The following is a 56588-nucleotide window of genomic DNA, read 5'->3' as shown; positions in this document are numbered from 1 at the left end:
AACCGGGGCTTCCTCTGCTCGGTGGCCGCGCTCGCCTACGCGGCGGACGCCATCGGCGAGACGGAGGAGCGCGACCGCTGCACCCAGTTCCTGCAGGACTCCTCGCTGGAGGGGGCGGTGGCGCTCGGCCTCGCCGAGTAGCGCCAGCCCCGCGAGCATTCCAGAAGCCACGCCAGAAACAAGGATGGTGCCGGGCCCGTGGGCCCGGCACCGCTTCCCCCTGTCGACTGGCTGCGCCGCCATCAAGCGCGCCGTCGGCAGTGCCGCCCACGGTCGTCGTGTTGCTCAGGCACGACCCGTGTCGAAGTGGCGACACGACGAGTATGCCGGACGCACTGGCCTGGATCTGTCTCTTAGTGGACAATGGCAGCAAGTAGCCGGAATCCTCTGGCCAGGACGGCAAAAGCGCAGGTCAAGGGGGAAGTGACGATGCCTTCTTATTTGTCGCCTCTGCACGTCACGGCAGCGGCTGAGCGGCTCTACCGGCGCATCCTGCGCTCCGAGCCGTCTGACCTCGCGACGCATGCCGAGCGCCTCGGCTGGTCCATGTCCGACGCCGACGAGGCGTTGTCGATCCTGCTCGAGCGCACCCTGGTGCGCGAGGACAGCGAGGGCAACCTCGCCGCCGACGACCCGCGGATCGTCATCGGCCGGCTGGTGGACACCAAACGGGCCGAGGCGATCCAGCACCAGGTCGATCTCGAGGCCACCCGGCACGCCATCGCCCAGTTCGTGAGCGACCACCAGCACGGCCAGGGCGCGACCCGGCGCCCCAAGTGGGAGGTCGTGCCGGCCGACCTCGGTGCCGGCATCGTCCAGCAAGGGGTCAGCTCGACCTCGGGGCCGGTCCGGTCGACCGTCGTGTCGGCCGACTGGAGCGCCGAGGGGATCGAGGCGACGCTCGAGCTGGCCCGCGCGACGATCTCCTCCGGACGGCCGCTGCGCACGCTCTACCCGCTGTCCGTGCTCGACGAGGAGGGCGGCCGCGCGTGGATGAAGCGCTTCGAGGAGGTGGGCGAGCAGCAGCGGCTCACCGCCGTCAACGTCTCGGAGTTCCTGGTGCTCGGTGACGAGCTGGTGCTGGCGATGGCCGACTGGGGCGACGTCCGCTCGGACTACGTGCTGATCCGGGACGCCATGCTCGTCGTGACCTTCCGGACCCTGTTCGACCTCGCGTGGGAGTCCGCGCTGCCCGTGCCCGGTGTCGAGCCGGGCCTGGACGAGGACCGCCGGCTGCTGTCGCTGATGGCCGCGGGCTACAAGGACGAGGCGATCGCGCGCTATCTCGGTGTGGCGCTGCGGACGGTGCGCCGCCGGGTGGCCTCACTGATGGACGAGCTCGGGGTGGAGACGAGGTTCCAGCTCGGGATGGCCGCGCAGCGACGCGGGCTGCTCGACGGCGGGGCGTGACCGGCGGGGCTACCGCGTAAACTGCTGGCGTGCGAGGGGCCTCCTCGCGCGAGTCGCACGGCGCGTCGTCGCCGGGGAGGTTGAGTCTCACCATGCCAGCAGTAGTCCTGATCGGTGCGCAGTGGGGCGACGAGGGCAAGGGGAAGGCGACCGACCTGCTCGGTCCGCGCATCGACTACGTGGTCAAGTTCAACGGCGGCAACAACGCCGGCCACACGGTGGTCGTGGGCGGCGAGAAGTACGCCCTGCACCTGCTGCCGTCCGGCATCCTCACCGAGGGCGTCGTGCCCGTCATCGGCAACGGCGTCGTCATCGACCTGTCCGTGCTGATGGAGGAGATCGACGGCCTCGAGGCACGCGGCCTGGACACCTCCCGGCTGCGGATCAGCGCCAACGCCCACGTCATCGCGTCCTACAACACGACGATGGACAAGGTGGGGGAGCGCTTCCTCGGCAAGCGCAAGATCGGCACCACCGGCCGCGGCATCGGTCCGACCTACGCCGACAAGATGAACCGCATCGGCATCCGCGTCCAGGACCTCTTCGACGAGTCGATCCTGCGCCAGAAGGTCGAGGCCGCGCTGGTCTCCAAGAACCAGATGCTCACCAAGCTCTACAACCGCCGCGCGATCGAGGCCGAGGAGGTCGTGCAGGAGCTGCTCTCCTACGTCGACCGGCTGCGACCGATGGTCACGGACACCTCGCTGGAGATCTCCGAGGCGCTGGACGCCGGCAAGGTGGTGCTCTGCGAGGCGGGTCAGGCGACCCTGCTCGACGTCGACCACGGCACCTACCCCTACGTCACGTCCTCCAACGCGACCGCCGGCGGCGCGTGCACGGGTGCGGGCATCCCGCCCACCCGCATCGACCGGGTCATCGCGATCCTCAAGGCGTTCACCACCCGCGTCGGCGAGGGCCCCTTCCCGACCGAGCTGCACGACGAGGTCGGCGATCGGCTGCGCGAGATCGGTCACGAGTTCGGCACCACCACCGGTCGCCCGCGGCGCATCGGCTGGCTGGATGTCGTCATCGGCCGCTACGCCACCCGCATCAACGGGGTGACCGACTTCGTCATCACCAAGCTCGACAACCTCGACACCTTCGCCGAGATCCCCGTCTGCGTCGCCTACGAGATCAACGGCGAGCGCGTCGAGGAGATGCCGATGTCGCAGAGCGACTTCCACCACGCCAAGCCGATCTACGAGGTCCTGCCCGGCTGGCAGGAGGACATCACCGGCTGCCGCACCTTCGACGAGCTCCCCGAGAACGCCCGCCGCTACGTCGAGTTCGTCGAGCAGCAGATCGGCGCGCGCGTCTCGGTCATCGGCGTCGGCCCCGGCCGCGACGAGGTCATCCAGCGCTACGACCTGCTGGAGGGGTAGACCTCCCGGCCGGGTCTGCGGGGCGGGCTCGGTCGCCTGATCGCGCGCCCTCAGACCTCGTCGCGAATTCGCTCGTGGTGGTGAATCACCTCGTCGATGATGAAGCGCAGGAACTTCTCGGAGAACTCCGGGTCCAGGTCGGCGGACTGGGCCAGGGCGCGCAGTCGGGCCACCTGGCGCTCCTCGCGACCCGGGTCGGCGGGCGGCAGCTCGGCCTGCGCCTTGTACTCGCCGACCTTCTGGGTGATCTTGAAGCGTTCGGCGAGCATGAAGACCAGGGCGGCGTCGATGTTGTCGATGCTCTGGCGGTAGCCCGCCAGCACGGGGTCCTCGGTGCGCTTCGGCGCATCGGCGCGCTGCGTCGTCATGGGCCCAGTCTGCCAACCGGGCGCGCCGCTCGGCACGCGCGTCTCACGCGCTCTACGGAAGCCGCGGCGTGACCACGGTCATGCGGTGGGCCGCACGCGTCAGCACGACGTAGAGCGTGCGGATGCCACCCGCGGTGTCGGCCACGATCGCGTCGGGGTCGACCACGACGGTGGCGTCGTACTCGAGGCCCTTGGTCGACAGCGGGTCGATCGCGGTGATGCGCGGGTCGTCGAGCGCGGCGACCGAGCGGGCGAGGTCGGCGTGCGACGCCGGCACGATGACCGTCACGAGCCCGTCGACCTGCTCGCGCAGCTCGCGCGCTGCGTCGAGCACGGACTGCGCCAGCGCGTCGGGTGCGACGGTCAGCTCGACCGGCTCGACGCCCGTCTCGCGCACGGCGTCCGGGATGTCGGCGTCGGGCACCGCGCGCCGGATGACGTCGGCGGCGTAGTCGAAGATCTCGCGCGCGTTGCGGTAGTTGGTCGTCATGTGGAAGTGACGACGCTCCTTGGGGCCGAACGCCTCTGACCGGGCCTGCGCGCTCTCGTCCGGGTCGGCGAGCGAGCTCTGCGCGGCGTCGCCGACGACGGTCCACGAGGCGTAGCGACCGCGCCGACCGAGCGCGCGCCACTGCATGGGGGACAGGTCCTGGGCCTCGTCGACGAGGACGTGGGCGTACTCCGACGGCGGCTCGATCCGCCCCGCCAGCAGCCGCTCGCGGCCGGTGCCCGGGGTGATCCGCGCCGCCGAGGTGGACAGCGTGCGCCGCACGCCGCCGACGTAGACCTCCTGCACGCCGAAGTCCTCCGGCGAGCCCAGCTCGTCGATCTCGTAGAACCCTTGGTCCTCCGACGCCGGCTCCACCACGACGCCGAGACGGGCCGCGAGGTCGTCGATCAGCGCCACGTCGGCGACCGACCAGGTGCCGGTGGCGATCGCCTCGTCATAGCTCGAGGCGAGCAGCTCGCGCTCCTCGGGGCTGAAGGCGCCGTGGCTGTGCCGGTCGAGGAGCGACCGGTCGGTCAGCCAGAGCAGCACCTCGCGCGGGTCGACGGGACGCCACCACTCACGCATGAACGCCTCGACGTCCAGGTGGTCCTCGAAGCGCTCCAGGAACTCCTCGCGCTCCACCCCGGTGCTGTTGCCGCCGCCTCCGCCGACCTGGCTCCAGGCCACCTCGGCCAGCGCCGTCCGGGCTGCGGCGGCAGCGCCGTTGCGCTGGTGGTGGCGCAGGACGCTGCTGCGGATGCGGTCGAGCGTGCGCGCCTCGAGGCGGACGGGGAGACCGGCCACCATTGCGCGAAACTCGCTGGGAGCCCCGGGGATTCGTCCGCGCGCCACGTTGCCGAGGAGTCTGCGGATGCGCAACGAGCCCTTGAGCGCGGCCGTCTCCGGACGGTCGACGCGAGCGGCGGTGACGCCGTCCACGAGGTCGCCGAGGGCCCGCAGCGCGACGGAGTCCTCGCCGAGCGACGGCAGCACCCGCTCGATGTAGGCGGTGTAGGCGGAGGACGGCCCGACGACGAGGATCCCGCCGCTCTCGAAGCGGCGGCGGTTGGAGTAGAGCAGGTAGGCCGCGCGGTGCAGGGCGACGACGGTCTTGCCGGTGCCGGGCCCACCGGTGATCTCGGTGACGCCCCGGGCGGCGGCGCGGATCGCCTCGTCCTGGTGCCGCTGGATGGTGGCGACGATGTCGCGCATCTGGGCACCGCGGCTGCGGGTGAGGGCCGCCATCAGCGCGCCGTCGCCGACCACGACGAGGTCGTCCGGCGCCTCGGGCACCATCAGGTCGTCCTCGACCCCGACGACGGCCGCGTCCCGGCTGCGCAGCACCCGGCGGCGCAGCACCGACTGCGGGTCCAGCGGCGTGGCCTGGTAGAACGGGGCCGCCGCGGGGGCGCGCCAGTCGATGACCAGCGGCTCGTAGTCGTCGTCGCGCACCCCGAGCCGCCCGACGTAGCGCACCTCGCGATCCTGCTCGCCGCCCTGACCGTCCGTGCCGGAGTGGTCCAGGTCGAGCCGGCCGAAGACGAGTCCCTCGTGCTGGCTCTCGAGCGACGCGCGGCGACGAGCAGCGCTGAACATCAACGCATCTCGCTCGAAGAGAGCCGCAGCCTCCTCATCGCGCACGTCACCGACGCGGTCGGTGCGCCCGCGGCCCATGCCCTCGGACTCGAGCAGCCGGTTGCGCTCGGCGGCCTTCACGAGCTCGGCGTAGACCCGGTCGACGTGACGCTGCTCGATCGCCACCTGCTGGGCGACGACGTCATCGCCCGCAGGCGCCTGGGCCTGGGGAGTCTGGTTGGTCTGCGGCTGGTCCACGCGTCGTGTCGAGATCCTGGTCGGCAGCACCGACTCGGGCGAGCCGGAACGCACAAGTCTAGACCTCGCGGCCCGACCTGCGTGGCCCGGTAGGGTGAGCCAGGTGAAGGTCCTCGTCATCGGCACCGGTGCCCGAGAGCACGCCATCGTCACCGCCCTGCTGCGCGACCCGTCCGTCGACGCGGTCGTCGCCGCCCCCGGCAACCCGGGCATCGACCAGGTCGCCCTGTGCCGCCCCTTGCCCGACCCGACCGACGGGGCGGCCGTCGCCGACCTGGCGCAGGAGATCCAGGCCGACCTGGTCGTGATCGGTCCCGAGGTCCCGCTCGTCGCCGGCGTCGCGGACGTGGTGCGCGAGAGCGGGATCCCCGTCTTCGGACCGTCGGCCGCGGCCGCCCAGCTCGAGGGCAGCAAGGCCTTCGCCAAGCAGGTCATGGCCGCCGCCGAGGTGCCGACCGCGATGGCGCACGTGTGCACCACCGAGGAGCAGGTGGCCGAGGCGCTCGACGCGTTCGGCCCCCCGCACGTCGTCAAGGACGACGGGCTCGCCGCCGGCAAGGGGGTCGTGGTCACCGACGACCGTGAGGCCGCGCTGGAGCACGCCCGCGCCTGCCTCACCCGCGGTGGCGACGCGACGGTCGTCGTCGAGGACTACCTCGACGGGCCGGAGGCCTCGCTCTTCTGCCTGTGCGACGGCACCACGGTCGTGCCGCTCGCCCTCGCCCAGGACTTCAAGCGGGTCGGTGAGGGCGACGAGGGCCCGAACACCGGTGGCATGGGCGCCTACTCGCCGCTGGACTGGGCACCCGAGGGGCTCGCCGAGGACGTCGTCGCGCGGGTCGCGCAGCCGACCGTCGACGAGATGGCCGCCCGGGGGACCCCCTTCGTCGGGGTGCTGTACGTCGGGCTCGCGCTCACCTCGCGCGGGCCGAAGGTCGTGGAGTTCAACGTCCGGTTCGGTGACCCCGAGACCCAGGTGGTGCTGGTCCGGCTGGAGACGCCGCTCGGGGCGCTGCTGCTCGCGGCGGCCACCGGTGAGCTCGCCGGCTCCCCGGAGCTGCGCTGGAGCCCGCAGCACGCCGTCACCGTCGTCGTCGCCTCCTCCGGCTACCCCGGCACGCCCCGCACGGGCGACCCCCTCTTCGGGCTGGAGCAGATCTCGGCCGACGGGTCCGGTGCCTCGGTGCTGCACGCCGGCACCGCGCTCGACGAGCAGGGCGCCCTCGTCTCGGCGGGCGGCCGAGTCCTGTCGGTGGTCGCCCTCGGGGACGACCTCGCGTCGGCGCGGCGCACGGTCTACGAGGCCGTAGACCGGGTGGACCTGCCCGGTTCGCACCATCGTCGCGACATCGCCCTGGCCGCCGAGCGCGGCCAGGTGCAGGCAGGAGACCAGCAGTGAGCGCCACCGAGCAGACCGCAGCAGCCGAGCTCCCGGGCTACCAGCACGTCTACAGCGGCAAGGTGCGGGACCTCTACGCACCGCTCGACCCGGCCACGGGTGAGGCCCGCGACGACCAGGTGCTGCTGGTCGCGACGGACCGGATCTCGGCCTACGACTTCGTCCTCGACACCCCGATCCCCGACAAGGGGGCGGTGCTCACCCAGCTGTCGCTGTGGTGGTTCGACCAGCTCGCCGACCTGCTGCCCAACCACGTGGTGTCGACCGACGTCCCCGACGCGGTCCGGGGCCGGGCGGTGCTCTGCGAGCGGCTGCAGATGCTGCCGATCGAGTGCATCGGCCGGGCCTACCTCACCGGCGGCGGCCTGGACGAGTACCGCGAGACCGGAGCCGTGTGCGGCGTGCCGCTGCCCCCCGGTCTCGAGGACGGCTCTCGGCTGCCGCAGGCGATCTTCACCCCCACGACGAAGGCCCCCGTCGGCGAGCACGACCAGCCGATGTCGCCCGCCGAGGTCGATGCCGCCGTGGGCGGTGCCCTCGCCACCCGGCTCTCCGACCTCACCCGACGAATCCTCGCGCGGGGCAACGAGATCGCCGGGGGGCGCGGCATCATCCTCGCCGACACCAAGGTCGAGTTCGGGCTGCGCGGTGACCCCGCTGCCCCCGAGATCGTCCTCGCCGACGAGGTGCTCACGCCCGACTCCTCACGCTTCTGGCCGGCCGCCCGCTGGGAGCCTGGCCACCCGCAGGAGTCCTACGACAAGCAGTTCGTCCGCGACTGGCTCACCTCGCCGGCCTCCGGCTGGGACCGCCGCTCCGGCGAGACGCCGCCGCCGCTGCCCGACGAGGTCGTCGAGCGCACCCGCGGCAAGTACGTCGAGGCCTACGAGACCCTCACCGGTCGGCGCTTCGGCGGCTGAGCGGGTCTCGCTCCTGGGCACGAGCGAGCAGGCGTGCCGCGTGCGGATAAACTCGAGGCACTGTCAGCCGAGCGGCACGCCTGGCCGCTCGCGCCCGAACCAGGAGCCGCGCCGCCATGGGACGCATCGTCGTCAACGTCATGCTCAAGCCTCAGCTGCCCGACCGCGAGGGCGGCGACGCTCTCGCGGCGCTCGGCGAGCTGGGCTACCCCCAGTTCCACGGCGCGCGGGTCGGTCGGCGCTACGTCCTGCTGACGCACGGCGAGGTCACCGAGGAGCAGCTCGCGCAGGCCCGGGAGGCCGCCGAGCGCGCCTTCGCCACCGGCGAGGGCGAGGAGGTCACCGGCGTGTTCGCCGAGGGCAGCACCGTCCGGGTGGGCGACTTCAGCGACGAGGACTGGGAGGCCTACGGCGCCCAGGTCGGCGAGAGCGGTCTGACCGAGGATGCCGTCGCGCACCAGCCGCGGCACCTGAGCCAGCCCCACGACGTGCGGTTGAGCCAGGCCGGCGCGGTCGAGGCCGGCGGGTTCTACGGCGACCAGGACGACGACTGATGCCGAGGACCGACCACGTCCTCACCGTCTTCGACGGTGGCTCGGCCCTCTCGCCCTTTCGTGCCCGCGCGCTGCTCGCTCGCCTGCAGGCCTCCGTGCCCGGCATCACGGGGGTCGTGGCGCGCCACGTCCACTGGGTCTCCAGCGACGCCGAGCTCGACGCCCCCACCCGCGACACCGTAGACCGGCTGCTCACCTACGGTGACGCCTTCGACCCCAGCGCGGCGGGGGAGGGCGAGTCCACCCTGGTCGTCGTCGGGCCGCGCCTCGGCACGGTGTCCCCGTGGGCCTCCAAGGCCACCGACATCGCGCACAGCTGCGGCGTCGACATCCACCGCGTCGAGCGGGTCACCGAGTTCCACCTGCTCGGCGCGCCGCTCGATGGCACGCAGTGGCAGGCCGCCGCGGACGTGCTGCACGACCGGATGACCGAGACGGCGCTGCGTGAGCGGGCCGACGCGGCGCACCTGTTCGACGAGCGCGAGGCCGAGCCGATGGAGCGCGTCGACGTACTGGGCGCGGGTCGCCAGGCCCTGGAGCGGGCCAACCTGACCTTCGGGCTGGCGCTGTCCGACGACGAGATCGACTATCTGGTCGAGGCGTTCACCGGCCTCGGGCGCAACCCGTCCGACGTCGAGCTGATGATGTTCGCCCAGGCCAACTCCGAGCACTGCCGGCACAAGATCTTCAACGCCGACTTCGTCATCGACGGCGAGCCGCAGCCGCAGAGCCTCTTCGGGATGATCCGGCACACCGAGCAGGTCAACGGCCAGGGCACGGTCATTGCCTACAAGGACAACGCCTCCGTCATGGAGGGCGGCCCGCGCTCGCGCTGGCTGCCCGGTCGCGGCGACGGTCCGAGCGCCTACGCCGCGCGCGAGGGTGACGTCCACGTGCTGATGAAGGTCGAGACGCACAACCACCCGACGGCCATCTCACCGTTCCCCGGCGCCGCGACCGGCGCCGGCGGCGAGATCCGCGACGAGGGCGCCACCGGTCGCGGCTCCCAGCCGAAGGCCGGCCTCGCCGGCTTCGTCGTGTCCAACCTGCACCTGCCCGACACCGAAGAGCCTTGGGAGAGTGAAGAGTTCGGCGCGCCGCCGCACATCGCCAGCCCGCTGGACATCATGATCGAGGCGCCGATCGGGTCCGCGGCCTTCAACAACGAGTTCGGCCGTCCCGCGCTCGGCGGCTTCTTCCGGGTCTACGAGCAGACCGTCGACGGCGTGCGGCGGGGCTACCACAAGCCCATCATGAGCGCGGGCGGTCTCGGCACCATCAGCGCCGAGATGACCGACAAGATCGCCTTCCCCGCCGGCACCCTGCTGGTGCAGATCGGCGGCCCGGGCATGCGCATCGGCATGGGCGGCGGCGCGGCCTCGTCCATGGCGGCCGGAGTCAACGCTGCGGACCTCGACTTCGACTCGGTCCAGCGCGGCAACCCCGAGATCGAGCGCCGCGCGCAGGAGGTCATCAACCACTGCTGGTCGCTCGGCGCGGACAACCCCGTCCTGGCGATCCACGACGTGGGCGCGGGCGGGCTCTCGAACGCCTTCCCCGAGCTCGTCGACGACGCCGGGCTGGGCGCGCGCTTCGACCTCTCCGCCGTGCCGCTCGAGGAGAGCGGCCTCGCGCCCAAGGAGGTCTGGTGCAACGAGAGCCAGGAGCGCTACGTCCTCGCCATCGCGCCTGAGTCGCTGGAATCCTTTGCGGCACTGTGTGATCGGGAGCGGTGCCCCTTCGCCGTCGTCGGCGTGGCCCGCGACGACGGCCAGCTCGTCCTCGCCCCAGGGCAGCAGGACGGACCCGAGGACGACCGGCCCATCGACATGCCGATGGAGGTGCTGCTCGGCAAGCCCCCGCGCATGACGCGCGACGTGGAGCGCGTCGAGCGCTCCGGGGACGAGCTCGACCTCACGGGTCTCGACGTGCGCGACGCGGCCTACGCCGTGCTGCGGCACCCGACCGTCGCCAGCAAGCGCTTCCTCGTGACCATCGGCGACCGCACGGTCGGCGGCCTCACGCACCGCGACCAGATGGTCGGGCCCTGGCAGGTCCCGGTCGCCGACGTGGCCGTGACGCTGGCCGACCTCACCGGGTTCTCCGGCGAGGCCATGGCGTCCGGCGAGCGGATGCCGTTGGCGGCGGTCGACGCGCCCGCGTCCGGTCGCATGGCGGTCGGCGAGGCCATCACGAATCTCCTTGCGGCGCCGATCGATCTGCCGCGCGTCAAGCTGTCCTGCAACTGGATGGCCGCCTGCGGCGAGTCCGGGGAGGACGCCGCGCTCTACGACACCGTGCAGGCCGTAGCCCTCGAGCTGTGTCCCGCGCTCGGCGTCGGTGTGCCCGTGGGCAAGGACTCGCTGTCGATGCGCACCCGGTGGACCGACGAGTCCGGGGCCACCAAGCAGGTCACGTCCCCCGTCAGCCTGGTGGTGACCGCGTTCGCCGCGCTGCCCGACGTCCGAGGCACGCTCACGCCGCAGATCGACCCCGCCCGCGAGTCCTCGCTCGTGCTGGTCGACCTCGGTGCCGGGCGGGATCGGCTCGGCGGCTCGATGCTCGCGCAGGTCTCCGGCGCGTTCGGTGCCGAGGTCCCCGACCTCGACGACCCGGCCCGCCTCGTGGGTCTCGTCGACGCCGTCAACGAGCTGCGCTCGGCCGGGCTGGTGTCGGCGCTGCACGACCGCTCGGACGGCGGCCTCTGGGCCACCCTCTGCGAGATGGCCTTCGCCGGAGCCTGCGGCGTCTCGGTCGAGATCCCTTCCGTCGCAGCGCTGTTCGCCGAGGAGCTCGGTGTCGTGCTCGAGGTGGCGACCGCCCGCACGGACGAGGTGCTGGCCGTCCTCGACCGTCACGGCGTCGGCGCGCTGTCCCACGTCGTCGGAGCACCGCAGGCCGAGCGGCGCGTGGTCGTCCGGGTCGCCGGGGAGACCGTCCTCGACGAGCCCGTGCGTGACCTCGCGCAGGCCTGGGACGAGGTGTCCTGGCGCATCAGCGCGCTGCGCGACAACCCCGCCTGCGCCGACGAGGAGCACGCCGCGTTCGGCGCCGACGACGACCCCGGTCTCCAGGTCACCCCGACCTTCGACCCGGTCGAGGACGTGTCGGCCCCCTACCTGCACAAGGGGATTCGACCCAAGGTCGCCATCCTGCGCGAGCAGGGGGTCAACAGTCACGTCGAGACGGCGTTCGCCTTCGACCGGGCCGGCTTCGAGACCTTCGACGTGCACATGACCGACCTGCAGTCGGGCCGGGCGCACCTCAGCGACTTCGTCGGGCTGGTGGCCTGCGGCGGGTTCTCCTATGGTGACACCCTCGGCGCCGGCAACGGCTGGGCCCGCTCGGTGCTGTTCGACCCGCGCCTCACCGAGCAGTTCGGCGCGTTCTTCCACCGCCCGGACACGTTCGGGCTCGGCATCTGCAACGGCTGCCAGATGTTCGCCGCGCTGGCCGAGCTGGTGCCGGGGGCGCAGGCCTGGCCGCGCTTCACCCGCAACCGCTCGGAGCAGTACGAAGCCCGGCTGAGCCTCCTCGAGGTCCTCGACAGCCCCTCGATCTTCCTGTCCGGCATGACCGGCTCGCTGCTGCCGATCGCCGTCGCGCACGGCGAGGGACGCGCCGACTTCTCGACCCAGGGTGACGCGGCACAGGTGGTCCGCGCCGCGCGCTACGTGGACAACGCCGGGGCGCCGACCCAGCGCTACCCGTTCAACCCCAACGGTTCTCCGGACGGGCTCGCCGCCGTGACCACCCCCGACGGCCGGTTCACCGCGATGATGCCGCACCCCGAGCGGGTGCAGCGCAACGTCCAGCTGTCCTGGACCGACGGTCCCGTCGCGGACGAGAGCCCGTGGCTGCGGATGTTCCGCAACGCGAGGGTCTTCGTGGGGTAGCCGTTCTCCGGTCGTTCATCGACTGCTCACGTCGACGCTCCCTGCCGTAGACCGGGACCGGCCTACGTTGGACCGGTCCCGGTCACTGCGTTCGAAGGCCACGTCATGAGCCACCCCCACGAGCACGGCCACACCCACCCTCACTCCCACGAGCACGACGACCACGCGCACTCCCACGGCGCGCACGAGCACCCGCACAGCCACGACCACACCCACGGCGACGAGCCGCTGCGTCCCGCACTGGATCTCGGGGTGCCCGACAGCGAGCTGCCCCCGGCCGAGCTCGGCCGACGCAACTTCCTGCGCGCCGCCGGCGTCCTCGGCGCCGGCGTCGCCGCCACCAGCTTCGTCGGCGCGGGCGGCCTCGCGACGGCCGCCGCCACCGAGGCCTCGGACGCCGGCAGCCGCCGCGGCCACCGAGCCAAGAGCTGGCTCGCCGGCGACCACCACATCCACACCCAGTTCAGCTCCGACGGGCTCTACCGCGTCGCCGACCACGTGCAGCACGCGAACGCCTACGGCCTGGACTGGATGGTCATCACCGACCACGGCTCGGCCCAGCACGTCAAGATCGGTGTCGAGCAGGTCAACCCCGAGATCGTCGCTGCCCGAGGCGATTTCCCCGACATGCTCGTCTTCCAGGGGCTGGAGTGGAACATCCCGGCCGCCGAGCACGGCACGGTCTTCGTGCACCCCGGCTCCGGCGAGGTGTCGGTGCTCAAGGCGTTCGAGGCGGGCTACGACGGTGTCGTCAAGAGCGCCACCGCGAGCAACGCGGCCAACGAGCAGCTGGCCCTGCAGGGTCTGACCTTCCTGCAGTCGGCCGTCGGGTCGCGTCAGGTCAAGGACGCGCTGATGCTCGCCAACCACCCGGCGCGCAAGGGCATCGACTCGCCCCACGAGATCCGCGCCTGGCGCGACGCCGCCCCTGGCATCGCCATCGGCATGGAGGGCGCGCCCGGTCACCAGGCCGCCGGTCTGCCCACCCCGCTCGGACCCGGCTCCGGCCGCGGCTACTACGACAACGCGCCGAGCAGCGACAGCTTCGCCGCGTACCCGCCCGAGAGCTACCGCACCTTCGGCGGGTTCGACTGGATGACGGCCACGGTCGGCGGGCTGTGGGACAGCCTGCTGAGCGAGGGCAAGCCGTGGTGGATCACCGCGAACTCCGACAGCCACTCGATCTACCTCGACACCGCGGTACGCGGCCCGGGTGACGACTTCGCCGCCAACGGCAAGCACGCCGACCCGATCAACGGGCCGGTGCCGGTCACGAGCAACGGTGACTACTGGCCCGGCTACTACAGCCGCACCCACGTGGGTGTCGGCCGCCGCAGCTACGCCGCCGTCATGGAGGGGCTGCGCCAGGGCAGCGTCTGGGTCGACCACGGCCGGCTCGTCGACGAGCTCGACGTCACCGTGCGCAGCGGTGGGGACGGCGCCTCCCTCGGCGGCGCCCTCGTGGTCCGTCGCGGCAGCCGCGCTCGGGTCTCGATCCGGATCAAGCCCGCGCACCTGCCCAACTGGGCGCAGTTCATCCCGCAGCTGAAGAAGGTCGACGCCATCGTCGGATCGGTCACCGGTCCGGCGGCCGACAAGGACACCTTCGCGGCGCCGCAGACCCGGGTCGTGAAGTCCTGGGACGTCACCGGCGCGGTCGGCCGCGACGGCTGGATCGAGCTGTCCCTCGACCTCGGACCCATCGGCGACCAGGGGGTCTACGTCCGACTGCGCGGGAGCGACGGCAAGCGGCTCGCCGCGGGCGTCAAGGGCGCCTCCGTCGACCCCGCGGGCCCCGCGATCGACGAGATCGGCAAGGCCAACCCGTGGGACGACCTCTGGTTCTACACGAACCCGATCTGGGTGCTCCCGCGCCGATGACGACCACGACGGCGCTCGCCACCGAGGTCGCCCTGGTCGCCGGGGTCGACGCTGCTGCGCAGACCCTGGCCCAGGCCGACCTCCAGGCGGGCGCCGTCGCGCAGGCCCTGCTCGCGTCTGGCATGGACCCGGGCGGGCTCGCCGTGCTCACCCACGTGGTGGGCGCTGCCGATCACTACCCGCACGTGGCGCTGTCGGTGCGCACCGAGCGACCGCTCGGCGCCGGCCTGCTCCTGCACATCGCCGAGACCCTGGCGGTGGCGGACCTCAGCCACGCCGAGCAGGCCGAGGAGATCGGGCTGGGCAGCGAGGGCCGCACGCTCGGGCTGCCGGCGCTCGCGCGCGGCGCGCTCGCTGCGGCCGACGAGCTGCTGCACGGGTCCGGGGGCCGCGCGGTGTGCTTCCCCGGTGGTGCGGACCTTCCCGAGGTCCTGACCGTCTGCGAGCTCCTGGACCGTAGCGCGATCGACGAGGTCCGGCTGCTCGGCGGCGCTTCCGAGGACTGGCAGGCCGGACCGGACGCTCGGATCCGCACCCGCGGGCACGTGCGCCCCTGCGTGCGCGCCGGCCGGTTGGTGCTCGACGTGCAGCCCGCCGCGGACGCGCTGGTGCCGTTCGAGAGCCCGAACCCCACGCCCTGCTGCGCCTTCCACTGAAGTCTGCGCTGGGCCACACAGCTCAGCGGATCCGCCACACCCCCGCAAGCGGAGGCCGTGGCGACGGCTGCGCGTCGGTGGTGGTGAACGGCCGCCCACTCGCACCCCAGCGCCTCAGCTCGGCCCCGCTGCGCACCCCGGTGGGGAAGGGGGAGCGGGCTACGGATCGGCGAATCTCCGTCTCCGGCAATGGTGCTCGCGACGCGGCGAGCACGGTGTTGCCGTAGCGCCGTCCCTTGAGCACCTCGTGCGTGGCCACCAGCGCCTGCTCGGGCAGCACCGTCCGGGCGCCCGCCGCGACCCGGGCGACGTAGCGCAGACCTGGCTCGTCGGCGAGGTTGAGCAGGGCCACGCCACCGGGCCGCAGCACGCGCGCCACGTCGGCGAGGAAGCTCTCGGTCCCCAGCTCGGCCGGCACCCGACCGTCGGCATAGGCATCGACGACCACCACGTCGGCGCTCGCCTCCCGCAGCGCCGCGACCCCGGCGAGCCCATCGATCGGGCGCACCCGGATCCGGTGGCGGCGGGGGAGCGGCAGCTCGCGACGCACCAGCTCGGTGAGCGCGGAGTCTGGCTCGAGCACGATCTGCGGCGACCCCGGGCGGGTCGTCTCGAGGTAGCGCGCCAGGGTGAGGCCGGCGCCGCCCACGTGCGTGACGGCGAGCGGGCCGGGCGGGAGCGCGTCGAGCACGCTCGCGAAGTGCTGCACGTACTCGAACGCGAGCACGGTGGGGTCGTCGAGGTCTACGTAGGACTGGGGGTGACCGTCCCGCTCGACGGTCGCGGCGCGATGGCCCCGGGCGTCCTCGGCCCAGACGATGGTCATCGCGTCAGGGCCGCAGCAGGACCTTGATGGCCCGCCGCTCGTCCATCTGCCGGTAGCCCTCGGCCACCTCGTCGAGCGGCAGCACCGAGTCGAAGACCAGGCCCGGCTCGATGCGCCCGTCGAGCACCTGCGGCACCAGGTGCGGCAGGTAGCGCCGGACCGGCGCCATCCCGCCGCGCAGCCCGATGTTCTTGCGGAACATCCGCTCGACCGGCGGCTCTCCGCCGTGCGGGACGCCGACGAAGCCGACGATCGAGCCGGGTCGGGCGATCGCGAACGCCGTCTCCATCGACTGCGCCGTGCCGACGCACTCGAGCACCGCGTCGGCGCCGACCCCGTCGGTGAGGTCGAGCAGCCGCTCGGTCGCCTCGTCGCCGCGCTCGGCCACGATGTCCGTGGCGCCGAAGTGGGTGGCGATCTGCTGACGCGCCTCGTGCCGGGACAGCGCGACGATGCGGGCGGCGCCGAGCTCGCGGGCGGCGAGCACCCCGCACAGGCCGACCGCGCCGTCACCCACCACGGCGACCGTCATCCCGTCGCTGACCCCTGCCGAGACCGCCGCGTGCCACCCGGTGCCCATCACGTCGGAGAGCGTGAGCAGGGACGCGAGGTTGTCGTCGGTCACCTCGCCGCGCACCGGCACGAGGGTGCCGTCGGCGAGCGGGACGCGCACCAGCTCGCCCTGGCAGCCGTCGACGAGGTGCCCGTCACGGTCGTTCGCCCCGAAGTACCCTCCGTGCTCGCACGCGCTCTGCACCCCCGCCCGGCAGTGCGCGCAGGTCGAGTCGCTGTAGGTGAACGGCGAGATCACCGTGGTGCCGGGCAGCATCGTGGAGACGCCCGGCCCGACCGCCTCGACGACACCGATCAGCTCGTGGCCGATGCGCCGCGGCTCGGTCACCGGCGAGGCCCCGCGGTAGGGCCACAGGTCCGACCCGCAGATGCAGGCCGCCGTCACCCGCACGATCGCGTCGGTGGGCGCCATGATCGTGGGCTCGGGGACCTCCTCGAGCCGGATGTCACCCGGGGCGTGCAGGACGGTAGCTCGCATGGGTCCACTCTCTCATCCAGCCGCCGGTGCGCTCGAAGGGCAGGCCGCAAGGCCGCCCCGTCGGGCACCGGCGTGGCGCGCCGCGACGTCGACGTAGGCTGGGCAGATGCCTCCTCGTCGACGGATCCCGGCGGCCGCGGGTGCGGCGGCGCTCGACGCCTGGCTGGCCGGCGTGCTGGCCGAGGAGCCGGTAGACCGCACGGTCACCGCGACCGCGGTGCGCTTCACTCTCGAAGAGCTCGCCACCCGCGACCCGGGACGCAGCGTCGAGGTGCGAGTGCCGCCCTACGGGGCCGTGCAGTGCATCACCGGGCCGGTGCACACCCGTGGCACGCCGCCAAGCACCGTGGAGACCGACGCCGACACCTGGCTGCGCCTCGCGACCGGTGCGATGGCCTGGGCCGACGCCCTGGCCTCGGGGCGGGTGCGCGCGAGCGGCCAGCGCAGCGACCTGGAGCACCGGCTGCCGCTCTTCCAGGGCTCGTGAGCTCTCGTCCCGCGCGGACTACACTGGCGGGCGTGAGTTCCTCCTCGGCCGACCGTCGCCCCGCAGAGCACGCCAGCGAGGTCGCCGACCCCGTGTGGGTCGAGGTCGACGTGCCGCGCAGCCTCAACTGGCCGCGACTGCTGCTCCTCGGGGCGATCCTCGGAGCCTGCGCCGGCCTCGCCGCCACCCTGATCGGCCAGGCCAGCGCGACCTACAGCGAGGGCCGGGCGCTCGCCTACTTCACGGCCTTCGGCATCGCCCTCGGCGTGCTGCTCGCGGGCGTGGTCGGGGTCGTGGTCGACGCCGTCAACCACCGGGGCGCCGGTCGCCGATCCGACTCCGCGCGGACGACCGACCGCTGACCGACCGCTGATCACCCAGCCCTGACCAGCGCTCACCGCGACGGCTCGGGCGGCGAGCACGGCTGTGGGACACTGGACCCGTGGCACGTGGCGATGGGCGACTCAATCACGACCTCCTCCCCGACGACAAGGGTCCCCAGGACGCCTGTGGCGTGTTTGGTGTGTGGGCCCCCGGCGAAGAGGTCGGCAAGCTGGCCTACTACGGGCTCTACGCCTTGCAGCATCGAGGGCAGGAGTCGGCCGGGATCGCGGCGTCCGACGGCACCCGGATGCTCGTCTACAAGGACATGGGCCTGGTCTCGCAGGTCTTCGACGAGACCTCCCTGGCGTCGCTGAAGGGTCACCTGGCCATCGGCCACACGCGCTACTCCACGACCGGGGCGAGCCTGTGGGAGAACGCCCAGCCCACCCTCGGCGGCACCGAGACCTCGACGATCGCGCTGGCGCACAACGGCAACCTGGTCAACACCGAGGAGCTGCGCGCGATCCTCGCCGAGCGGCACGTCGGAGGGTTCGGCGAGGCCGGTGGCGAGCTACGCCGCGGCGCCACCACCGACACCGCGATCGTGACCAGTCTGCTGGGCTCGCGCACCGACGTGTCGCTCGAGCAGGCGGCGCTCGAGGAGCTGCCGCGCATCCAGGGTGCCTACTGCTTCGTGTTCATGGACGAGCGCACGCTCTACGCCGCGCGTGACCCGCAGGGCATCCGCCCGCTCGTCATCGGCCGGCTGGACCGCGGCTGGGTGGTCGCCTCCGAGACGGCCGCGCTCGACATCGTCGGTGCGTCCTACGTGCGGGAGGTAGAACCCGGCGAGCTGGTCGTGGTCGACGAGCGTGGCCTGCGGACCCAGCGGTTCGCGCCGGCGGCGCCCAAGGGCTGCGTGTTCGAGTACGTCTACCTCGCCCGGCCCGACACCACGATCGCCGGCCGGGGGGTCTACGAGGCCCGGGTCGAGATGGGCCGTCGTCTCGCGCTGGAGTCCCCGGTCGACGCCGACATGGTGATGCCGTCGCCGGAGTCGGGCACCCCGGCCGCGATCGGCTACGCCGAGGCGTCCGGCATCCCGTTCGGGCACGGGCTGGTCAAGAACGCCTACGTCGGCCGCACCTTCATCGCGCCGTCGCAGACCATCCGTCAGCTCGGCATCCGGCTCAAGCTGAACCCGCTCAAGGAAGTCATCCGCGGCAAGCGGCTGATCGTCGTCGACGACTCGATCGTGCGCGGCAACACCCAGCGCGCGCTGGTGCGGATGCTGCGCGAGGCCGGGGCCGCCGAGGTGCACGTGCGGATCTCGTCGCCGCCGGTGCGCTGGCCGTGCTTCTACGGCATCGACTTCGCGAGCCGCGCCGAGCTCATCGCCACCGGCATCGACGTCGAGGGCGTCCGCGCGTCGATCGGCGCCGACTCGCTCGAGTACATCAGCGAGGACGCCATGATCGAGGCCACCGAGCAGCCCGCGGACCGGCTGTGCACGGCCTGCTTCTCCGGGGTCTACCCGGTCGGTGTGCCGGAGGACCAGCGCGAGACCCTCAGCGGGCACGTGTCGTTGTCGCCGGAGGCGGCCGACGAGCCGCTGCCCGGGCTCGGTGCGCTGCGCCGCCACGCCCACCCCGGCGTCCACGGGGCGCTGGCCCGCCCCTGATCCCAGGGCCTGCACCCCGTAGACCTCTCCGCACCTGCCAGCACACACCCGCCAGCACGCATCTGCCCCCAACGCACCCGCCAGCACGCACGATCGCCCTCCCCGAAAGGCCTTGTCCCGTGAGCGAACCCATCACCTACGCCGCCGCCGGAGTGGACGTCGAGGCCGGCGACAAGGCGGTCGAGCTGATGAAGGCGTCGGTGCGCGCCGCCCAGCGCCCGGAGGTGCTCGGCGGTCTCGGCGGCTTCGCCGGCCTGTTCGACGCGTCGGCGCTCAAGGGGATGGACCGGCCGGTGCTCGCCACCTCGACCGACGGGGTCGGCACCAAGGTGGCCATCGCTCAGGCGATGGACCGGCACGACACCATCGGGTTCGACCTGGTCGGCATGGTCGTCGACGACATCGTCGTGTGCGGTGCCGAGCCGCTCTTCATGACCGACTACATCGCCACCGGTCGAGTGGTGCCCGAACGGATCGCCGCGATCGTCGCCGGCATCGCGGCCGGCTGTCGGCAGGCGGGGGTGGCCCTCGTGGGCGGCGAGACGGCCGAGCACCCCGGGCTGCTGGCCCCGGACGAGTACGACGTGGCCGGTGCTGCGACCGGAGTCGTGGAGGCGGCCGACATCCTCGGCCCGCAGCGGGTGCGTGAGGGTGACGTGGTGCTGGCGCTCGCCTCGTCCGGCCTGCACTCCAACGGCTACTCGCTCGTGCGCCGCGTGTTCTCGTCGGCCGGGTGGGCGCTGGACCGGGACGTCCCTGAGCTGGCCAGCACGCTGGGGGAGGCGCTGCTCACGCCCACCAGGGTCTACGCCGCCGACCTGCTGCGCCTGCTGCGCTCGCCCGGCGTCGACGTCCACGCGCTCAGCCACGTCACGGGTGGCGGGCTCGCCGCCAACCTCGCGCGAGTGCTCCCGCAGGGGACGCTCGCCACCGTCGACCGCGCGACCTGGACGCCGGATCCCATCTTCGAGCTCGTCGGTCGGCTCGGCCAGGTGCCTCAGCTGGATCTCGAGGGCACGCTCAACCTCGGCGTCGGGTTCGTCGCGGTGCTGCCCGCCGAGAGCGTCGACGAGGCGCTGCGGGTGTGCGGCACGCTCGACCTGCCCGCGTGGGTGCTCGGTCAGGTCGGTCCGCGGTCCGCGGCCCAGGACGGCGTGCCCGTCGTCGAGGGCGCCAAGGGCGTCGACGGCGGTGCGGTGCAGGTCGTCGGGAGCCACCGCTGAGCGGGGGTTCGCCAGAAGACGACCGGTAGAGCCCTACCGGTCGTCTTGCTCAGCTGGTGGTGCCGTGCGCGCTAGCGCCCGACGGACGCCCAGCGGCTGTCGCCGCCGTCATCGTCGTCGTCGCTGTCCGAGTAGCGATCGGCATAGTCGCCGTACTGATCGTCCTCGGCGCTGTCGAAGTGGTGCTCCGACTTCGCGTGCAGTTCTCGCTCAAGCGCGCTGTAGTCCGTGTTGGGAGAGAAGTACTTCAGCTCCCGGGCTACCTTCGTCTGCTTGGCCTTGGCCCGGCCGCGCCCCATGGCGTGACCCCCTCGCGCGTCTGCCGGGGCGGCATCGTCGAGTCGATGCCCCGCCGTCAGACCGTTGCCACAGGTGCGGCAGCGGGCGACCAAGAGCGGAGCAGGGACTTCACGGAGCGACCCCGGGAATCTCGTGTTCTCGTGAGGGACACGCTACATGCTGCGCGCCGAATAGTGGAGTCGAGGACCGGCGGCGGAGGGTCGCGCCGGTCACGTTCTGTCACGATCTGGGGCGCCGGGACGAGCAGATGCTGCGTCGTATGGGGCCAAGTGCGCGAAAGTTGTTGGATCCCGACGATTTGACGCATCACGGCGTTACTCCTCGTAGTACCCTTACCGCGTAAGTCAGAAGAATTACGCCGATAGCGTGGTCATGGGACTCTCGGCGGTGACGGAGAGGCTCGCAGGGGCGAGCGTTCGATCGATCACTGTCCGCGACCATCGCTCCGTCGGCTGCGCAGGGACCACGTCGCGGGCCAGGGGGGCCGGCGCCTACTACTGGAGGAATCATGGTGCAACGAGGTCAGGATCGCGATCCTGAGAAGCTGCTCACGCCGGCCGAGGTGGCAGAGCTCTTCCGGGTCGATCCCAAGACCGTCACGCGGTGGGCGAAGTCCGGCAAGCTGAACTCCATCCGCACGCTCGGCGGCCATCGGCGCTACCGCGAGGCCGAGATCCGGGCCCTGCTAGAGGGCGTAGTCGAGCAGGAGCACGTGACCTTCAGCTGACCGGTCCGCTGAAGCGTCGACGGAAGCCTCGACCGATCGTGACGCGCCTCACGCCGCGTTCGATCCATGTCCAGGCTTGTGGGAGACAATGGTGCCCATGAGTTCGCAGAGGGTGCTCGCCGGCCGCTACCAGCTGACCGACGCCATCGGTCGTGGGGGGATGGGCCAGGTCTGGGCCGGGCTCGACACCGTGCTGCAGCGCCAGGTCGCGGTTAAGACCGTCGACCTGGACTCCACCGCCGACGCCGTCGCGGCGGAGCGCTTCCGCCAGGAGGCCACCGCCACGGCGGCGTTGTCGCACCCGAACATCGTCACCATCTTCGACTCCGGCGTCGACGGCGGCACGGCCTACCTGGTCATGGAGCTGCTGTCGGGCCCGAGCCTCGAGCGGCTCGTCGCCGACGACGGCCCGCTGCCCGTAGACCAGGCGCTCGCCTACGCCGAGCAGGTCGCGTCGGCGCTGGGCGCGGCTCATCGAGCGGGCATCGTGCACCGCGACATCAAGCCCAGCAACCTGATGCTGGACGCCCGCGGCACGCTCAAGGTCGTGGACTTCGGCATCGCCCGGCTCGACCAGGAGAAGTCCGTCGCGCTGACGGCCACCTCGACCGTGATCGGCAGCGCGCCCTACCTGTCGCCCGAGCAGGCCATGGGCCGCCCCGCGACCCCGCAGAGCGATCTCTACAGCCTGGGATGCGTGCTCACGACGCTGCTCACGGGGCGCCCGCCGTTCGAGACCCAGGGGCACCCGCTGGCCATCCTCAACCAGCACGTCAGCAGCCCGCCGCCCACCATCGCCTCGCGCCGCCCCGGGGTGCCCGCCCCGGTGGAGGCGCTGGTCGCCCAGCTGCTCGCCAAGGACCCGGCCGACCGGCCCGCGAGTGCCGTCGACGTGGCCCGGCAGATCCAGGCCATTCGGCGCGGCACCGCCCAGGCGACCACCGTGCTGCCGGCCGCGGGTCCGACCGCGGTCAGCGCCGCGGCGGACGCGACCCGGGTGATGGGGCCGGGGGTCTACGGCGGGGGTGGGCAGCCGCCCGCAACCGGGTCGTCCACGGTCACCGACGCCCAGCCGCCCTACCGCGAGCCCTACCGGGAGCCCGAGCGGCGGCGCAGCCTCGGCTGGCTGTGGGCCGTGCTCCTCGCGCTCCTCGTCGGGCTCGGCGCGTGGTACGCCACGACCCAGCTGACCGGGCGCAACACCACGCCGACCCCAGGACCCACGACTCCCACGCCGACGGTGACCACCCCGACGACGGCCCCGACCACGACGACCACGAGCACGCCGCCGCCGGTGACCACGTCGACGGCGACCGTCACGGCCACGCAGACCGTCACCGCCACCCAGACGCCGACGCCCACGCCGACGACGGAGACGACCGCGCCCACCGACACCGGTGCGACCAACGGCACCAACGCCGCGTGGACCACCGGCGCCAGCGAGGCCGTCACTGGGCTGGCCCAGGCGGTGGAGTCCGCGCAGGCCGACCAGGGGGTCACCCAGAGCCTGCAGGACCGGGTCGTCGCGATCATGGACGGCATCAGCTCGGGCGACCTCGACCAGACCCGCGCGGCCGTCTCGGCGTTCCAGCAGGAGGCCGACACCCAGGGCCAGGAGGGCACCATCAGCGGCGCCACCAAGACCGCTCTCGACCAGAAGGTCAACGACCTCAACCAGTCGCTCGACGCGGCATAGCGTGGCCCGCTCGGGGTCAGACCCGGCCCACCCCCTGCCTCCGGTAGACCTCGTGGCCGACTGTACGCGATGCGCCGGGCTGTGCTGCGTGGCCCTGCCGTTCCCGCGGGGCGCGGACTTCCCCGTGGCCAAGCCGGCCGCGACGCCGTGCCGCAACCTGCTCGCGGACCACCGCTGCCGCATCCACGACCGGCTGCTGGACGAGGGGTGGAAGGGCTGCGTCACGTTCGACTGCTTCGGCGCCGGTCAGCGCGTGGTGCAGCTGACCTTCGGCGGCCGGACCTGGCGCGACGACCCCGAGGTCGCCGACGAGCAGTTCTCCGTCTTCCTCCGCATGCGGGAGCTGCACGAGATCCTGGCCCTGCTGGTCGAGGCCGAGCGGCTCGTGAGCGTGGGGGATGGTGGCGGGGGCGTGGCGGGCGCGGACGCGCTCGCGATCGACGAGGTGCGCTCCCTGACGGCCACGATCGACGCCCTGGCCGGCGGCAGCCCGGGCGAGGTGCTCGCGGTGGACGTGGCCGAGCTGCGGCGCACCGTGGGTCCGCTGCTCGCCGCGGTGGCCGCGCAGGCGCGCCAGTCCGGTCCGACGTCGAGCGAGCTCGCCACTGCCCGGGCGGCGACGGATGAGCACCGCCGCACGGGTCGCAGCACCCCCCGGCGCGCCGCCGCCCCTCCCGCGCTCGAGCCCTACGCCGACCTTGCCGGCCGCGACCTGCGCGGCGTCGACCTGCGGCGGCGCGACCTGCGCGGGGCCCTGCTCATCGGCGCCGACCTGCGGGGCACCAGCCTGGACCGGACCATGCTGTTGGGGGCGGATCTACGCGATGCCGATGTGCGTGGCGCGCAGCTCGCTGAGGCGCTGTTCCTCACCGGCCCGCAGCTGGCTGCCGCGCGCGGTGACGCCGCCACGACGGTGCCCGATCACCTCGCGAGGCCTGGCCACTGGACGGTTCGGCACCAGTAGGCTGCTACGCACGACCGCCGCGTGCACCATCGAGCAAGGACGGAACACCGTGGACCTCAACAACATCATCAACCAGGCCAAGGACTACGCCGGCAAGAACCCCGACCAGGTCCGCGCGGGCCTCGACCGGGTGCGTGAGCAGATCGACCAGCGCACCGGCGGCAAGTACGGCGAACAGATCGATCAGGGTGTCGACCAGATCGAGAAGCAGCTCGGTCTGCCGCAGGACCAGCAGCCGGGCGACCAGGGTGCTCAGCAGCCCCAGCCCGAGGAGCCCACCGAGGGGACCCAGCCCACGCCGCAGCAGCCTGCCGACAGCCAGCTGCCCGGCGAGCCGAATCAGCCTGCGCCGCAACAGAGCCCGCGGCAGACGCCGGAGTCGACTCCGCAGTCGACGCCGCAGCAGCAGAGCCCTCAGCAGCAGGGCTCGGGCAACGCCGCCGGCGCCGACCAGGCGATCGACGACGTCCTGCGCGGCCAGGAGCAGCAGCAGAGCCAGCAGAACCAGTAGTCAGCGGGTGCGCGCCAGCCACTCCTCGCGCGTGATCTCGTAGACCACGTCGCCCTCGTCCGCGCCCGGCATCGGGTGCGCGCGCTCGCGCAGGTCGGTGCGGACGTGGCGCAGCCCGAGCTTGGCCATGACGGCCCGGCTGCCGAGGTTGATGGCCATCGTCTCGGCCCAGACCGACCCGAGCGCCGCGCCGATCTCGGTGTCGAACCCGTGGGCGAGGAGGGCCTCGGCGCCCTCGGTGGCGAGGCCCCGGCCCCAGTGCCTGCGGTGCAGCCGATAGCCGAGCTCCGCCGCGAGCACCGGAGCGACGACGGGCGCGGCCGGCGACAGGTCCCACCAGCCGAGGAAGTCGCCATCGGCGCGGTCGAAGCCCACCCAGTAGCCGAGGCCCACCGCGTCGGCCGCCTGGTCCGCGCAGCGCGGCCCCCAGAACTCTTCGACCTCGGCCCGGGTGCGGGGCCACGGCCGCAGGTAGCGCATCACCTCGCGGTCGGCGTCCAGCGGCACGAGCAGCTCGAGGTGCTCGCTGGTCATCGGGCGCAGCTCGACGCGCTCCGTCGTCAGGACCGGGCGGGCGGTGGCGGTCATGGGTTTCAGCGTAGCGACGGGCGCCAGGGGTCCTCCGGCCGTGGGGTGGGCGGCTGTGTCGGCGGCTGGGCCGGCCGCATGATCAGCCGCACGTCCGGCTGCTCCCCGGGGTCGGCTGCCAGGACGGTGGCGTCGAGCACCTCGGGTCGGAGCGCGTTGCCGATGGCGCCGATCCCGAGATCGGCGACGGCGGAGCGGCCGGCCCCGAGCAGCACCGGAGCGAGGTACGCGACGATCTCGTCCACCAGGCCGGCCCGCAGGAACGCCGCCGCCAGCGTCGGGCCACCCTCGAGGAGCACGTGTCGCCGCCCTGCGTCGAACAGCTCGGCGAGCGCCCTGCCGGGGTCGCGGGTGCGCAGGTGCAGTGCCGGCTTCGCACCCTGCAGCAGCTGTAGCCCTGCCGGCAGCTCGCGCTCACCCATCACCGCCCGCAGCGGCTGGTGCTCGAGTGGTCGGCCGGTGTCGTCGCGCACCGTCAGCGCGGGATCGTCGACCACGGCCGTCTCGGTCCCCACCAGGATCGTGTCGACCCGGCCGCGGAGCCGGTGGGCGTCTCGGCGCGACGCCGCTCCGGAGATCCAGCGGCTCGTGCCGTCAGCGGCGGCGCTGCGACCGTCGAGGCTGGCGGCGAGCTTCCAGGTCACGAACGGCCGCCCGTGTGTCAGCCCGAACAGCCACGCCGCGTTGAGCTCGCGCGCCTGCTGCTCGAGCAGCCCGCCCGAGACCTCGATGCCGGCTGCCTGCAGCGTCGTCCGACCCCCGCTCGCGACCGGGTTCGGGTCCGCCATCGCATAGACCACCCGCTGCACCCCGGCCCGGGTCAGCGCCTGCGTGCACGGGCCGGTACGACCGGTGTGGTCGCACGGCTCGAGGGTCACGACCGCCGTGGCGCCGCGGGCCCGGTCACCTGCTGCGGCCAGGGCGTCGACCTCGGCGTGCGGGGTGCCGGCGCCGCGATGGTAGCCCTCGGCGATCACCGCGCCCGCCCGGTCGACGAGCACACACCCCACCCGCGGGTTCGGCCCGAGCGGCACCCCCGGCGTCCCCGCCAGCGTCAATGCCCGACGCATGCCTTCGGTCTCGACGTCGCTGGTGACGCTGGCGTCGCTGGTGTGGCTCGCGTCGCTGGCGTCGCTCCCGGTCGGCATGCGCCCCAGTATCCGCCGGTCCGCCCCCTCGGGTGGCGGCGCCCGGGGCGAGATGGTGGTTGGTGACGCTGACGGCGTCGACACGGCTCTCCGGCACTGAGATGGCTGGTGTACCAGCCGTTTCGGTGGCCAACTGCCGTGTCGAGCGTGCGGGGGTGGCCAACCGCCGTGTCGGTGGCCAGCTGCCGTGTCGATCCCCAACGCGTGGCTAACCGCCGTCTCGGTTACCGACCGCCGTGTCGAGATCGCGACGCGGCAGACACAGAAAGCCCCAGCTCAGTGACCTGAGCTGGGGCTTGGCTGGTGGCCAGGGGCGGGGTCGAACCGCCGACCTTCCGATTTTCAGTCGGACGCTCGTACCAACTGAGCTACCTGGCCGCCGCGACGATCCACCGAGGGCGGATAGCGCAACGGTCCCCACATGGGGGACCGAGCGACCCCGACCGGGCTCGAACCGGCGACCTCCGCCGTGACAGGGCGGCGCGCTAACCAACTGCGCTACGGGGCCTTGGTGATCTCGACGAGATCCAAGGAACATCGTACTGCGTATCCCCAACGGGATTCGAACCCGTGCTACCGCCGTGAAAGGGCGGGGTCCTAGGCCGCTAGACGATGGGGACCTGCGTGTCAGACAGATCCTTGCGCCGCCGGCCAGCCCAGGGGCTCGGGTCCGTCGAGGACTTGAGAAGCATACGAGACGACAGCGCGATCAGGCAAAACGACGACGGCCCCCGTAGACCGGCCTCAGGACTTGTCGGCGAAGGCCACCACCTGCTCGGCCGGCCAGGTCGTGATGATCCGCTCGGCCGGGACACCGAGGGCGGCCGCCCGCTCGGCGCCGAGCTGCAGGAAGTCCAGCTGGCCGGGGGCGTGGGCGTCGGTGTCGATGGAGAAGTGGCAGCCGACCTCGAGGGCCAGCTCGATCAGCTCGTCGGGCGGGTCCTGGCGCTCGGGGCGGCTGTTGATCTCGACGGCGACCTGGTGGTCGCGGCAGGCCTCGAAGACGCGGCGGTGGTCGAACTGGGACTGCGGCCGGGTGCCGCGCCCGCCGGTCACCAGCCGGCCGGTGCAGTGGCCGAGGATCGTGGTGCGCGGGTTCTGGATCGCGGTGATCATCCGCGCGGTCATCTCGGCGGCGGGTTGGCGCAGCTTGGAGTGGACCGATGCCACCCGCACGTCCAGCTCGCCGAGCAGCTCGTCCTCCTGGTCCAGGCCGCCGTCGAGCAGGATGTCGACCTCGATGCCCCGCAGCAGCCGGAAGTCGTCCGGCAGCACCGCCTCGATCTGGTCCAGCACCCCCAGCTGCTTGCGCAGCCGCTCGGGGCTCAGGCCGTTGGCGACGGTGAGACGGGGCGAGTGGTCGGTGAGCGCGATGTACTCGCGGCCGAGCTCGATCGCCGTCATCACCATCTCGTTGATGGGCGAGCCGCCGTCGGACCAGCTCGAGTGCAGGTGCAGGTCGCCGCGCAGCTGGGCGAGGAGCTCCTGGCCACCGTGGGCGAGGGGCGCGCCCTCGCGCTCCTCGAGGTCGGCGAGGTAGGGCGGCGTCTCGCCGCGCAGCGCCGCCTCGATCACCGACGCCGTCGAGGTGCCCACGCCCGGCAGCGACGTGAGCTTGCCGGAGGACGCCAGGGTGGTCAGCTCGTCGTCGGACAGCGAGCCGATCGCCTCGGCCGCACCACGGAACGCCTTGACCTTGTACGTGCTCGCGCGCGACCGCTCGAGCAGGAAGGCGATGCGGCGCAGCACGTCCGCAGGGGCAGGGGCGGCGGGCATGGGAACCTCCAAGGTGTGGACCGGTGGTGCGTTGTGCCCTAGCGTCGCGTGCAAGACCCGTTCTCGGCAACGCAGCCACTCCCTACCCGGGCTGTGGCGGCGGGCCACCGTGCACGACCTCAGCGAGGAGCTCCCATGGCACTCAGTGCGTTCGACCTGTTCTCGGTCGGCATCGGCCCGTCGAGCTCGCACACGGTCGGCCCGATGCGCGCCGCCCTGCAGTTCGTGACCGGCTTGCGCGACGACGGCCTGCTGGACCGGGTCACGCGGGTCCACGCCGCGCTCTACGGCTCGTTGGGGGCGACCGGCCACGGCCACGGCTCGGACAAGGCGGTGCTGCTCGGGCTGTCCGGCGAGGCACCCGAGATCTGCGACCCCCGGCTCGTCCAGGGCCGCCTCGAGCACATGCGCGAGACCAAGCGGGTCGCGCTGCTCGGGGAGCACGAGATCGACTTCGACGAGGCGACCGACCTGCTGATGCACCGCACCAAGTCGCTGCCCGCTCACCCGAACGGCATGATCTACCAAGCGTTTTCGGGTGACGAGCTGCTCGCCGAGAAGACCTACTACTCGGTCGGCGGCGGGTTCGTCGTCGTCGACCACGGCGAGGGTGACCACCGCCTCGTCGAGGACGACACGGTCGTGGCGCACCCCTTCCGCACGGGCGACGAGCTGCTCGAGCACTGTCGCGAGACGGGCAAGTCGATCGCCCGGATCATGCTCGAGAACGAGCTGTCCTGGCGCTCCGAGGAGCAGGTGCGGGCCGGCCTGCTGCACCTGTGGGAGGTCATGCAGGAGTGCGTCGACAACGGCACCAGCACCGAGGGCGTGCTGCCCGGCGGTCTGCGGGTCCGGCGCCGCGCGCCCGAGCTCGCCGTCAAGCTGAAGCGTGAGGGCGGCACCCAAGGTGGCGACGACCCGCTGCGCGGGCTGGACTGGATCACGCTCTACGCGCTCGCGGTCAACGAGGAGAATGCCGCCGGCGGCCGGGTCGTCACCGCACCGACCAACGGCGCGGCGGGGATCATCCCGGCGGTGCTGCACTACTACATGCGCTGGACGCCGGGGGCGGACGACCAGGACGTCGTGCGCTTCCTGCTCACCGCGGCCGCCATCGGCGTGATCATCAAGGAGACCGCCTCGATCTCCGGTGCCGAGGTGGGCTGCCAGGGCGAGGTCGGGTCGGCCTGCGCGATGGCGGCGGCCGGCATGGCCGCCGTGCTCGGTGGCACGCCGGCCCAGGTCGAGAACGCCGCCGAGATCGGGATGGAGCACAACCTCGGGCTGACCTGCGACCCCGTCGGTGGGCTCGTGCAGATCCCGTGCATCGAGCGCAACGCGGTGGCCGGGGTCAAGGCGATCTCGGCGGCCCGCACTGCCCTGCGGGGCGACGGGGTCCACATCGTGTCGCTCGACAAGGTGGTCAAGACGATGCGCGAGACCGGTCGCGACATGAAGGTGAAGTACAAGGAGACCGCGCGCGGCGGCCTCGCGGTCAACGTCATCGAGTGCTGACCGGCCCCTCACACCCGCCCGGACATTGCTCCGTTAGGGGAGATTTCGGGCAAATCGTGGCCGCGCAGCGGATTGAGTGTTTACAGAGTGTGATCAACTTCCGGCATTGTCGTGAAGCCGAGTTGGACAACCCTCTCACGCGACCTCCCAACCCCTACCGTTGGCTACAGTGGTTGCAGCGGAGCGAGGCCCGGCCGGGTCGCGCCGAACGCCCTGGGGGAGAAGTGGGGCGTCGACCTGGACCGGGGGGGAGGCCTTCGGCGTCGGGACCGCCATCCAGCGCGGAGCCGAGGGGGGTTCGCGCGTCCGGTTCGCCGGCGACTTCACCCGACACTGCACCGTGCGTCGACGACGCGTTCGCACGCACTGACACCAGGGAAAGAGATTCAGACGTGACTGACACTCACCAGCAGGGAGGTGGGGAGTCCGTGGCCGTCGACGTGTCGCAGATCCCCGTGGTCATCCTGTGTGGCGGGCAGGGAACCCGCATCCGCGAGGCCAGCGAGCGCCTGCCCAAGCCGATGATCGCGATCGGTGAGCAGCCGATCGTCTGGCACATCATGAAGACGTACTACGCCCACGGCTTCCGCAAGTTCGTCCTGGCGCTCGGCTACAAGAGCGACGTCATCAAGGCGCACTTCCTGGACCGCAAGCGGCTGTCGTCCGACGTCGTGCTGCGGCCGGGCCAGGAGCCGGAGTTCATCGGCGGCGACCGCAGCGAGGAGGAGTGGGAGATCACCCTCGTCGAGACCGGCCTCGACTCCGGCACCGGCGGCCGCGTGAAGCTCGTCTCGAAGTACCTCGACGCGCCCTACTTCATGCTCACCTACGGCGACGGCATCGGTGACGTCGACATCACCGCACAGGTGAAGTTCGCGGTCGAGCAGGACCGGCTGGCCTGCCTGACCGGCGTCCACCCGGCGAGCCGCTACGGCGAGATGCACGTCGACGACACCGGCACGAAGGTCGTGGAGTTCAACGAGAAGCCGACCCTCGCCACCGGCTGGGTCAGCGGCGGGTTCTTCATGATGAAGCGCGAGTTCATCGACTCCTACCTCGCGGACATCGCCGACGAGGACATGCTCGAGAAGACGCCCCTCCAGCGCGTGGCCCGGGACGGACAGCTGTCCGTCTTCGAGCACGAGGGTTTCTGGATGGGCATGGACACCTTCCGTGACTGGAAGGAGCTCAACGAACTGTGGGCGGCCGGAGAGGCCTCCTGGAAGATCTGGAAGGACTGATTTGTCGTGAAGGTACTCGTCACCGGCACCGAGGGCTACCTCGGCTGTCTCGTCGCCGCCGACCTGCTCCGTGAGGGCCACGAGGTCACTGGCGTGGACACCGGCTTCTACGTCAACGGCAACCTCTACGACGGCCTCGACCGCACCCCGCTGACGCTGCGCAAGGACATCCGCCAGCTCACCCTCGAGGACGTCCAGGGCCACGACGCCATCGTGCACATGGCCGAGCTGTCCAACGACCCGCTGGGCGCGCTCATCCCGACCGTCACCTACGACGTCAACCACAAGGGCTCCGTAGCCCTCGCCGAGCTCGCCAAGAAGGCCGGCGTCGAGCGCTTCGTCTACATGTCGAGCTGCTCGGTCTACGGTGTCGCCGACGGCGTCGTCGACGAGCAGTCGCAGGTCAATCCGCAGACCGCCTACGCCGAGTGCAAGGCCATGGTCGAGCGGGACGTCCTGCCGATGGGCGACGACAGCTTCAGCCCCACCTTCATGCGCAACGCGACCGCCTACGGCGCCTCGCCGCGCATGCGCTTCGACATCGTGCTCAACAACCTGTCCGGCCTGGCCTGGACGACCAAGAAGATCGCGATGACCTCCGACGGCACCCCGTGGCGCCCGCTGGTGCACGCGCTCGACATCTCCAAGTCGATCCGCTGCGCCATCACCGCCCCGCGCGAGGCCGTGCACGGTCAGATCTTCAACGTCGGCAAGACCGAGCACAACTGGCGGGTCCGCGAGATCGCCGAGATCGTCGGCAGCGTCTTCCCGGGCTGCGAGGTCACCTTCGGCACCGACGGTGGCGACAACCGGTCCTACAAGGTCAACTTCGACAAGATCGCGACCCAGCTGCCCGGCTACGCGAGCGAGTGGGACGCCGAGCGCGGTGCCAAGCAGCTGCTCGACGTGTTCTCGGCCATCGACATGGACGACGCGACCTTCACCGGCCGCGGCCACACCCGCCTCAAGCAGCTCGAGCACCTGATGAACACCAAGCAGCTCGACAACCAGATGTTCTGGATCAAGGGCCCGGAGGACTTCCGCTGATGCAGTTCCGCACCTATGACATCGAGGGCCCCGCCCTGATCGACCTCAAGCTCCTGCAGGACGAGCGCGGCTTCTTCGCCCGGACGTTCTGCACCGAGGAGTTCGAGGCGGCTGGTCTCAACCCGGCCGTGATCCAGTGCAACATGTCCTACAACTACAAGGCAGGCACGATCCGCGGCCTGCACCAGCAGATCGACCCGGCCCCGGAGGCCAAGCTGGTGCGCTGCATCCGCGGCGCGATCCTCGACGTGATCGTCGACCTGCGCCCGGACAGCCCGACCTACCTGCAGCACGTCAAGGCCGAGCTCACCGCCGACAACCGGCAGGCGCTCTACGTGCCGGAGTACTTCGCGCACGGCTACCTGACGCTGACCGACGACGCCGAGGTCACCTACCAGGTGTCCCACGCCTACACGCCCAACACCGAGCGCGGATTCCGTTACGACGACCCGGCTTTCGGGATCGACTGGGGTCGCTCGATCGAGGTCATCAGCGACAAGGACGCGGCCTGGCCGCTGTTTGCCGACCGCGACGACGTCGAGAAGCCCGCCACCGTCCCGGCCCCGCGCCAGGCTCAGCTGAAGGAGGACCAGTGATCCTCGTCGACACCGCGCTCGCGCAGCGCGAGCAGGAGGGCAACCCCATCCGGGTAGCCCTCGTCGGAGCCGGCTTCATGGGTCGCGGCTTCGTCAACCAGGTCACCAACTCGGTGCCCGGCATGGTCGTCGCCGCCATCTGCAACCGCACCGAGGCCAACGCCCGGCGCGCGTTCGACGAGGCCGGCGTCGAGGGCTACCAGAGCGTCACCTCGGCCGCCGAGCTCGACGCGCTGATCAAGGACGGCAAGGCCGGCATCACCGACGACTACAAGGTCGTCTGCGAGGCCGAGGGCATCGACGCGATCGTCGAGGCCACCGGTGCGGTCGAGTACGGCGCGCACGTCGTGACCTTCGCCGCGGACCACAAGAAGCACTGCATCCTGCTCAACGCCGAGGTCGACGGCACCGTCGGCACCGTGCTGAAGCGGCGCGGCGAGGCCAACGGTGTCGTCGTGACGGGCTGCGACGGCGACCAGCCGGGCGTCCAGATGAACCTCTACCGGTTCGTGCGGTCCATCGGGCTCACCCCGCTGGTCATGGGCAACATCAAGGGCCTGCAGGACGAGTACCGCAACCCCACCACGCAGGAGGGGTTCGCCAAGCAGTGGGGTCAGGACCCCTACATGGTCACCTCGTTCGCCGACGGCACGAAGGTCTCCTTCGAGCAGGCGCTCGTGGCCAACGCCACGGGCATGACCGTGGAGAAGCGCGGCCTCAAGGGCGCGGACCACCGCGACCACATCGACACGGCCACCGGGCTCTACGACATCGAGATGCTCAAGGAGAAGGGCGGTGTCGTCGACTACGTCGTCGGGGCCACCCCGGGGCCGGGCGTCTACTGCTTCGCCACGCACGACGACCCCAAGCAGCAGCACTACCTCAAGCTCTACAAGCTGGGGGAGGGGCCGCTCTACTCGTTCTACACGCCCTACCACCTGTGCCACTTCGAGGTGCCGCTGACCGTGGCCCGCGCGGTGCTGTTCGGCGACTACGCCATCACCCCGCTCGGCAAGCCGACCGTCGAGGTCATCACCGTCGCCAAGCGCGACCTCGAGGCGGGCCACACGCTGGACGGCCTGGGTGGCTACGACACCTACGGCCAGTGCGACGCGGCGGACGTCGTCGCCGAGGAGGACCTGCTCCCGATGGGCGTCGCCGAGGGCTGCGTCCTCAAGCGGGCCGTCAAGAAGGACGAGGTCCTCACCTACGCCGACGTCGAGCTGCCGCAGGGTCGACTGATCGACGAGCTCCGCAAGGAGCAGGCCGCCCTCTGACGAGTGGTCCGACCCGGTGTGGCCGAGGGGGTTAGGCGAGGAAGGTGCGCACCCGCTCGGCCACACCGGCGTCCAGGCCCTCGAGCGCGTGCTCGACGGACGGCTCCTTGACCCAGGTGGCGTCCTCGATCTCCGACGCGATCACCTCGTGCGAGTCGAAGTAGAAGTGCGCCTCCGCCCGCTCCTCGACGTAGAGCGTGACCGCACCGAGCTCGCGCCGCGAGCCGTCCGGCAGCGTCACCTCGCGCGGGTTGTCGACCGAGAAGTGGGCGGGGCGCGGGGCGTTGTCGGGGTGGGCGTCGTCGAGGAGGTGGAACTCCGCCTCGGTGCCGCACCCCGCGAGCATCGCGTCGAGCAGCAGGTAGGTCGCCGACGCGGGCAGCGTGTCCGCGGGGATGGTGAGGTGCTGCCCGTCCACGAGCAGCCGCTCGGACGACTCGCGCTCGGCCGCGTGCACCTCGTCGCGCCCGATGAACTCCAGGTGCGACCAGTGGTGCACGTCCCCGTCGTGCTCGACCGTCGCGACGTTGTCGACGACCGGCTCGAGGCACACGAGGGTGCGCAGCTGGGTCGGTGTGCGGCGACGCACGACGGCGCCGACCTTGCGCCCACCCACATGCACGCTCTCCCACGTGGTCTCCATGGACTGGACGGTAACAACGCTGCCGCCCGCCGCGTCACGCTGCTCAGATCGCGGGCGGCTCAGGTCGTGGGCGGCGTCCAGGGCTGGACGAAGTCGTTGCCCGGCAGTCCGCGCGCGGCGAGGTGCAGCGCCGGCCCGGTGGCGCCGTCGATCTGCTCGCGGATGATGTCGGCGTGGCCGGCGTGCCGGGCGAGCTCCTCGACGTGGTGCACGAGCGAGTAGCGCCGGGCCACCTCCATCGGCTCCAGCACCCCGTCCCACGGGGCCGGCCCGACCAGGACCACCTCGTCCGGGTCGGCGCTGCGCACCTCGGCGAGGTACGCCGCGCGGGTCGTGTCGAAGGCCTCCAGCGCGCCGTGCAGGCTCTCGTCGTCGGTCAGCGCGAAGCTGCCGTAGAACTGAGCCGCCAGCTGCTCCCAGGCCGGAGAGTCGGTGCCGTGCGTGGACGCCCGGCGCTCGCCGAGGACGCCGTCCATCACGAACGTCGCGTGCTTGATCAGGCCGCCGATGCTGAGCGCGCTGCGGCACGGGCGCGACCGGGCCTGCTCCTCGGTCAGCCCGTGGGCCGACTCGCGCAGGGCGTCCAGCTGGACCTCGAGGTAGGCCACGAGGCCGTCGATCTCGTTGTCGATGCGTGGGTAGTACACGGTGGTTCTCCCGTCCTGGAGTGGGTGGATCTCAGTGGGTGGATCTCAGTGGGGGATCTCAGTGGGTGGATCTCAGCGGTGGGCGTAGAGGTCGCGCAGCAGCGCGATCTCGGCGCCGTGGTGGATGACCTCGCGATGGATGTGCGTGATGAGTGCGGCCAGCGGGTAGTCGGCAAAGGGCCCTTCCCCAGGGCCGCAGGGGCGCAGCCAGTCCTGCGGGGAGAGGGCGTCGACGCCGGCCGTCCACTGGGCGTAGAACCGGTCCAGCTCGGCGAGTGCGCCCGCGGCCGTGCCGGGGTAGTCGTAACTGAAGTAGTCGACCGACTCGCCGCCGAAATGGGTGGCGAGCCGCGCACCGAGGACGCCGACCAGCACGTGGCCGAGCCGCCACGCGATCGTGGTGACCGGTGCGGGCACCGGCTCGGGCATCGCGAAGTCGATGGTGAAGTTGCCCGAGCCACCGACGATCGGCGCCTCGGAGGTGCCTCTGGGGCACACGTTCCACGCGCCGGGTGCCGGCTCCCAGAAGTACTCGTCGTCGGTGAGGCCGTCGAGGCGCGGCCGCAGCTGGTGGGTCCAGTGCCAGGTGAGCTGGTCACGGATCGCGGTGGTGATCGGTGTGGTGTCCATGGCTCCACCCTCCCGATCCGTCAGGACAGGATCTGTCCGCAGCGGTCGACCGGTCCACATGGTTGCCCGATCCGGGCGGGGAGGTCGCGCTGACCTAGGGTGGAGGCAGGGCACCCGTCGCCCACCCGTCCACGACCCCGGCTTCGCCACGAGCCGCCTGCCCGTTCGAGGAGAGCCGTGCTGATCCAAGTCGTCCTGCACCTGACGGTGGCGGCGTGCGCTCCGCTGCTCGTCCGCTGGTGGGGAAGGCGAGCGTTCTGGGTGCTGGCGCTGCCGTCGCTCGGCACGGTGGTCTGGGCGCTCGCCCAGACGCCCGCCGTCGTCGACGGTCGCGGACCCTCCGAGATGATCCGGTGGGCCCCCGAGATCGGCCTCGAGCTCGGCTTCCGGCTGGACACGCTGGCCTGGCTGATGACGCTGGTCGTCGCCGGCATCGGGGTCCTGGTCCTGCTCTACTGCGCCGACTACTTCGAGGACGACGAGCCCGACCTCGGCCGCTTCTCGGCCCACCTGACGGCGTTCGCCGGCGCCATGGTCGGGCTCGTGACCAGCGACAACCTGCTCCTGCTCTACCTGTTCTGGGAGCTGACGACGGTCCTGTCCTACCTGCTCATCGGGCACGTCAACCAGGACGAGAAGAGCCGCTCCGCGGCGACCCAGGCCCTGGTCGTCACGACCGCGGGTGGCCTGGCGATGCTCTGCGGCCTGGTCATCCTGGCCAACGCTGCCGGCAGCTACGAGCTGAGCACCATCCTCGCGCACCCGCCGAGCGGCACCGTGGTGAGCTGGGCGGTCTTCCTGATCCTGCTCGGCGCCATCAGCAAGTCCGCGCTGGTGCCGATCCACTTCTGGCTGCCCGGGGCCATGGCCGCGCCGACGCCGGTCAGCGCCTACCTGCACGCAGCTGCCATGGTCAAGGCCGGCATCTACCTCGTGGCTCGGTTCGCGCCGGGCTTCGCCGAGGCGCCGCCGTGGCGCCCGACCATCTTGATCCTCGGCGCGCTCACGATGCTCGTCGGCGGCTATCGCGCCCTGCGCCAGCACGACCTCAAGCTGCTCCTGGCCTTCGGCACCGTGAGCCAGCTCGGCTTCCTGATGATCCTCGTCGGTGCCGGCACCCGCGAGGCCGCGCTCGCCGGCGTCACCATGCTGGTCGCGCACGCCCTGTTCAAGTCCGGCCTGTTCCTCACCGTCGGGTCGATCGACCACGCGACCGGCACCCGGGACCTGCGCAAGCTCTCCGGGTTGCGCCGCTCGACGCCGCTGCTGTTCTGGTCGGCCGTGCTGTGCGGGGCGTCGATGGCGGGGGTGCCGCCGCTGCTCGGCTTCGTCGGCAAGGAGGCGGCCTACACCTCGCTGCTCTACGCCGACGCCGCGTGGGGCGTGCCGCTCTTCGTCGTCGTGATGCTGGGGTCGATCCTCACCTTCGCCTACACCGCGCGCTTCCTCTGGGGCGCCTTCGGCACCATCCCCGGCAAGGAGCCCACCTCCGTCCACCCGCTGCACCCGCTGGCGGTAGCGGTGCCTGTCACGCTGGCCGCCGCGAGCCTCGTCGCCGCGCCGCTGTCCGGTCTCGGGGAGCCCTACCTCGACGGTTATGTAGACCTCTGGCCCGCCGGGTCGCACCCCGCCCACCTCGGCCTGTGGCACGGGCTCAACCTGGTCCTGCTGCTGTCGCTGGTCACGCTCGCGCTCGGCGCGGTCCTGTTCGCCTGGCGCAGCCGGGTCGCCCACCTGCAGCAGGCCATGCCGGAGCCGCCGTCGGCGATCTCTGCCTACCGCCTCTTCATGCGCGGGCTGGACCGGCTCTCGCTCGAGGTCACCGGTGGGGTCCAGCGCGGCTCGCTGCCGCTCACCCTCGGGCTGATCCTGCTCGTGCTCATCGTGCTGCCGGGCGGGTCGATCCTGCTGGGCGGGAGCATGCCCGCATCGGTGCGCGCGTTCGACAACCCGGCCCAGCTGGGCGTCGCCGTGCTGGCCACGGTGGCGGCCGTCGCGGCGGTCCGGTCCCGGCGACGGATGCGCGGCGTCATCCTCGTCGGCGTCACGGGCTACGCCGCTGCCGTGCTCTTCCTGGTGCACGGCGCCCCCGACCTCGCGCTCACCCAGACCCTGGTCGAGACCCTCAGCCTCGTGGTCTTCGTGCTGGTCCTGCGCCGGCTGTCCGGCCGGTTCGACGAGAACCGCGACATCCGCCACCGGACGATCCGGGTGACCCTCGGCGTGTTGACCGGGGCCGTGGTCACGGGTGCCACGGTCGTCGCGGCCGGTGCCCGGACGCAGCTGCCGGCGTCGGTCGGCTGGCCCAAGACCGCCTACGACTACGGCGGCGGCGGCAACATCGTCAACGTCGCCCTCGTCGACATCCGCGCCTGGGACACCATGGGCGAGATCTCGGTCGTCCTGGTCGCGGCCACGGGCGTGGCCAGCCTGGTCTACCTCTCGTCCGAACGGCTCTCGGCCACCCGCGCCCGGGTGCGTGACACCCGCTCACGGCGCGGCGAGCAGGCGGCCGACACGACCGGAGGCTGGCTGCCCGAGGGTGACAACGCCCCCCGCGAGCTGCGCTCGCTGCTGCTCGAGATCGTCACCCGGGTGATCTTCCACGCGATCATGGTGTGGTCGCTCTTCCTGCTCTTCGTCGGCCACAACCAGCCCGGCGGCGGCTTCGCGGCCGGCATCGTGGCCGGGCTCGCGCTCACCGTGCGCTACCTCGCGGGCGGCGCCGGCGAGCTGCGCGCGGCGCTGCCGGTCATGCCCGGTCTGCTGCTCGGCAGCGGCCTGTTCCTCTCGGCCGGCTTCGGCGTCGTGTCGATGCTCGCCGGCGGCGACGTGCTGCAGACCTGGGACTACGACCTGCACCTCCCGCTCATCGGCGAGCTCCACCTGGTCACGTCGGTCTTCTTCGACATCGGCGTCTACCTCGTCGTCATCGGACTGGTCCTCGACATCCTGCGCAGCCTCGGCAGCGGCCTGGACGCCCAGATCAACCGCGCGCACGAGGAGGTGAACCGGTGACCGTCAACCTCACCCTCGCGGCGCTCGCCGGCGTCCTGGTCGGCTGCGGCGTGGTGCTGCTGGTCTCCCGCAGCCTGGTCCGCGCCCTGCTCGGCGTGCTGCTGATGAGCAACGGCGTCAACGTCGCCTTCCTCGTCGTCTCCGGCGACCCCGGTAGAGCGCCCCTGGTCACCAAGGAGACCGCGGACACCGCCGTGATCGGCGCCGGCGGCATCAGCGACCCGCTGCCCCAGGCCATGGTGCTGACGGCCATCGTCATCACGCTGGCTGTCACGGCGTTCGCCCTGGCGCTGGCGCACCGCTCCTGGCAGGTGTCGACGAGCGACATCGTCACCGACGACACCGAGGACACCCGCATCGGTGACCTGGCCGCCAAGAACGACCTCGCCGACAGCGACTACGGCGACCTCGAGGATCCGTACGCCCTGTCCGACGAGCCCGACCCGGAGGGAGGGAGGTGACCATGTCCATCGAGAGCCTCGTGCCGCTGCCCGTGATCCTGCCCCTGGTCGGGGCGGGCCTCACCGTCGTCGCCAGCGGCCACACCCAGCTCCAGCGCCTCATCACCACCGTCGTGCTCGGCACCAGCGTGGCCGTCTCCGGAGCCCTGCTGTGGGCCACCGAGACGCACCGGGCGCTCGTCGTCCACGTCGGCGGGTGGGCGCCCACCGAGGGCATCTCGCTGGTCGTCGACCGGCTGTCGGCGCTGATGCTGCTCATCTCCAGCGTCGTGACGTTCGCCGTCATGCTCTACTCGATCGGGCAGGGGCGCCGCTCGGACGACCACGGGGACGGCGAGTCCCCGCTGCCGATCTTCCACCCGACGATGCTCGTGCTCGCCGCGGGCGTGTCCACGACCTTCGTCTCCGGCGACCTGTTCCACCTCTACGTCGGCTTCGAGATGCTGCTGTTCTCGAGCTTCGTCCTGCTGACCCTCGGGGGCACGACCGACCGGGTCCGGGCCGGCGCCAACTACGTCGTGGTCAACCTGCTCTCGTCGTTGATCTTCCTGCTCGCGATCGCCCTGGTCTACGGCGCGACCGGAACGGTCAACCTGGCCGAGCTCGCCGGCCGTCTCGACGAGCTCAGCGACCCGGTCCGACTCACCCTGCAGCTGCTGCTGCTGCTCGGCTTCTGCATCAAGGCCGCGGTCTTCCCGATGTCGGGCTGGCTGCCCGACTCCTACCCCATGGCACCGGCCTCCGTCACGGCGGTGTTCGCCGGGCTGCTCACCAAGGTCGGGGTCTACGCGATCATTCGCACGCAGACCCTGCTCTTCCCCGACGGGCGGCTCGACACCCTGCTCATGTGGGCCGCGCTGCTCACCATGCTCGTCGGCATCCTCGGCGCCGTCGCGCAGGACGACATCAAACGACTGCTGTCCTTCACCCTCGTCTCGCACATCGGCTACCTGATCTTCGGCATCGCCGTCGGCAACCAGCACGGACTGGCATCGGCCATCTTCTACACCGCCCACCACATCACCATCCAGACCTCGCTGTTCCTCGTCGTCGGGCTGGTCGAGGTCAAGGCCGGCTCCACCCAGCTGAGCAAGCTCGGCGGGCTCGCGACCACCGCGCCCGGGCTGGCCCTGCTGTTCTTCATCCCCGCCATGAACCTCGCCGGCATCCCGCCGTTCTCGGGCTTCCTCGGCAAGGTCGGTCTGATCCAGGCCGGTGCGCAGGCCGGGGGCTGGCTCGACTACGTGCTGATCGCCGGGTCGGTCGTCACCAGCCTGCTCACGCTCTACGCCGTGAGCCGGGTGTGGTCGCGGGCGTTCTGGCGGGCCGCGCCGGTGGAGGAGGGCTCGTCGGCCACCCCCGGCACCGTGGGGCGGCTGCACCCGCTGGCCCGTGGGATGGTCCTGCCGACCGCCGCGCTGGTGATCTTCAGCGTCTCGCTGACCTTCGCCGCCGGCCCGCTGTTCTCGTTCACCCAGCACGCTGCGGCCCAGCTGAACGACCGCGCGGGCTACGTCACCGCCGTCTTCCCGGACGGGATGAGCCGATGATCCGCCAGCGGGTCCGCCCGCTCCCGCTCGCCGGCCTGACCCTGATCTGGATCATGCTCTGGGGCACCCCGACCTGGAGCAACCTGGTCTTCGGCCTCGTCCTCGGGTTCATCGTGCTGCTGCTCTTCCCGCTCCCGCACCGGGTGGCGTCGGTGCGCGTGCACCCGCTGGCGCTGCTACGGCTGATCGGTCACTTCCTCGTCGACCTGTTCGTCGCCAGCTGGGTCGTGGCCTGGATGGCGATGCGTCCGCGGGGGATCGGCCGCGGCGCCATCATGGACGTCCAGCTGAGCCTCGACGACGACCTGCGCCGCGCCATCGTCGCCGAGATGACCTCGCTCGTGCCGGGCACGGTCGTCCTCGACCTGGACCCGTTCACGAGCATCATCACCGTGCACGTGGTGGACACGACCGACCCCGTCGAGCTCGAGCGCGAGCGCGGCAAGATCCTCGCTCTCGAGCGCCGGGTGGCCCGAGCCATCGACATCGTGCGACCGGCAGGAAGCAGCGTGTCATGACCCTGGTCTACGTCCTGATCGCGCTGCTGCTGTTCGCCGCCGGAGCGTGCACGCTCGTGCGCATCATCCGCGGCCCGACCGTCCTCAACCGGGCGCTCGGCAACGACGTCCTGGTGTCGATCATCATCTGTGTCCTCGGCGTCGAGGCCGCCGTCTTCCAGCACACGACCACCGTCCCGATCCTGCTCTCGCTGTCGCTGGTCGGGTTCGTCGGCTCGGTGTCGATCGCCTGGTTCGTCGCGAAGGACGTGGACGACGAGCGCGACCGCGCGACCGACGGGGACGCCGACACCGTGGGTGAGCTGGTCGTCCAGGACGACGACCCCGAGCGTGAAGGGGGTCGGCCATGAGCTGGACCACCGTGGCCGACTGGGCGTCGGCTCTGTTCCTGCTCGGTGGCGCGATCCTCTGCCTCGCCGCCTCGCTCGGTCTGCTGCGCTTCCCCGAGCTGATCTCCCGGATGCACGCGGCGACCAAGCCGCAGACGCTGGGCGTGCTCTTCGTCCTGCTCGGCGTCGAGCTGCGGCTGCGCTCGCTGAGCACCGTGCCGATGCTGCTGCTCGTGGCCGCGTTCCAGCTGATGACCTCGCCGCTGTCGTCGCACATGATGGCCCGCTCGGCGCTGCGGATCGGCCAGACCGACTCCATCGGCCGGTGGGAGCCCGGGGACGCGCAGGTGCGACCGCCCGAGGCCGATCAGGACTGATCCTGTCCGCCATCCCTGGCACCCTGGGGTCATGGCCGAGACGATCCGGCGCATCCTGCGTCTGCTGGACCTGCTCCAGTCGCGTCCGGTGTGGTCCGGTCCTGAGCTGGCCGGGCGGCTCGGGGTCACCGACCGCACCATCCGCCGCGACGTCGAGCGGCTGCGTGAGCTCGGCTACCTGGTCGAAGGGGAGCACGGGTCCGCGGGTGGCTACCGGCTGCGCGCCGGCCGTGAGCTGCCGCCGCTGCTGCTCGATGACGAGGAGGCCATCGCCATCGCGGTGAGCCTGCGTGGCGCGGCGACCAGTCCGGTGAGCGGGGTGGGGGAGGCCGCTCTACGAGCCCTGGCCAAGCTCGACACCGTGTTCCCACCCCGGCTGCGGGCGCAGGTTGCCGCCGTGCAGGAGGTGACGACTGCGGTGCCGCGGGCCGTCACGGAGGTGGGGCCCGAGGTGCTCGTGGAGGTGGCCCGGGCGGCCCGCGGGCGTGTGCAGCTGCGGTTCGACTACACGACCCGAGCGGGCGCGGTCTCGGGTCGGCGGGTGGAGCCCTACCGGATCGTCACCACCGGGTTGCGCTGGTATCTCATGGCGTTCGACCTCGAGCGCGAGGACTGGCGGACCTTCCGGCTCGACCGGATCGCGTCCGTCCACGTCACGACCTTCCGGTTCACCCCCCGCCCTGCGCCCGACGCCGCCGAGTTCGTGCAGCAGGCCATCACCCGGTCGGGCTACCGGCACCAGGTCGAGGTGGCCATCGGCGCTCCGGTCGACGACGTCCGGGCCCGCATCCCGGCCAACGTCGGGACGGTGGAGCCCGCTCCCGCGCCGGTTGTCGGTGATGGGCGCAGCGAGGCAGCGCTGGTGCGCGTCGGTGGCGACGACCTCGACGGCGTGGCCTGGCACCTGGCCGGGATCGCGTTGTCGCTCGACGCGACGCTGACCGTGCTCTCGCCGCCCGAGCTGGACCAGGCGCTGGCCCGCCTCGGGCGTGCCGTGCTCGGCTTCTCGGTCAGCGGCCGCGCGTAGACCGTTGCGCGCGCTGGCGGGCGCCGCTCACCACGACCTCGGCCCCGACGCTCAGCAGGACGCCGACCACGGCGAGGGCGATCCCGACCGGGGTGCTCACGATCCCGCCGAGCAGCAGCAGCCCCGCCCCCGCGGTGAGCAGGCCGGCGACGACGGTGACCCAGAGCGCCCGGGTGCGCCACGGCCGGCCCGCCAGGCCACGCACGACGTCGATCATCCCGATCAGCACGAGCACGAATCCGGGGGCCACGACGGGAGCCTAACGAAGTCTCCCCTGGTCTTCTCAGCCGCAAGGGCTAGCCTGAAGCATGGACTGGGCCGTGACGATCGTGGGACTGGCGGTGGGCGCCGGGATGGGACTGCGTCTGCTGCGTGATCGCGCGTGCACCGATCGGGCGTCCGGACCGGTGGCAGCGCCCCGTCGGGCACCCTCCCCCTCGACCTCCTCGTCCCCCGAGACGGTTGTCGGCTCCCTCGTCGCCGGCCCTCGGCTGAGCGAGCTGCCCGACGACGTGCGCCGCATGCTCGGCACGCTCGCCGCGCGGGCCGACCAGGCGCGACCGCACCTCACCGACGACGACCGGCTCGCGCTGCACACCATCACCTCCGTAGAGCTCCCCGCGCTCGTCGACGCCTGGCTGGCCGACCCGCCCACCGCGCGGGACGAGAACCTGCCGCTGCTGCGGCATGCCGTCGAGGCCGCGGCGACGAGGGTTGCCCGCCTGCACCAGTTCGCCGAGCGATCCGCGAGCACGCCGACCCGGCACGCAGCCCGCGTGCTGATCGACAAGTACGCCGAGCCGGCGCACCCGCTCAACCTCGACCCGGTGACGCTGGTCGAGCCTGGCGCGGGCGACACCGCCCTGGCCACCCGCCCCCGCACCACCCGGCGCCGGCCACGCACCGAGCCGCAGGTGGTGCCGTGCATCACCGGCGAAGTCCGTTATGTGGCAACAGGACTCGTCGTCGACCAGGTCGAGCCGGGGGCTCGGGTGCATTTCGTCCAGCCGCGCGCGCGGATCCGCCGGGCCAGCGGGGCGTGCATCAAGCGAGTGGTCTCTGGCGCGGTCATCGAGGAGCTGACCGACTGCTTCGTCGATCACGTCGAGGCGGGTGCGGTCATCGAGCGGGCGCGCGGCTGCACCTTCGGCTACCTCGAGCCCGGCGCCAAGGTGCTGCACCTCACCGACTGCACCGTGGTCCGCGCCCTTCCCTGAGCACGGGCCGGCGCCGGTCAGGACGTAGCATGGGGCCTTGCCTCGGTCAGCCGGGGCGGCGGGCCTCTAGCTCAGCTGGTTAGAGCAGCGGACTTTTAATCCGCGGGTCGTGGGTTCGAGCCCCACGGGGCCTACTGACCTGTCCGCAGGGACACGGGAGGCGCTTTGACTGACGAGACCGCAGATCCGGGGATCCTCGTCGGCACGTCGGGGTGGGCCTACGACCACTGGATCGGGGTGCTCTACCCGCCGGAACTGCCGAAGCGACGGTGGCTGGAGCGGTACGTCCAGGAGTTCGGCACCGTAGAGCTCAACGCCAGCTACTACCGCTGGCCCCGGCAGGCGACCTTCGGCTCGTGGGAGCGGCGGCTGCCGCCCGGGTTCGAGCTGGCGGTCAAGGCGTCCCGCGGGCTGACCCACGCGCGGCGGCTCTACGCCCCCGAGAAGTGGGCCGACATCTTCGCCCGGGACCTCGCGCGGCTGGGGGACCGGCGCGGGCCGCTGCTGCTGCAGCTGCCGCCGACCCTGGAGCGGGACGACGCCCGGCTGGACTACGCGCTGGGGGCGATCCCGTCCTGGATCCGGGTGGCGGTCGAGCTGCGGCACGAGTCCTGGCTCCACGACGACGTCTTCGCGCTGCTGGAGCGGCACGGGGCGGCCTACGTGATCATGAGCGGGGCGCACCTGCCGTGCGTGCTGCGCGCGACCACGGACGTCGTCTACGTGCGGATGCACGGGCCCAGCCACGACCACCTCTACGCCGGCAGCTACTCCGAGGACGACCTGCGCTGGTGGGCCGACCGGTGTCGCGAGTGGCAGGGGCAGGGGCGACGCGTCTACGTCTACTTCAACAACGACGGGCACGGGTTCGCCGTGCACAACGCCCGTCGCCTGCGCGACCTGACGCGTTAGGCCGGCGTTGGGTCGGCGGTAGGCCGGCTACGGGCGCGCGCCGAGCACGGCCACGCCGTCGCCCTGCAGGTCGGCGAGGCCGGCCCGACGGCCTGTCATCGCCAGCAGCATGGCGAGCATCGGCCCGGCGACCAGCGGCCGACCGACCTCGCCGAACGCGTAGGGGTCGTCGGTCGCCGCAAGGTGCAGCCCGGCGATCCGCCGCTTGGTGCCGAGGATCAGGTTCGACCCCTGGTAGAACTCGGCGACCTCGCGGACCGCCTTCGAAGGGTAGGTGTGTGTGCTCGATGCCGAGCGGTCGTCGGATGTCCTCGGCATGGACGATCGTCTCGCCGAGCCAGGACAGGGCGGGTCCGGGTGGGGCCGTCGTCGCGTCGACCAGCGACCGGAACCGCTCGAGCGTCTCGGCGGGGGAGGCGCCGCGGTAGGTCTCGATGTCGTGGCGCGCCATCTTCTCGAAGTGGAAGCCGTGCCGAGCGAGCGAGCCGAAGAACCGGACCGGGGTCATGGCGGCCGTCGACGCCATGTGGGCGAGGACGTCACGCACGGTCCAGCCCTCGCAGAGCGACGGGGTCTCCCACTGCTCGTCGGTGAGCTGGGCGAGATCGTCGGCCAGGGCGGCGCGCTCGGCCGCGATCGTGGACCACATCGGTGTGCTCTCGGTTGCCATGGAGATCTCCTGAGACAGGGCGGGTGCGGGTCGCGCACGCCGCCAGTCTAGGGGCGGGTAGACCGTGAGCAAGGGGTGTTCTTAGCGGGAGATACTGGGTCGGTGAGCTCTACCCCGATGACCACCGACACCTTGACCGCGGCCGACGTCGAGGCGGCAGCCGAGCGACTCGCCGGGGTCGTGGACCAGACCCCGCTGCAGCTCAACGCCCGCCTCAGTGCGCTCTCCGGCGCCCGGGTCTACCTCAAGCGCGAGGACCTGCAGCCGGTCCGTTCGTTCAAGCTGCGCGGCGCCTACAACCTCATCTCGCAGCTCTCCGACTCCGAGCGCGCGGCCGGTGTCGTCTGCGCGAGCGCCGGGAACCACGGCCAGGGCGTGGCGTACGCCTGTCACGCGCTCGGGATCCGCGGTCAGATCTTCGTGCCGAGCACCACCCCTCGGCAGAAGCGCGACCGCATGCTCGCGCTCGGTGGTGACATGGTCGACCTCGTCGTCGTGGGGGACACCTACGACGATGCCGCCACGGCCGCCGCCGCGCGGGTGGCGGCGACCGGCGCCACGCTCGTCCCCGCGTTCGACGACCTGCGCACCATGGCGGGTCAGGGGACGCTCGCGATCGAGGTCGTCGAGCAGCTGGGCCACGCTCCTGATGTGCTCGTCGTCGGGGTCGGTGGTGGTGGGCTGCTGGCTGGCTGCGTCTCCTGGCTCGGTGAGCGGCACCCCGGGACGCGCGTCGTCGGGGTGGAGCCGGCCGGTGCCGCGTGTCTCGGTGCGGCCCTCGCCGCCGGCGAGCTCGTAGACCTCCCCGAGATCGACACGTTCGTCGACGGTGCCGCTGTGCGCCGGGCTGGCGCGCACACCTACCCGATCGTGAAAGAGTCTGGGGCAGAGCTGATCTCGGTCCCCGAGGGCCGGATCTGCTCGGAGATGCTCGCGCTCTATCAGGTCGACGGGGTCATCGCCGAGCCAGCGGGCGCCCTGGCGTCGTCGGCGCTGGGCCGGTTCGTCCACGTGCAGCCCGGCCAGGACGTCGTCGTCGTGGTCAGCGGCGGCAACAACGACGTGTCGCGCTACTCCGAGATCGTCGAGCGGGCACTCGTCTACGAAGGCCGCAAGCACTACTTCCTGGTCAACTTCCCGCAGGAGCCCGGGGCGCTGCGGCGCTTCCTCGACGAGGTGCTCGGACCCGACGACGACATCACGTTGTTCGAGTACGTCAAGCGCTCCAACCGCGAGACGGGTCCGGCGCTCGTCGGCGTGGAGCTCGGCGACCCGGGCGAGCTGGACGCGCTGCTCGACCGGATGGCGCACAGCCCGATGGGGGTCGAGAAGGTCGAGGCCGACAGCCCGTTCTACCGGTTCCTGGTGTGAGGCAACGGGTTTCGGTGCAGCACGCAAGGAGCATCTGATGGGCGCCGGACCGATCCTCGCGATCGTGCTGTTCGTGGCGGCATGGGGCATCGCCGTGTGGGGGTTCTACGCCCGCAAGCTCAGCCCCGCGTGGGCCATCGCCGCGATCGTGGCGGGCATCGCCCTGCTCTACGTCAGCGCGCTGGTCTTCGCCTTGACCTACTAGCGCTCACTACCAGCGCCGACCTGCTCGGCGTCCTCGGCCCAGAACGGGTCCTGGACCTCCTTCAGCGTCGCGACGCTGCGGTCGAACGCCGCCTGCTCCTCCTCGTCGAGGTCCAGCTCGACGATGCCGCGGACGCCACGCCGCCCGATGGACGTCGGCACGCCGATGTAGAGCCCCTCGTGGCCGTACTGCCCCTCGAGCAGCGCCGACACGGGCAGCGTGACCTTCTGGTTGGACAGGACCGCGCGGGTGATCCGGGCGAGCGCCATGCCGATGCCGTAGCTCGTGGAGCCCTTGGCCTCGATGATCTCGTAGGCTGCGTCCCGGGTCTTGCGGAAGATCTCGTCGAGCTCTTGACGCAGCTCGGGGTGGGCCGCGACGCGCTTGGCGATCGAGCGGCCGGCGACAGATGCGGCGCTCCAGACGGGCAGCTCGGAGTCGCCGTGCTCGCCGATGATGGTCGCGTGCACGTTGGTCGTGGCGACCTCGAAGAACTGGCCGAGGTGGAAGCGCAGCCGGGCCGTGTCGAGCGTCGTGCCCGAGCCGATGACCTGGCTCGACGGCAGCCCCGAGTAGCGCCAGGTCGCGTAGGACAGGATGTCGACCGGGTTCGTCGCGACCAGGAAGATGCCGTCGAAGCCCGATGCCATCACCTGGTCGACGATGTCCTTGAAGATCTTCATGTTCGTCCCGACCATGTCCAGCCGGGTCTGTCCGGGGCGCTGGGCGACACCCGCGCAGATCACCACCATCGCCGCGTCGCGGCAGTCGTCGTAGTCCCCGAAGCTCACCGACACCGGCTCCGGCGCCCACGCCTCGCAGTGGTTGAGGTCGAGCACGTCGGCCCGGGACTTGGTGACGTTGAGGTCGATCAGCACCAGCTCGTCACAGCTGCCCTGGTTGACGACGGCGTAGGCGTAGGCGACCCCGACGGCTCCCGATCCGATCAGGACGACCTTGTTCTCGACGTACTTCATGGCGGCTCCCTGCACGATGACGTGGACGTTGACGTAGACGTGGACCTGGCCTGCGGCACCAGCCTAGGGGAGGGGCAGACGCACGTCTCCTGCGGGGGCGCCCTTGGCAGCAGTAGGCACCGGCGCAGTAGGGGACAATGGCAGCGCCATGTCTCTTGCTGACCTCCTGCCCGCCTCTGCCGCCCGCCGCACCACTCGCCCCGCCGGTGACGCCGGTGCCCACGCCGACGCCGCTGGCAACACAGACGGCGCCTTCGACGCGGACGAGGCCTACCTCGCGTTCACCGGATGGGCCGAGGAGCGGGGGCTGACCCTCTATCCCCACCAGGACGAGGCGCTGCTCGAGCTCGCATCGGGGGCCAACGTCATCCTCGCCACCCCGACCGGGTCGGGGAAGTCGTTGGTGGCCGCGGGCGCGCACTTCCTCGCGCTCTCGCAGGGGATGCGCACGTTCTACACCGCGCCGATCAAGGCCCTGGTGTCGGAGAAGTTCTTCGCGCTGTGCGACCAGTTCGGCGCCGAGAACGTCGGCATGCTGACCGGGGACGCGGCGGTCAACAGCACCGCACCGATCATCTGCTGCACCGCAGAGGTGCTGGCCAACATCGCCCTGCGCGAGGGCGCCACCGCCGACATCGGTCAGGTGGTGATGGACGAGTTCCACTTCTACTCCGAGCCGGGGCGCGGGTGGGCATGGCAGGTGCCGATCCTCACCCTGCCGCAGGCTCAGTTCCTGCTGATGTCGGCGACGCTCGGTGACACCACCTTCTTCGAGCAGGACCTCACCCGGCGCACCGGGCGTGACACCGCTGTCATCGACGACGCGGAGCGACCGGTCCCGCTCGCCTACACGTGGGCGCTCACCCCGCTGCAGGAGACCATCGAGGACCTGCTCGTGGCCAAGGAGGCGCCGATCTACGTCGTGCACTTCACCCAGGCGGCGGCGCTCGAGCGCGCGCAGGCGCTGACCTCGATCAACGTCGCGACCCGCGAGGAGCGCGACCGGATCGCCGCCGAGATCAAGGGTTTTCGCTTCTCCAAGGGCTTCGGCGCGACCCTCAACCGACTGGTCCGGCACGGCATCGGCGTCCACCACGCCGGCATGCTCCCGAAGTACCGCAGACTCGTCGAGACCCTCGCCCAGCAGGGCCTGCTCAAGGTCATCTGCGGCACCGACACCCTCGGCGTCGGCATCAACGTGCCCATCCGCACGGTCGTGCTCACCGGGCTCGCGAAGTTCGACGGCTCCCGCCAGCGCCTGCTCAAGGTCCGCGAGTTCCACCAGATCGCCGGGCGCGCGGGCCGAGCGGGCTTCGACACCAGCGGATCCGTGGTCGTGCAGGCCCCCGACCACATCGTCGAGAACCACCGCCTCGTGCTCAAGGCCGGTGACGACCCCAAGAAGCAGAAGCGGATTCAGCGCAAGAAGGCCCCCGAGGGCCAGGTGACCTGGACCGAGCAGCAGTTCGAGCGCCTCGTCGGCTCGCCGCCCGAGACCCTGACCTCCCGGATGTCGATCAACCACGCCACGGTGCTCAACGTCATCCAGCAGCCGGGCGACCCCATCTGGACGCTGCGGCGCCTGCTGACTGACAACCACGAGGACGCGCGCACGCAGGCGCGGCTGCAGCGCCGCGCCATCGAGATCCTGCGGAGCCTGCTGGATGCCGGTGTGGTGGAACGACTTCCGGTGCCCGACGAGCTCGGTCGCACCCTCCGCGTCACCCAGGACCTGCAGCGCGGCTTCGCGCTCAACCAGCCGCTCTCCGCGTTCGCGCTCGCGGCCATCGAGCTGCTCGACCCCGAGAGCCCCACCTACGCTCTCGACGTCGTCTCGGTCATCGAGGCGACCCTCGACGACCCCCGCGGTGTCCTGCTCGCCCAGCAGTTCAAGGCGCGCGGCGAGGCCGTCGCCGAGATGAAGATGGACGGCATCGACTACGACGAGCGGATGGAGCTGCTCGAGGACGTGTCCTGGCCAAAACCGTTGGAGGAGCTGCTGGTCGGCGCGCTCGATGTCTACCGACAGAGCCACCCGTGGGTCCACGAGGACGACCTGTCGCCCAAGTCCGTGGTGCGGGACCTCTACGAGCGCGCGATGAACTTCGGTGACTACGTGCGCTTCTACAACCTCGCGCGCGGCGAGGGGCTGGTGCTGCGCTACCTCACAGACGCCTACCGCTCGCTGCGCCAGACCGTCCCCACGACGCACCGCACCGAGGAGCTCGCCGACCTCATCGAGTGGCTGGGCGAGCTGGTGCGGCAGACGGACTCGAGCCTGCTCGAGGAGTGGGAGGCGCTCGCGCACGAGACCGACCACGACGGACCCGTAGACCTCGCCGTGCTCGCCGCGCCGCCCTCACCGCGTCGACTGTCGGCCAACGCACGCGCGCTGCGAGTCATGGTGCGCACCGCCATGTTTCGCAAGGTCGAGCTGCTCGCCCTGGGCCGCTGGGGCGAGCTCGCCGAGCTCGACGCGGCGGCGGCGTCCCTCTCGCAGCAGGCCCGCGCCGATCTCGACCTCGAGCCGTCGGAGGCCGAGCCGCTCGACGAGGCGCTGTGGCAGGAGGCGGGCGAGGAGTACTTCGACGAGTACGACTCGGTCGGGACCGGCCCGTCGGCCCGTGGGCCAGCGATGCTCGTCATCGAGACCGAGAGCGACCGCTGGCTCGTCGACCAGATCCTCGAGGACCCCGAGGGCGACCACGACTGGCGCCTCAAGGCCGAGGTCGACCTGGTCGCGACGGACGAGGCCGGCGAGCTGGTGCTGCTGACCACGGACCTGGCCCAGGCCTGAGCCGCCACCGGACCGCGCCTCCGAGTCGCTTGACGACGGCGACGTTTCACTCCTCGCGTGCCCCTTTGAGACAATGGACTCTCGCACGTGGCAGTCCCCGGACCAGCCAGCCCCCGGACCAGCCCCCCCGGACCAGCCCTCACGAGCAGGAGCCTCATGCCCGTCACCGCGACCTACCGGTTGCAGATGCACCACGAGTTCACCTTCGCCGACGCCGCCCGGCGCGTGCCCTACCTCGCGGCGCTCGGGGTCTCGCACCTCTACCTGTCGCCGATCCTCAAGGCCGTGCCCGGCTCCCAGCACGGCTACGACGTGGTCGACCACAACGAGATCAACCCCGAGCTGGGCGGCCGTGCGGGCTTCGAGGCGCTGGCCTCGGTGGCCCACGAGCACGGCCTCGGCATCGTCGTCGACGTGGTCCCCAACCACATGGCGCTGGTGGCCCCCGAGAGCGCCAACCGGCCGCTCTGGGCGGTGCTCAAGGAGGGCCGGGACGCCCCGACCGCGCACTGGTTCGACATCGACTGGAAGTCCGGTGGCGGCCGCATCGGCCTGCCGATCCTCGGCGACACGCTGGTCGAGACCCTGCAGGCCGGCGAGATCACGTTCGACGAGCTGGCCGACGGTGAGCCCGTGCTGCGCTACCACGAGCACGTCTTCCCGATCGCGGTGGGCACCGAGGCGCCCACCGTCGAGGCCGTCCTCGCCCGCCAGCACTACCAGCTGGCGTCCTGGCGGCAGAAGGAGTCGATGCTCAACTACCGCCGCTTCTTCGACGTCGACGGGCTGATCGCCGTGCGGGTCGAGGAGGACGACGTCTTCGACGCGACCCACGCGCTGCTGCTCGAGCTCAACCACGCCGGCCTGATCGACGGCTTCCGCATCGACCACCCCGACGGCCTCGCCGACCCGGTGGGCTACCTGCAGCAGCTGCGCGCCAGCTCGCGCGAGGGCACCATCATCTGGGTCGAGAAGATCCTCGAGGGCCACGAGCGGCTGCCCAACGACTGGGCCTGCGACGGCACGACCGGCTACGACGCGATGAACGCCATCCAGACCGCGCTGGTCGACCCGGCGGCCGAGCCCGAGCTCACCGCGCAGTGGGAGGCCTCCGGTGGCCGCATCGACGTCGAGCGCTCCGTCACCCTCGCGAAGCGTCAGGTCGTCGAGGAGCTCCTCCAGCCCGAGGTAGAGCGACTGGTCCGGCGGGCGCGCGAGGCCCTCCCCACGCTGGACCCGGCCCGGCTGCAGGCTGCCGTCGTCGAGCTCCTCGTCGCGGGGGAGGTCTACCGCGCCTATGTCCAGCCCGAGCAGCGCCTGTCGCCGCTCGCCCGTCGCCGGCTGCGCGACGCCTACGAGGGCGCGGTTGCCGCACGGCCCGACCTCGAGCCCGAGCTGGCGCGGCTGATCGAGCTGGCCACGGCGGAGGACGCCGACCTCAGTGCCATCGACTTCGCCGTGCGCCTGCAGCAGACCTGGGGTCCGGTGATGGCCAAGGGCATCGAGGACACCACGTTCTACCGCTGGCACCGGCTGATCGCGCTCAACGAGGTCGGTGGCGACCCGGGTGCGCTCGAGCACGCCTCTGCCGCAGCGCTGCACGACTGGGCGCTGCACCAGCGGCGCTACTGGCCGCAGGGCATGACGACGCTGTCGACCCACGACACCAAGCGGTCCGAGGACACCCGCGCGTTCCTGCTCGCGATCGCCGGCGACCCGGCGACGTGGAAGGAGCTGAGCATGCGCTTCCGGCTCGCCGCGTCGCAGCTCGGCATCGACAAGCCGACCGCCCACCTGATCTGGCAGACCATCGCCGGCGCTGGCCTGCTCGAGAAGGAGCGGCTCAACGAGTACCTCCTCAAGGCGATCCGCGAGGCCAAGCAGCACACCGCGTGGGTCGACGGTGACCCCGACTACGAGCAGTCGGTGCTCGACTTCGCCGACAAGGCGCTCGAGTCCGGCGATCGGCACGAGGCGCTCGTGCAGGCGTGGGACACCCATCGCGAGGCGATCCGCGCGACCGTCCTCGGCGCAAAGCTGTTGCAGCTCACCGCTCCTGGCGTGCCCGACAACTATCAGGGCTGCGAGACGCTCAACCAGACGCTGGTCGACCCGGACAACCGGCAGCCGGTCGACTACGACGACCTGGCCACCCGGCTGGAGGCCATCGACGCGGGCGACCCGGTCACCGACCTTTCGGACGAGAAGCTGCTGGTCACCTCGGCCGCGATGCGCCTGCGGCGCGAGCGTCCGCACGCGTTCGGCGTCGCGGGGCTCTACGTCCCGCTGACGTCCAGCAGCGAGCACGCGCTCGGCTTCCTGCGGGCCGGTCAGGTGGCGACCATCGTGACCCGGGCTCCGCACCGGCTCGAGGCGTCCGGCGGCTGGAAGGACTCCGACGTGGTGCTGCTGCCGACCGGCACGTGGCGAGATCGCCTGACCAACAAGCAGATCCAGGTGCCGCCGACGGGTGAGGTGCCCGTCCGCGACCTGCTCGACCAGCGGCCGGTGGCGCTGCTGGCCCGTGACGGATGGGGCAAGGAATGACCGACTACGCGCTCTGGGCGCCGCACAAGCAGTCCGTCGACGTGGTGGTGGGCGACACCCGCCACCCCCTGACGAAGGGGCCGGACGGCTGGTGGCGCGGTGACGTCGACACCGACCCGCAGGCTCCCTACGCCTTCAGCCTCGACAACGGCGACCCGCGGCCCGACCCGCGCGGCCTGCGCCTCGTCGACGGGGTGCACGGGCCGACGACGCCGTTCGACCTGACCGCCTTCGACTGGACCGACGGCGACTGGGCCGGCCGACCGCTGCGTGGCTCCGTGGTCTACGAGGTGCACGTGGGGACCTTCACCCCCGAGGGCACGCTCGACGCAGCGATCGGCAAGCTCGACTACCTGGCCGACCTCGGCGTGACGACGGTCGAGCTGATGCCGCTGAACTCCTTTCCGGGAGACCACAACTGGGGTTACGACGGTGTCGGTCTCTACGCCGTCGACGAGACCTACGGCGGCCCGGCGGGGCTGCAGCGCTTCGTCGACGCCGCGCACGGCAAGGGGCTCGCGGTGTGTCTCGACGTGGTCTACAACCACCTGGGGCCGGACGGCAACTACCTCGGCGAGATCGCGCCCTACTTCACCGAGCTGCACCACACGCCGTGGGGCGCGGCCGTCAACCTCGACGGACCCGACAGCGACGAGGTGCGTCGCTTCATCATCGACAACGCGCTGCTGTGGCTGCGCGACTTCCACCTCGACGCGCTGCGGCTGGACGCCGTGCACGCCCTCATCGACGAGCGGGCCGTCCCGATCCTCGAGGAGCTGGCCGCCGCCGTCGACCAGCTGAGCGAGCAGGTCGGGCGCCCGCTGGTGCTCATCGCCGAGGACGACCGCAACGACGTGACGACCACCTCGCCGCGCGGATCCGAAGGCACCGCAGGCGGACTCGGCATCGCCGGCCAGTGGACCGACGACATCCACCACGCGCTGCACGTCGCGCTGACGGGGGAGACCGACGGCTACTACGCCGACTTCGCCGAGCCGGGCGCTCTCGCCAAGGTCTTCACCAACGCCTTCTTCCACGACGGCACCTTCTCGACGTTCCGCGGGCGCGGCCACGGCCGACCGGTGGACCGCACCTCGATCGGCGGCCACCGGTTCGTCGCCTCCCTGCAGACGCACGACCAGATCGGCAACCGCCGCACCGGCGACCGCTTGTCGGCGACAGTCCCGCAGGGGCGGCTCGCCGCCGGTGCCGCGCTGCTGCTGACGTCGGCCTTCACCCCCATGCTGTTCATGGGGGAGGAGTGGGCCGCGACGACGCCCTGGCAGTTCTTCACCGACCACCTGGACCCCGCGCTCGCCGAGGCCATCCGCCGGGGCCGGGCCGCCGAGTTCGCCTCGCACGGCTGGGGACCCGACGAGGTCCCGGACCCGCAGCACCGCGGCACGCTCGAGGCGTCGCGCCTCAACTGGGCCGAGCTCGACCAGCCCGAGCACGCGCGGATGCACGACTGGTATCGGCGTCTGCTCGCCCTGCGTCGGGCAGAGCCCAGCCTGCAGGACGACGACCTGTCGGCCGTCGAGCTCGACTGGGACGACGACGCGCGCGTGGGCGTGCTGACCCGCGGCGCGCTGCGCACCGTCGTCTCGCTCGCCGACGGTGCTGCCACCGCGCAGGTGCCGGCCGGCGCCACTGTGGTCGAGCAGTGGGACGACTCCACCGTCGTAGACCCCTCTGGCACCGTCACGTTCACCGGTCCGGGCGCCGTCGTGGTGCGCCTCCCGTGAGCGGCTCCGAGGGCACCCCACCCGGCCGTCCGGTGCCTCGCCGCCCCGCGTTCTACTCGCCCGAGGCGATGGAGGCGCACGGCGGGGTGGTGCTCGACCCGGCCGTCCAGTCCGAGATCGCCCACGAGACCGCGCAGATCATCGTGCACGCGGGGCGGGCCGCGACCGACCCGGCCGTCACCGACCGTCTGGTCCGGCTGACCGACGACCTGGGGCTGTCCACGCTCGCCGACCTCTGGGCCCCGCTGCCGGCGCACTCGCTGCCCGGGGCCCTGTGGCGGCTCTACGCCCTGCGCGAGTGGGTGGTGCGCGACGCCGACGGCGCCTCGCGCGACTACGAGGCAGGGCACCGGCACGCCGACGTCCTGCACGCGATCACCGGCGTGGCCGAGCCGCCGGGGCCGATCGAGGTCAAGGAGCTGGCCGACGCCATCCTGCGCGGGGTCTTCTCCGGCGACCTGGACGTCGCACTCGCGCGTGCGGGGGCGTTCTGCCGCATCGTCGCCGCCGGCCGCGCGCACCGTGCCGACTGGTCAGGGGCGGCGTTCGACGACGACGAGGGCGAGGCCGCGTGGCTCAAGGCCGCCGGCAACATGCAGGTGCTCGGCCAGGACCTCGAGACCTGCGCGCGCCTGTGGCGGCGCGGAGACCTGATCTAGGGCGACGACCGCTTCGCTTCGGGAACATCCCCGGGCACGCTGCCGTTAAAATGATTCGTGCGCCGGGCCGCGGTAGCCCCGGGTCCCAAATTAAGCCGCTACGAGCGGCCACGTGCCGAGAGGCGCTCCCGGTCCGGCGCACCCACCAACCGCACTGCTACCAGCAGTGCGACGAGCACGTGCCCGCTCAGGCGATCTGGGGCTGCGCAGTCGGCCTGGCCGCGCCACCTGCGTCCTGCAGCCCGCTGTAGAGCTCGCGCAGCGCCACGTCATCGCCGCAGCCGGCCAGCGCGTGCAGCCGACCGTCCTGACGGGCGGTCTCGCGGGCCCGGCGACCCGGGCCGCGCCAGTGGCACTCGAGGCACATCGCGTGGGCAAAACGGTGGCCGTCATCAACACGCCAGGTCGGCTCGGCTCCAAGGTCTGGGGAGGTCATGGCCTTATGGTCGGGCCCCGCTGACCCCCCTGGCAAGACCTGCAGGCTGGGAGTCCCGTCACAGCGCCGCAGCAGCACGATCAGC

52 protein-coding genes, 4 tRNA genes and 1 pseudogene (1 of these 57 running past the window's edge) are annotated in these 56588 nt (G+C 71.8%); 38 read left to right on the top strand and 19 right to left on the bottom strand.

Features of this window, described 5'->3' with window-relative positions:
* The 3 genes from MM440_RS00285 to MM440_RS00275 all read left to right on the top strand — a co-directional run.
* Positions 1 to 141 carry the 3' portion of a DUF3151 domain-containing protein gene (locus tag MM440_RS00285; protein WP_241441218.1) on the top strand. 270 nt of this gene lie to the left of the window's left edge, so the window shows 141 of its 411 coding nt (coding positions 271-411); its start codon lies off the left edge, out of view; it ends in the stop codon at positions 139 to 141.
* 288 nt (positions 142 to 429) lie between these two features.
* Positions 430 to 1410, top strand: coding sequence for a helix-turn-helix transcriptional regulator (locus MM440_RS00280; RefSeq protein ID WP_241441217.1), 981 nt, complete (start codon positions 430 to 432; stop codon positions 1408 to 1410).
* Between the two features lie 92 nt (positions 1411 to 1502).
* Positions 1503 to 2792, top strand: coding sequence for an adenylosuccinate synthase (locus tag MM440_RS00275; RefSeq protein ID WP_241441216.1), 1290 nt, complete (start codon positions 1503 to 1505; stop codon positions 2790 to 2792).
* A 50-nt stretch (positions 2793 to 2842) separates the two neighbouring features.
* On the opposite strand, the gene MM440_RS00270 is transcribed toward MM440_RS00275, so the two are convergent.
* Both MM440_RS00270 and MM440_RS00265 read right to left on the bottom strand, forming a co-directional pair.
* The gene (locus tag MM440_RS00270) at positions 2843 to 3160 is read right to left on the bottom strand and encodes a chorismate mutase (RefSeq protein ID WP_241441215.1); all 318 of its coding nucleotides are present in this window, start codon (positions 3158 to 3160) and stop codon (positions 2843 to 2845) included.
* Positions 3161 to 3212: 52 nt separating this feature from the next.
* Positions 3213 to 5483, bottom strand: coding sequence for a HelD family protein (locus tag MM440_RS00265; protein ID WP_241441214.1), 2271 nt, complete (start codon positions 5481 to 5483; stop codon positions 3213 to 3215).
* 103 nt (positions 5484 to 5586) lie between these two features.
* On the opposite strand from MM440_RS00265, the gene purD reads away from it, so the two are divergent.
* From purD to MM440_RS00235, 6 genes are all read left to right on the top strand, one after another.
* Positions 5587 to 6882: a phosphoribosylamine--glycine ligase gene (gene purD, locus MM440_RS00260; RefSeq protein ID WP_241441213.1), complete on the top strand. Its 1296-nt coding sequence runs from the start codon at positions 5587 to 5589 to the stop codon at positions 6880 to 6882.
* Complete coding sequence (locus MM440_RS00255; RefSeq protein WP_241441212.1) at positions 6879 to 7802, top strand: phosphoribosylaminoimidazolesuccinocarboxamide synthase; 924 nt, start codon at positions 6879 to 6881, stop codon at positions 7800 to 7802. The genes purD and MM440_RS00255 overlap by 4 nt, the downstream gene beginning before the upstream one ends.
* Before the next feature lie 116 nt (positions 7803 to 7918).
* Positions 7919 to 8356 carry a phosphoribosylformylglycinamidine synthase subunit PurS gene (locus tag MM440_RS00250; protein ID WP_241441211.1) on the top strand — a complete coding sequence of 146 codons (438 nt, stop codon included), beginning with the start codon at positions 7919 to 7921 and terminating at the stop codon, positions 8354 to 8356.
* On the top strand, positions 8356 to 12252 hold the full coding sequence (purL, locus tag MM440_RS00245) for a phosphoribosylformylglycinamidine synthase (protein ID WP_241441210.1): 3897 nt from the start codon (positions 8356 to 8358) through the stop codon (positions 12250 to 12252). The genes MM440_RS00250 and purL overlap by 1 nt, the downstream gene beginning before the upstream one ends.
* 105 nt (positions 12253 to 12357) lie before the next feature.
* Entirely contained in the window at positions 12358 to 14133 is a 1776-nt protein-coding gene (locus MM440_RS00240; protein ID WP_241441209.1) for a PHP domain-containing protein, read from the top strand.
* Positions 14130 to 14789 (top strand): hypothetical protein, encoded by a 660-nt coding sequence (locus MM440_RS00235; protein WP_241441208.1) that lies wholly within the window; start codon positions 14130 to 14132, stop codon positions 14787 to 14789. Before MM440_RS00240 ends, MM440_RS00235 begins: the two co-directional genes overlap by 4 nt.
* Positions 14790 to 14811: 22 nt before the next feature.
* On the opposite strand, the gene MM440_RS00230 is transcribed toward MM440_RS00235, so the two are convergent.
* The gene (locus MM440_RS00230; RefSeq protein WP_241441207.1) at positions 14812 to 15615 is read right to left on the bottom strand and encodes a spermidine synthase; all 804 of its coding nucleotides are present in this window, start codon (positions 15613 to 15615) and stop codon (positions 14812 to 14814) included.
* Positions 15616 to 15619: 4 nt separating this feature from the next.
* Complete coding sequence (locus tag MM440_RS00225) at positions 15620 to 16666, bottom strand: zinc-dependent alcohol dehydrogenase family protein (protein ID WP_241441206.1); 1047 nt, start codon at positions 16664 to 16666, stop codon at positions 15620 to 15622.
* A 106-nt stretch (positions 16667 to 16772) separates the two neighbouring features.
* On the opposite strand from MM440_RS00225, the gene MM440_RS00220 reads away from it, so the two are divergent.
* The 4 genes from MM440_RS00220 to purM all read left to right on the top strand — a co-directional run bounded on the left by MM440_RS00220 (position 16773) and on the right by purM (position 20381).
* Positions 16773 to 17153, top strand: coding sequence for a sterol carrier family protein (locus MM440_RS00220; protein ID WP_241441205.1), 381 nt, complete (start codon positions 16773 to 16775; stop codon positions 17151 to 17153).
* Between the two features lie 32 nt (positions 17154 to 17185).
* Entirely contained in the window at positions 17186 to 17515 is a 330-nt protein-coding gene (locus MM440_RS00215; RefSeq protein WP_241441204.1) for a hypothetical protein, read from the top strand.
* An 80-nt stretch (positions 17516 to 17595) separates the two neighbouring features.
* On the top strand, positions 17596 to 19158 hold the full coding sequence (gene purF, locus MM440_RS00210) for an amidophosphoribosyltransferase (RefSeq protein WP_241441203.1): 1563 nt from the start codon (positions 17596 to 17598) through the stop codon (positions 19156 to 19158).
* A gap of 119 nt (positions 19159 to 19277) precedes the next feature.
* A complete protein-coding gene (gene purM, locus MM440_RS00205) occupies positions 19278 to 20381 on the top strand; it encodes a phosphoribosylformylglycinamidine cyclo-ligase (protein ID WP_241441202.1) in 1104 nt (367 codons plus the stop codon).
* A 71-nt stretch (positions 20382 to 20452) separates the two neighbouring features.
* Here purM and MM440_RS00200 read toward each other — a convergent pair whose 3' ends face one another.
* Positions 20453 to 20680: a DUF3073 domain-containing protein gene (locus MM440_RS00200; RefSeq protein WP_241441201.1), complete on the bottom strand. Its 228-nt coding sequence runs from the start codon at positions 20678 to 20680 to the stop codon at positions 20453 to 20455.
* A gap of 509 nt (positions 20681 to 21189) precedes the next feature.
* Here MM440_RS00200 and MM440_RS00195 point away from each other — a divergent pair.
* The 4 genes from MM440_RS00195 (at position 21190) to MM440_RS00180 (ending at position 24579) form a co-directional block, all read left to right on the top strand.
* Complete coding sequence (locus MM440_RS00195) at positions 21190 to 21408, top strand: BldC family transcriptional regulator (protein ID WP_241441200.1); 219 nt, start codon at positions 21190 to 21192, stop codon at positions 21406 to 21408.
* Between the two features lie 97 nt (positions 21409 to 21505).
* Positions 21506 to 23104 carry a serine/threonine-protein kinase gene (locus tag MM440_RS00190; protein ID WP_241441199.1) on the top strand — a complete coding sequence of 533 codons (1599 nt, stop codon included), beginning with the start codon at positions 21506 to 21508 and terminating at the stop codon, positions 23102 to 23104.
* A gap of 88 nt (positions 23105 to 23192) precedes the next feature.
* Positions 23193 to 24068: a pentapeptide repeat-containing protein gene (locus MM440_RS00185; RefSeq protein WP_241441198.1), complete on the top strand. Its 876-nt coding sequence runs from the start codon at positions 23193 to 23195 to the stop codon at positions 24066 to 24068.
* A 49-nt stretch (positions 24069 to 24117) separates the two neighbouring features.
* Entirely contained in the window at positions 24118 to 24579 is a 462-nt protein-coding gene (locus MM440_RS00180; RefSeq protein WP_241441197.1) for an antitoxin, read from the top strand.
* Here the strand turns inward: MM440_RS00180 and MM440_RS00175 are convergent, their stop codons facing one another.
* The 6 genes from MM440_RS00175 to MM440_RS00150 all read right to left on the bottom strand — a co-directional run bounded on the left by MM440_RS00175 (position 24580) and on the right by MM440_RS00150 (position 28091).
* Positions 24580 to 25167: a GNAT family N-acetyltransferase gene (locus tag MM440_RS00175; RefSeq protein ID WP_241441196.1), complete on the bottom strand. Its 588-nt coding sequence runs from the start codon at positions 25165 to 25167 to the stop codon at positions 24580 to 24582. It abuts the gene before it with no gap.
* A 5-nt stretch (positions 25168 to 25172) separates the two neighbouring features.
* The gene (gene ribD / locus MM440_RS00170) at positions 25173 to 26315 is read right to left on the bottom strand and encodes a bifunctional diaminohydroxyphosphoribosylaminopyrimidine deaminase/5-amino-6-(5-phosphoribosylamino)uracil reductase RibD (RefSeq protein ID WP_338155582.1); all 1143 of its coding nucleotides are present in this window, start codon (positions 26313 to 26315) and stop codon (positions 25173 to 25175) included.
* A gap of 301 nt (positions 26316 to 26616) precedes the next feature.
* Positions 26617 to 26693, bottom strand: a tRNA-Phe gene (locus MM440_RS00165).
* A gap of 56 nt (positions 26694 to 26749) precedes the next feature.
* Positions 26750 to 26823, bottom strand: a tRNA-Asp gene (locus tag MM440_RS00160).
* A gap of 39 nt (positions 26824 to 26862) precedes the next feature.
* Positions 26863 to 26935 (bottom strand) — tRNA-Glu (locus tag MM440_RS00155).
* A gap of 124 nt (positions 26936 to 27059) precedes the next feature.
* Positions 27060 to 28091 carry a PHP domain-containing protein gene (locus MM440_RS00150; protein WP_241441195.1) on the bottom strand — a complete coding sequence of 344 codons (1032 nt, stop codon included), beginning with the start codon at positions 28089 to 28091 and terminating at the stop codon, positions 27060 to 27062.
* A 135-nt stretch (positions 28092 to 28226) separates the two neighbouring features.
* Here MM440_RS00150 and MM440_RS00145 point away from each other — a divergent pair, with 135 nt between their 5' ends.
* The 5 genes from MM440_RS00145 to MM440_RS00125 all read left to right on the top strand — a co-directional run bounded on the left by MM440_RS00145 (position 28227) and on the right by MM440_RS00125 (position 33767).
* Positions 28227 to 29606, top strand: coding sequence for an L-serine ammonia-lyase (locus MM440_RS00145; protein WP_241441194.1), 1380 nt, complete (start codon positions 28227 to 28229; stop codon positions 29604 to 29606).
* A 392-nt stretch (positions 29607 to 29998) separates the two neighbouring features.
* The gene (locus MM440_RS00140) at positions 29999 to 30847 is read left to right on the top strand and encodes a sugar phosphate nucleotidyltransferase (RefSeq protein WP_241441193.1); all 849 of its coding nucleotides are present in this window, start codon (positions 29999 to 30001) and stop codon (positions 30845 to 30847) included.
* A gap of 6 nt (positions 30848 to 30853) precedes the next feature.
* Positions 30854 to 31894, top strand: coding sequence for an NAD-dependent epimerase/dehydratase family protein (locus MM440_RS00135; RefSeq protein ID WP_241441192.1), 1041 nt, complete (start codon positions 30854 to 30856; stop codon positions 31892 to 31894).
* A complete protein-coding gene (rfbC, locus tag MM440_RS00130; protein ID WP_241441191.1) occupies positions 31894 to 32490 on the top strand; it encodes a dTDP-4-dehydrorhamnose 3,5-epimerase in 597 nt (198 codons plus the stop codon). The genes MM440_RS00135 and rfbC overlap by 1 nt, the downstream gene beginning before the upstream one ends.
* Entirely contained in the window at positions 32487 to 33767 is a 1281-nt protein-coding gene (locus tag MM440_RS00125) for an NAD(P)H-dependent oxidoreductase (RefSeq protein WP_241441190.1), read from the top strand. The genes rfbC and MM440_RS00125 overlap by 4 nt, the downstream gene beginning before the upstream one ends.
* A gap of 31 nt (positions 33768 to 33798) precedes the next feature.
* On the opposite strand, the gene MM440_RS00120 is transcribed toward MM440_RS00125, so the two are convergent.
* From MM440_RS00120 to MM440_RS00110, 3 genes are all read right to left on the bottom strand, one after another.
* Entirely contained in the window at positions 33799 to 34410 is a 612-nt protein-coding gene (locus MM440_RS00120) for a hypothetical protein (protein WP_241441189.1), read from the bottom strand.
* A 59-nt stretch (positions 34411 to 34469) separates the two neighbouring features.
* Complete coding sequence (locus MM440_RS00115) at positions 34470 to 35057, bottom strand: DinB family protein (protein ID WP_241441188.1); 588 nt, start codon at positions 35055 to 35057, stop codon at positions 34470 to 34472.
* Positions 35058 to 35129: 72 nt separating this feature from the next.
* Positions 35130 to 35687 (bottom strand): DinB family protein, encoded by a 558-nt coding sequence (locus tag MM440_RS00110; protein ID WP_241441187.1) that lies wholly within the window; start codon positions 35685 to 35687, stop codon positions 35130 to 35132.
* Between the two features lie 177 nt (positions 35688 to 35864).
* On the opposite strand from MM440_RS00110, the gene MM440_RS00105 reads away from it, so the two are divergent.
* From MM440_RS00105 to MM440_RS00075, 7 genes are read left to right on the top strand one after another with little or no spacing between them, the layout of a single operon-like run.
* Positions 35865 to 38705: a Na+/H+ antiporter subunit A gene (locus tag MM440_RS00105; RefSeq protein WP_241441186.1), complete on the top strand. Its 2841-nt coding sequence runs from the start codon at positions 35865 to 35867 to the stop codon at positions 38703 to 38705.
* The gene (locus MM440_RS00100; protein ID WP_241441185.1) at positions 38702 to 39166 is read left to right on the top strand and encodes a Na(+)/H(+) antiporter subunit C; all 465 of its coding nucleotides are present in this window, start codon (positions 38702 to 38704) and stop codon (positions 39164 to 39166) included. The genes MM440_RS00105 and MM440_RS00100 overlap by 4 nt, the downstream gene beginning before the upstream one ends.
* Positions 39167 to 39168: 2 nt before the next feature.
* A complete protein-coding gene (locus tag MM440_RS00095) occupies positions 39169 to 40716 on the top strand; it encodes a Na+/H+ antiporter subunit D (RefSeq protein WP_241441184.1) in 1548 nt (515 codons plus the stop codon).
* Positions 40713 to 41234 carry a Na+/H+ antiporter subunit E gene (locus MM440_RS00090; RefSeq protein ID WP_241441183.1) on the top strand — a complete coding sequence of 174 codons (522 nt, stop codon included), beginning with the start codon at positions 40713 to 40715 and terminating at the stop codon, positions 41232 to 41234. Before MM440_RS00095 ends, MM440_RS00090 begins: the two co-directional genes overlap by 4 nt.
* On the top strand, positions 41231 to 41584 hold the full coding sequence (locus tag MM440_RS00085) for an MrpF/PhaF family protein (RefSeq protein WP_241441182.1): 354 nt from the start codon (positions 41231 to 41233) through the stop codon (positions 41582 to 41584). Before MM440_RS00090 ends, MM440_RS00085 begins: the two co-directional genes overlap by 4 nt.
* A complete protein-coding gene (mnhG, locus tag MM440_RS00080) occupies positions 41581 to 41940 on the top strand; it encodes a monovalent cation/H(+) antiporter subunit G (protein WP_241441181.1) in 360 nt (119 codons plus the stop codon). The genes MM440_RS00085 and mnhG overlap by 4 nt, the downstream gene beginning before the upstream one ends.
* 31 nt (positions 41941 to 41971) lie before the next feature.
* Positions 41972 to 42967, top strand: coding sequence for a helix-turn-helix transcriptional regulator (locus MM440_RS00075; RefSeq protein ID WP_241441180.1), 996 nt, complete (start codon positions 41972 to 41974; stop codon positions 42965 to 42967).
* Here the strand turns inward: MM440_RS00075 and MM440_RS00070 are convergent.
* Entirely contained in the window at positions 42951 to 43217 is a 267-nt protein-coding gene (locus MM440_RS00070) for a hypothetical protein (RefSeq protein WP_241441179.1), read from the bottom strand. The genes MM440_RS00075 and MM440_RS00070 overlap by 17 nt on opposite strands.
* Positions 43218 to 43275: 58 nt before the next feature.
* Between MM440_RS00070 and MM440_RS00065 the strand changes: the two genes are divergently transcribed.
* The 3 genes from MM440_RS00065 to MM440_RS00055 all read left to right on the top strand — a co-directional run bounded on the left by MM440_RS00065 (position 43276) and on the right by MM440_RS00055 (position 45096).
* Entirely contained in the window at positions 43276 to 44184 is a 909-nt protein-coding gene (locus MM440_RS00065; protein ID WP_241441178.1) for a hypothetical protein, read from the top strand.
* 60 nt (positions 44185 to 44244) lie between these two features.
* Positions 44245 to 44318 (top strand) — tRNA-Lys (locus MM440_RS00060).
* A 31-nt stretch (positions 44319 to 44349) separates the two neighbouring features.
* Positions 44350 to 45096: a DUF72 domain-containing protein gene (locus MM440_RS00055; protein ID WP_241441177.1), complete on the top strand. Its 747-nt coding sequence runs from the start codon at positions 44350 to 44352 to the stop codon at positions 45094 to 45096.
* Between the two features lie 27 nt (positions 45097 to 45123).
* Here MM440_RS00055 and MM440_RS00050 read toward each other — a convergent pair whose 3' ends face one another.
* Positions 45124 to 45414: a hypothetical protein gene (locus MM440_RS00050; protein WP_241441176.1), complete on the bottom strand. Its 291-nt coding sequence runs from the start codon at positions 45412 to 45414 to the stop codon at positions 45124 to 45126.
* Between the two features lie 19 nt (positions 45415 to 45433).
* Positions 45434 to 45745: pseudogene (locus MM440_RS17510) on the bottom strand (maleylpyruvate isomerase family mycothiol-dependent enzyme); the annotation flags it as partial.
* A 138-nt stretch (positions 45746 to 45883) separates the two neighbouring features.
* Between MM440_RS17510 and ilvA the strand changes: the two are divergent.
* Complete coding sequence (gene ilvA / locus MM440_RS00040; protein ID WP_241441693.1) at positions 45884 to 47137, top strand: threonine ammonia-lyase IlvA; 1254 nt, start codon at positions 45884 to 45886, stop codon at positions 47135 to 47137.
* A 37-nt stretch (positions 47138 to 47174) separates the two neighbouring features.
* Positions 47175 to 47342 (top strand): hypothetical protein, encoded by a 168-nt coding sequence (locus MM440_RS00035; RefSeq protein ID WP_241441174.1) that lies wholly within the window; start codon positions 47175 to 47177, stop codon positions 47340 to 47342.
* Here the strand turns inward: MM440_RS00035 and MM440_RS00030 are convergent.
* A complete protein-coding gene (locus MM440_RS00030; protein ID WP_241441173.1) occupies positions 47339 to 48319 on the bottom strand; it encodes an L-lactate dehydrogenase in 981 nt (326 codons plus the stop codon). The genes MM440_RS00035 and MM440_RS00030 overlap by 4 nt on opposite strands.
* Positions 48320 to 48467: 148 nt before the next feature.
* Here MM440_RS00030 and MM440_RS00025 point away from each other — a divergent pair, with 148 nt between their 5' ends.
* The 4 genes from MM440_RS00025 (at position 48468) to MM440_RS00010 (ending at position 56067) form a co-directional block, all read left to right on the top strand.
* Positions 48468 to 51116 carry a DEAD/DEAH box helicase gene (locus MM440_RS00025; protein WP_241441172.1) on the top strand — a complete coding sequence of 883 codons (2649 nt, stop codon included), beginning with the start codon at positions 48468 to 48470 and terminating at the stop codon, positions 51114 to 51116.
* A gap of 156 nt (positions 51117 to 51272) precedes the next feature.
* Positions 51273 to 53663, top strand: coding sequence for a malto-oligosyltrehalose synthase (treY, locus tag MM440_RS00020; RefSeq protein ID WP_241441171.1), 2391 nt, complete (start codon positions 51273 to 51275; stop codon positions 53661 to 53663).
* Positions 53660 to 55408, top strand: coding sequence for a malto-oligosyltrehalose trehalohydrolase (gene treZ, locus MM440_RS00015; protein ID WP_241441170.1), 1749 nt, complete (start codon positions 53660 to 53662; stop codon positions 55406 to 55408). Before treY ends, treZ begins: the two co-directional genes overlap by 4 nt.
* Positions 55405 to 56067, top strand: coding sequence for a hypothetical protein (locus MM440_RS00010; protein WP_338155581.1), 663 nt, complete (start codon positions 55405 to 55407; stop codon positions 56065 to 56067). The genes treZ and MM440_RS00010 overlap by 4 nt, the downstream gene beginning before the upstream one ends.
* 187 nt (positions 56068 to 56254) lie before the next feature.
* On the opposite strand, the gene MM440_RS00005 is transcribed toward MM440_RS00010, so the two are convergent.
* Positions 56255 to 56503, bottom strand: coding sequence for a hypothetical protein (locus MM440_RS00005; RefSeq protein WP_241441169.1), 249 nt, complete (start codon positions 56501 to 56503; stop codon positions 56255 to 56257).
* Positions 56504 to 56588 lie beyond the last annotated feature (85 nt).

It is taken from the genome of Arsenicicoccus piscis (genome assembly GCF_022568835.1).
Taxonomy (GTDB): Bacteria; Actinomycetota; Actinomycetes; order Actinomycetales; family Dermatophilaceae; genus Arsenicicoccus; species Arsenicicoccus piscis.
The sequence above is the reverse complement of the archived record's forward strand: the minus strand, read 5'-3'. Positions and strand labels throughout refer to the sequence as shown.

Bases quoted from the DNA above. Each gene is read 5' to 3' on its own strand.
- MM440_RS00250 (WP_241441211.1), top strand. From the start codon at position 7,919: ATGGGACGCATCGTCGTCAACGTCATGCTCAAGCCTCAGCTGCCCGAC.
- MM440_RS00035 (WP_241441174.1), top strand. From the start codon at position 47,175: ATGGGCGCCGGACCGATCCTCGCGATCGTGCTGTTCGTGGCGGCATGG.
- MM440_RS00230 (WP_241441207.1), bottom strand. From the start codon at position 15,615: ATGACCATCGTCTGGGCCGAGGACGCCCGGGGCCATCGCGCCGCGACC.
- MM440_RS00220 (WP_241441205.1), top strand. From the start codon at position 16,773: ATGCCTCCTCGTCGACGGATCCCGGCGGCCGCGGGTGCGGCGGCGCTC.
- treZ (WP_241441170.1), top strand. From the start codon at position 53,660: ATGACCGACTACGCGCTCTGGGCGCCGCACAAGCAGTCCGTCGACGTG.
- treY (WP_241441171.1), top strand. From the start codon at position 51,273: ATGCCCGTCACCGCGACCTACCGGTTGCAGATGCACCACGAGTTCACC.
- MM440_RS00075 (WP_241441180.1), top strand. From the start codon at position 41,972: ATGGCCGAGACGATCCGGCGCATCCTGCGTCTGCTGGACCTGCTCCAG.
- MM440_RS00050 (WP_241441176.1), bottom strand. From the start codon at position 45,414: ATGCCGAGGACATCCGACGACCGCTCGGCATCGAGCACACACACCTAC.
- MM440_RS00025 (WP_241441172.1), top strand. From the start codon at position 48,468: ATGTCTCTTGCTGACCTCCTGCCCGCCTCTGCCGCCCGCCGCACCACT.
- ilvA (WP_241441693.1), top strand. From the start codon at position 45,884: ATGACCACCGACACCTTGACCGCGGCCGACGTCGAGGCGGCAGCCGAG.
- MM440_RS00065 (WP_241441178.1), top strand. From the start codon at position 43,276: ATGGACTGGGCCGTGACGATCGTGGGACTGGCGGTGGGCGCCGGGATG.
- MM440_RS00150 (WP_241441195.1), bottom strand. From the start codon at position 28,091: ATGCCCGCCGCCCCTGCCCCTGCGGACGTGCTGCGCCGCATCGCCTTC.
- MM440_RS00110 (WP_241441187.1), bottom strand. From the start codon at position 35,687: ATGGACACCACACCGATCACCACCGCGATCCGTGACCAGCTCACCTGG.
- MM440_RS00030 (WP_241441173.1), bottom strand. From the start codon at position 48,319: ATGAAGTACGTCGAGAACAAGGTCGTCCTGATCGGATCGGGAGCCGTC.
- MM440_RS00175 (WP_241441196.1), bottom strand. From the start codon at position 25,167: ATGACCGCCACCGCCCGCCCGGTCCTGACGACGGAGCGCGTCGAGCTG.
- MM440_RS00225 (WP_241441206.1), bottom strand. From the start codon at position 16,666: ATGCGAGCTACCGTCCTGCACGCCCCGGGTGACATCCGGCTCGAGGAG.
- MM440_RS00005 (WP_241441169.1), bottom strand. From the start codon at position 56,503: ATGACCTCCCCAGACCTTGGAGCCGAGCCGACCTGGCGTGTTGATGAC.
- MM440_RS00235 (WP_241441208.1), top strand. From the start codon at position 14,130: ATGACGACCACGACGGCGCTCGCCACCGAGGTCGCCCTGGTCGCCGGG.
- MM440_RS00280 (WP_241441217.1), top strand. From the start codon at position 430: ATGCCTTCTTATTTGTCGCCTCTGCACGTCACGGCAGCGGCTGAGCGG.
- MM440_RS00085 (WP_241441182.1), top strand. From the start codon at position 41,231: ATGACCCTGGTCTACGTCCTGATCGCGCTGCTGCTGTTCGCCGCCGGA.
- MM440_RS00240 (WP_241441209.1), top strand. From the start codon at position 12,358: ATGAGCCACCCCCACGAGCACGGCCACACCCACCCTCACTCCCACGAG.
- rfbC (WP_241441191.1), top strand. From the start codon at position 31,894: ATGCAGTTCCGCACCTATGACATCGAGGGCCCCGCCCTGATCGACCTC.
- purL (WP_241441210.1), top strand. From the start codon at position 8,356: ATGCCGAGGACCGACCACGTCCTCACCGTCTTCGACGGTGGCTCGGCC.
- MM440_RS00190 (WP_241441199.1), top strand. From the start codon at position 21,506: ATGAGTTCGCAGAGGGTGCTCGCCGGCCGCTACCAGCTGACCGACGCC.
- MM440_RS00120 (WP_241441189.1), bottom strand. From the start codon at position 34,410: ATGGAGACCACGTGGGAGAGCGTGCATGTGGGTGGGCGCAAGGTCGGC.
- MM440_RS00090 (WP_241441183.1), top strand. From the start codon at position 40,713: ATGATCCGCCAGCGGGTCCGCCCGCTCCCGCTCGCCGGCCTGACCCTG.
- MM440_RS00275 (WP_241441216.1), top strand. From the start codon at position 1,503: ATGCCAGCAGTAGTCCTGATCGGTGCGCAGTGGGGCGACGAGGGCAAG.
- ribD (WP_338155582.1), bottom strand. From the start codon at position 26,315: ATGCCGACCGGGAGCGACGCCAGCGACGCGAGCCACACCAGCGACGCC.
- MM440_RS00270 (WP_241441215.1), bottom strand. From the start codon at position 3,160: ATGACGACGCAGCGCGCCGATGCGCCGAAGCGCACCGAGGACCCCGTG.
- MM440_RS00095 (WP_241441184.1), top strand. From the start codon at position 39,169: ATGTCCATCGAGAGCCTCGTGCCGCTGCCCGTGATCCTGCCCCTGGTC.
- MM440_RS00195 (WP_241441200.1), top strand. From the start codon at position 21,190: ATGGTGCAACGAGGTCAGGATCGCGATCCTGAGAAGCTGCTCACGCCG.
- MM440_RS00200 (WP_241441201.1), bottom strand. From the start codon at position 20,680: ATGGGGCGCGGCCGGGCCAAGGCCAAGCAGACGAAGGTAGCCCGGGAG.
- MM440_RS00145 (WP_241441194.1), top strand. From the start codon at position 28,227: ATGGCACTCAGTGCGTTCGACCTGTTCTCGGTCGGCATCGGCCCGTCG.
- mnhG (WP_241441181.1), top strand. From the start codon at position 41,581: ATGAGCTGGACCACCGTGGCCGACTGGGCGTCGGCTCTGTTCCTGCTC.